We start from the raw sequence: 54,828 nt of genomic DNA, 5'->3' as shown, positions 1-54,828 counted from the left end.
GGCCGTCACCGGCGCCGCCCTGTTGACGCTGACCCTCGGCGCGTGCGGGGACAAGGTGTCGAAGCCGGCGGAAGGCGACATGGCTCTCGGCGCGCCGGAAGGGGCCAAGGTCACGGTGGTCGAATACGCGTCCGTCACCTGTTCGCACTGCGCCACCTGGCAGGCCACCGTCTGGCCTGCGTTCAAGGCGAAATATGTCGACACCAACCGGGTGCGTTACGTCTTCCGCGAACTGCCGACCTCTCCGGTCGAGGTGGCGACCGCCGGCTTTCTGGTGGCGCGCTGCGCGGGGCCTGACAAGTATTTCGGCGTCGTCGAGGAACTGATGGCGCGCCAGAACGAGATGTTCACGACCACGCCCCGCGCGGTGCTGCTGGACGTGGCCGCCAAGGCCGGACTTTCGGAGGACCGATTCACCGCCTGCCTGTCGGACACGGCGGCGATCGAACGGATGGACGCTCGGGTCAAGGCCGCAGTCGCCGCCGATGTGCAGGGCACTCCCGCCTTCTTCGTCAATGGGGAGAAGGTGGTCGACAGCAGCCTGGCGGGTTTGTCAGGAAAGATCGACGCCGCCCTCGGTGCGAACTAGAAACACCTCAGTCCTGGTCCGAAACTTGCCGCTGCATGATCGTGGTGTGCGGAATTGGATCGTCTCCCCTTCGCCCCTGATACGGACGTACGTGACATGAAGCTGAACACCACCATCACCCGCGCCGCCCTCGGCATGGTCGCGGCGGCGGGCCTGGCGGCCCTGGCGGCCTGCGGCGGCGGATCGACCGGTCCCGTCGACGGCGACATGGCCAAGGGCGCCGCCGAAGGCGCCAAGGTCACCGTGATCGAATACGCCTCGCCGACCTGCGGCCACTGCGCCGCCTGGCAGGCCGAGACCGGCGCCGCCTTCGAGGAGAAGTACGTCAAGACCAACAAGGTCCGCTTCATCCTGCGCGAAATCCCGACCCCGCCGGTGGACATCGCCACGGCGGGCATTCTGCTGGCGCGCTGCGCCGGACCGGACAAGTATTTCGACGTCATGCACGAACTGATGGCCAACCAGCCGGAATGGCAGTCGGGATCGATCACTCCGCGCGCCTCGCTGATCAAGACGGCCAACGCCTTCGGCATCAACGAGCAGCGGTTCACCGAATGCGTGACGGATGAAAAGGCCCTCGCGGCCCTGGAAACCCGCGTGCGCGCCGCCACGGCCGCCGGCGTCACCGGCACCCCGACCTTCGTGGTCAACGGCAAGACGATCACGACCCCGGGCAGCACCTCGGGAACCTCGCTGGCCGACCTGTCCGCCGCCATCGACGCGGAACTGGCCAAGTAAACGATGCGCTCTCTGTCCATCGCCTTGACGTCCGCCGCCTTCGCCGTGGCGCTGGCCTTTTCCGGGGCCGGCGTCGCGAGCGCCCAGACGGCCGGAGCCACGGCGGCCGCCCCGCCGCCCGTCACCGCCGAGGACCGCGTGCTCGGCCGGGCGGACGCCCCGGTGACGGTGATCGAATACGCCTCGTTCGTCTGTGACCACTGCGCCGCCTGGCACAACGAGATTTTTCCCCAGTTCAAGGCGCGCTTCATCGACACCGGGAAGGTGAAGCTGGTGTTCCGCAACCTGCCGACGGAACCGGCCGACGCCGCCTTCGCCGCCGCAGCCGTGGCCCGGTGCGCCGCGCCCGAACGCTATTTCGACGTCGCGAGCAGCTTCTTCTCCGGCCAGTCGGCGCTATTCGCCGGTCAGGGTCGCAAGTGGTTCAATGACGCCGTCGCCGTCAGCGGCCGGACCCAGGCGGAGATCGCCGCCTGTTTCGACCGCCCCGAAACCCAGGCCCGGCTGACCGCCGACGTCGCCGGCGCGACGGCCGCCGGCGCCCGGTCGACCCCCACCTTCTTCGTCAACGGACGCAAGGCGGCGGACCAGTCGCTGCAGACCCTGACGGCCGCCATCGAGGCGGCGCAGTAAGCGGAACGAGGCAGGATGAACCGTCACGCCCAGCCGACGCCCACCCGCCGCCTGGCCCTGGCCCTGACGGCGGGCACGGCCCTGAGCGGCCTGATGGCGCGTTCGTCCGCGGCCCAGTCCGGCCTTCCCCGCGTCACCGGCGCCGACCATGTGATCGGCAGCCCGGCGGCGCCCGTGACGGTGGTCGAATACGGCTCCTATTCCTGCGGCTACAGCGCCGAATGGCAGATGCTGCACTGGTACGACTTCAAGGAGCGGTTCATCGACACCGGCCGGGTCCGCTTCGTTTTCCGCGAGACCCTGACCGAACCGACCGAAATGGCCATGACCGCCGCCGCCGTGGCCCGCTGCTCGGCGCCGGAACGCTATTTCGACGTGATGCACAGCCTGTTCCGCTGGCAGTCGACGGCGCGAAACTTCGGCCCGGTCAGCGAATGGTATGATCGCGCCATCGCCGTGTCCGGCCGCGACCCGCAGACGGTCCGCGACTGCGCGGCCGATCCCGCCACCCAGCGCGCCATCCAGGCCTCGATCGACGGCGGCGCCCGGGCCGGCGTGGTCCGCACCCCGACCTTCTTCGTCAACGGCCGCAAGCTGGACGACCGCTCGCTGGACGTCATCGCCGCCGCGATCGAGGCGGCCGGCGGCTGAGAGAATCGCCAAGCGGCCGATTCGGCTCTAACCAGAAGACCATGCAGTTCCAGCGACTGAGGCTTGTCGGCTTCAAGTCCTTCGTCGATCCGGCGGAGGTCATGATCGAGCCTGGCCTGACGGGCGTGGTCGGGCCCAACGGCTGCGGCAAGTCGAACGTGCTGGAAAGCCTGCGCTGGGTCATGGGCGCCAACTCGGCCAAGGCCATGCGCGGCCAGGGGATGGACGACGTCATCTTCGCCGGCGCCTCAGGCCGTCCGCAGCGCAGCCACGCCGAGGTTCAGCTGACCATCGACAACACCCAGGGCCGGGCGCCGCAGCCGTTCACCGACGCGGCGGTGCTGGAGGTGTCGCGCCGCATCGACCGGGGTCAGGGCTCGACCTATCGCATCAACGGCAAGGAGGTTAGGGCCCGCGACGTGCAGTTGCTGTTCGCCGACGCCTCGACCGGCGCCAACTCTCCGGCCCTAGTGAGGCAGGGCCAGATTTCCGAACTGATCGCCGCCAAGCCCCAGAACCGTCGCCGCATTCTGGAGGAAGCCGGCGGGGTCGCCGGTCTGCACACCCGGCGGCATGAGGCCGAACTGCGTCTCCGCGCGGCCGAGACCAACCTCGAGCGGCTGGACGACATCGGGCGCGAGCTCGAGACCTCGCTCAACCGGCTGAGGCGAGAGGCGCGTCAGGCCGAGAAGTACAAGAAGATCTCCGCCGAGATCCGCGCCCTGCAGTCGGCCCTGGTCTATGTGCGCTGGAACGACGCTCGTCTCGCCGCCGAAACCGCGCGCGAGGAGCTGCGCGCCGCCGATCTCGCCGTCGCCGAGGCCCAGTCCGCCGCGGGCCGCGCCCAGACCGAGGCGCTGAAGGCCCAGGAAGGCCTCAAGCCGGCACGCGAGGAGGACGCCGTCGCCGCCGCCCTGTTGCACAGGGCCACGCTGGAGCGAGACCGGCTCGACATGGCCGAACAGGCCGCGCGCGCCGAGGTCGATCGCCTGACCGCCGAACGGGACCGCATCGCTGCCGACCAGGACCGCGAGAACCGCATGGCCGAGGACGCCGGCCGTGAACTGGAGCGGCTGAACAGCGAACTGGAGCGGCTGCGGGCCGAGATCGCCGCCGCCCCCGAGCGCGGCCCCGAACTGGAGCAGGCCCTGCTGGCCGCCGAGGAGGCGCGTCGCGCCGCCGACGCCGAGGTCGAGCGGCTGGCCGGAACCCTGGCCGCCGTCGAGGCCCGCGCCAACGCCGAGACCGCCCGCAAACGCGACGCCGAGGCCCGCCTGGCCCGTGTCCAGAGCCAGCGGGATCAGGCCCGGCGTGAACGTGAGGCCCTGGGCCCGCTGGAGACGCCGGAACTGGCCGCCGCCCAGACCGCCCTGCAGACCGCCCAGGCCGAGCTCGCCGCCGCTCGCGAGGCGGTCGAGGCCGCAGAGGCTCTTCGGGGAGACCGCGCCCGCGCCGAACAGGACGCGCGCGCCGCCGCCCGCGCCGCCGAGGACCGGCTGGGCCGGCTGCAGACCGAGGCCCGGGGACTGGCGCAACTGCTGGTCACGGCCCGCCGCGACCATCCGCCGGCCCTGGACAAGGTGCGCGCCGCCAAGGGCTATGAGGCCGCCCTCGCCGCCGCCCTGGGCGACGATCTGGACGCCGCGCTCGACCCCCGGGCCTCGGCCTATTGGGCGGGGGCGGAGGCTGCGGGGCCGAGCTGGCCCGCCGGCGTCGAGCCCCTTTCCGCCCGGATCGACGCCCCCCCCGCCCTCGCCGCGCGCCTGGCCTGGTGCGGCGTCGCCGACGGGGATCGGATCACGGAACTGGCCCGGGTCCTGCCGGTGGGCGCCCGGCTGGTGACGCGCGAAGGCGACCTCCATCGCTGGGACGGGTTCGTCAGCCGCGCCGAGGCCCCGCGTCCGGCCGCCGTCCGTCTGGCCCAGCGCACGCGGCTGGCGGAACTGGAGAACGACATCGACCAGGGCAAGCCCGCCCTCGACGCCGCCCAGGCCGCCCAGAAGGCGGCGACCGAGGCCTTCCGCGCCGCCGAAGAGGCGGTGAAGGCCGCCCGCCTGGCTCCCTTCGCCCTCGACAAGACCGTCGCCGCCGCGCGCGACCGGGTGGAGAGCCTGAACCGCGACCAGGCCCGCCGCGAGGCCCGCGCCCAGGCCCTGGACGAGACCGTCGCGCGGCTGGACGCCGAGACCGCCGAGGCGGCCCAGGCTCTGGAAGCCGCTCAGACGACCGACGCCCCGTCCGAGACGATCGCGGGTCTCCGCGATGACCTGAGCGCCGCCCGCGCCGCCGCCGAGGCCGCCCGCAACGCCGCCCAGGCCGCCCGCTCGGATCGCGACGCCGAGGCCCGCGAACGCCAGGGCCGCGACCAGCGCCTGGGCGGCCTGACCCGGGCGCAGGAAGGCTGGGTCGCCCGCTCGAAGGAAAGCGCCGGCCGACTGAAGACGCTTGAAGCGGACGCCGCCCGCACCGCCGACCTGCTGGTCGCGGCCCAGGTCGCGCCCCAGGGCATCGCCCAACAGCGGGACCGGCTGATGGACGCCCTGAGCTCGGCCGAGGAACGCCGCCGGGCCGCCGCCGACGCCGTCGCCGTGGTCGAGGCCGCCGCGACCGAGGCCGACCGCGCCCTGCGCGCCGCCGAGACCGCCGCCGGCCAGGCGCGCGAGGTCCGCGCCGGGCTGGCCGCCCGTTCCGAGGCCGCAGACGACAAACTGGCCTCCGCCGAGGCCGTGGTCCGCGAAAGCGCCCAGATGTCGCCCGAGGATCTGGGAAAGAAGCTGACCGACGACGCCGTCGCCCGCCCGCCCGACGCCGCCGGCGCCGAGAGCCTGCTGATGGGTCTGGAGCGCGAGCGTGAGGCCATGGGCGCGGTCAATCTTCGCGCCGAGGACGAGGCGGTCGAGTATGGCGACCGGCTGAACCAGATGCGGGTCGAGCGATCGGATCTGACCACCGCCATCGCCCGGTTGCGCGACGGCATCGACGAACTGAACGCCGAGGGGCGCGAACGTCTGGTCGCCGCCTTCGACGTCATCAACGACAACTTCAAGGCCCTGTTCGAGGCCCTGTTCGACGGCGGTCAGGCCGAGCTGAAGCTGGTCGAGTCCGACGATCCGCTGGAGGCCGGGCTCGAAATCTACGCCTGCCCGCCCGGCAAGCGGCTGTCGGTGATGAGCCTGATGTCGGGCGGCGAACAGGCCCTGACGGCGGCGGCCCTGATCTTCGGCGTCTTCCTGGCCAATCCGGCGCCTGTCTGCGTGCTGGACGAGGTCGACGCCCCGCTGGACGACGCCAACGTCGATCGCTTCTGCCGTATGCTGGACGAGATGCGCAAACGCACCGACACCCGCTTCATCGTCATCACCCACAACCCGGTGACCATGAGCCGCATGGATCGCCTGTACGGCGTCACCATGCCCGAGCGGGGCGTGTCGCAACTGGTCAGCGTCGACCTGACCCAGGCGGAGAAACTGGTGGCCTAAGGCGTCTTCATCGCCATTTCCGCTGCCCTGAACGGCGCAAGCTGGTCGGCCAGGGCGCGTTGAAAGGCCGGTCGGGCCTCGGCGCGTTTCACATAGGCGTCGAGGTGCGGATATGCGGCGACGATGTCGGTGTGACGCAGGTCACGCAGGACATGGGTCATCAGGATGTCCGCAGCGGAGAAACGCCCGTCCGCGAACCACGCCCGGTCGCCCAAGGCCGTCTGCAGGTCTCCGAGGCGGCGGCGCAGCATGGCCTCGACCTCCGGGCGGCGTTCCTTTGCCCAGGCCTTGTCGGCGTTGAACAGATCGATCCCGGCCAGTTCCGCCACGAACGGTTCGACGCTGTTCATCGCGGCGAACAGCCAGCACTGGACCCGGGCCCGACCGTGCGCATCCTTCGGCATGAGCACCTCGGAGCTTTCGGCGATGTGCAGCACGATCGCCCCGCTCTCGAACATCTCCAGCCCGTCTTCGCGATAGGCCGGCACCTGTCCGAAGGGTTGCAGGGCGCGATACTCGGCCGTGCCCTGGTCCTCGAACCCGATCAGCATCTCGCCATAGCCGACGCCGGCTTCTTCCAACGCCCAGCGCACCCGGATGTCGCGAACCGAGCCCTGGGCGAACGACGGCACCCATTTGAAGGCGGTGACCTGGATCATGGCGGCGCTCCACATTGACGTTTTATGTTGATATCAATATAATAGAAGCCATGTCAAAACCCTCGCCGGAGCGGATGGCCGCCTACGCCACGAGCCTGCACATCCGCGACCACTGCCTGTGCCTGCATACCCAGCGCGCGGCGCGCAGACTGGCGCGGCGGTTCGATGAGGTCATGCGCGAGACGGGCCTGACCAGCGGGCAGTTTTCTCTGCTCAACAGTCTCAACCGACCAGAGCCTCCGACCATCGGCGCGGTGGCCGACCTCCTGGCCATGGACCGCTCGACGGTGACCGCCAACCTGAAGCCGCTCGAGCGCAGAGGGGCGGTGGCGGTGGTCACGGACCCCAGGGATCGGCGCGGACGCCGCCTCGTCCTGACCGATCGCGGCCGTGATCTGCTGGCCGCCGCGACCCCCATCTGGGTGCGGGAACATGCGGCGGTAGAGGCCGAACTCGACGGTGGGGGCGGCGCCCTGCGCGCCGGCCTGGCCCTGCTGAACTGATTACGGTTCGCAACGCCACAGGGTTGAGCTTTTGTGCTAGGATCGCCAATTGAGCGGCCAATTCCTGCCCCGAGCCGAACTGAGCGAGATGTACGAGACCCCCGACGACCTTCAGGACGAAAACCTGGTCCGCACCGGCGCCATTCGTGTCTATCAGGCGAATGACTTCGAGGGCATGCGTCTGGCCGGCCGTCTGGTGGCCGAGGCTCTGGACATGATCGCCCCGTTCGTCGTGCCCGGCGTCACGACCCAGGAGATCGACGACCGCATCCGCGAGTACACGCTGGAGCGCGGCGGCCTGCCGGCCTGTCTCGGCTACAAGGGTTATGCGAAGACGGTCTGCACCTCGATCAACCACGTCGTCTGCCACGGCATTCCGGGCGACCGGGTGCTGAAGGACGGCGACATCGTCAACATCGACCACACCGTCATCGTCGACGGCTGGCACGGCGATTCCAGCCGCATGTATTCGGTGGGGAACATCAACGCACGGGCGAAGAAGCTGATCGACGTCACCTATGAATCCCTGCGCCTTGGGCTGGAGCAGGTGAAGCCCGGAAACACCTTCGGCGACATCGGCTATGCGATCCAGCGCTATGTCGAGGACAACCGGATGAGCGTGGTGCGCGACTTCTGCGGCCACGGCATCGGCCGTCTGTTCCACGACGCCCCGAACGTGCTGCACTACGGCCGTCGCGGCGAGGGCGCCAAGCTGGAGCCGGGCATGTTCTTCACCGTCGAGCCGATGGTGAACCTGGGCAAGCCGCACGTGAAGGTGCTGTCCGACGGCTGGACCGCCGTGACCCGCGACAAGTCCCTGTCGGCCCAGTGCGAACACACCATCGGGGTGACCGAGGACGGGCTGGAGATCTTCACCGCCAGCCCCGCCGGCCTGTTCCGGCCCAATTGACGCCTCCACGGTGATCGCCCTCCTGTTCGGTCTGCTGCTTCCGGGCGAGGTGCCCCGACACGCCTTCGTCATCACCGGCGCCGGCCGGTTCGCCCAGGCGGCGGACACGGCCTCGATCACACGAGACGGCGACATCTCGCGCATGCGCGTGCTTCAGGTGGCGGACAAGGATTTCCGCGTCGGCGAGACCGCCTACTGGGGCGGCTGGTCCTGGTGGCGCTTCGACTGCGCGGCCAATACCACCGACCGCCTGGACTTCGCTTCGGTGCGCGAGGGCGGGGCGGAAGGACCGGCCATGGCCGATAACCAGCCGGCCTATGATGCGGCGCCCGGCGGGGACGCCGCCGAGTTGCTGGCGGTCGCATGCGCCGCGTCCCCGCCGCCCGCCACCGCGACCACGGTCGTCGAAGCCGTGCGCCAGGGTCGCACAGCCCTGGACGCCGCCGACTGACGTCGGCCCGACCGGCGTCGTCAGGATCCGTCCGTGGCGCAGGCTCAACACCCTGCCCAGAATGGCCGCCTGTCCTGCGAGGTCCGGCCGTATGATCACCCTCCCTCTCGCCGCCCTCGCCCTGCAGCTGCTGGGGCCGCCGCCGGACGCGCCGCCGCCGACCCTGCGGCTGATCCATGTCGATGCGCGCGCCGCCGTCCACGCGGACATATCGGACAGCGACCGGACATCGCGCATGGCGCTGATCACCTCGTTCGACACCAGTGTCGAGCCCTACTGGTTGGGGGTCGACGTCGATTGCGCGGCCGGAACGACCTTGAGCGTCTGGCGACAATCGGCCGTGGTTCTGAGGGCGGACGACAGGCGGCCACTTGCCGGCGCGGTTCCGCAACCCCTGCAGGACAGCGGCGCCGGTCCCGCGATCGGCCGACAGCTCTGCGCAGGCGAGACCCTGTTTCCCGAGGCCGCGCCGGTCGCCGACGCGGACGCCGCCATGATCGAGGCCTACAACCTGCCCTTTCTCGTTCGCGAGCGACCCGGCATCTATCGCCGGACCGGCGATCTGGCCGAGCACCTCGAATTTCTTGGTCTGTCCAGCGACGACTTCGGCTGGTTCGTGGACCCGCGCTCGGTGCGCGAGGTCGATGGCGGCATGGAAATCCAGACCCTGCGCATCGCCGGGCGAAGCTTCGAGGAGATACCCGGGGCCCGCTATGTCTGGAGCCGGATGCGCTTCTCCTGCGACACGCCCACGGGCCGCAGCCTGACCGCCTTCGCCTATGATGACGGAAACCAGCCGGTCGGTCCCGCCGGGGCCGAGGTCGACCTGCCGGCCTTCTCGCCCAACTCTCCGTTGGACATCGCCCGCCGCTTCGCCTGCTCGCCTGCCGATCCGCCGGACAGTCAGATGGTTCCGGGCCTGTGGTCCGCCCTGATCGGCGTCCGCGACCACTACGCCCCCGGCGGCCCGGCGGAGCAAGGCGGCCGCCCTGCACAACCCTCTGCGCCCGCCTATGTGGTGATGGGTGAGAACAGCGTGTCAGACGCCTTGTGGCTGCTGGATCCGGCCAGCGTGACCCGAGACGGCGATCGGGTGACATTCAATCGCGCCACGGTCTTCGCGCCCCACGCCTCGACCCGCAACGGGCGCGAGGTCGCCTATGTCACCAGCCGCGCCTCGATCGACTGCGCGGCCCAGACCGAAACCTGGGGGGACAGCCGGTTCCACGACGACAAGGGCGCCGTGTGGGACAGCATGAGCGATTCCGCCTTTCGCCGGTTCGGCGGCGGCGGCGCACAGCAGATTCATGACGCCCTGTGCCAGGACCGTTGGCCGACCGAGCGGGTCACCCTGACCGAAGCCCAGTTCATGACGACCGGGCGGGCGAGGCTGTCGCCGACATACTGAGCTCGGGTTCATCCCGTCCGGCGCCCAGGATCAACCGGTCGCGCGGGAGGGCTTCCGGACAGTCATCGCGCATGAAGGCCATCAGCTTTTCGCGGATCTCGCAGCGCAGGTCGAAGGCCACGGGCGCCGAACGGGCGCTGGCCAGACAGCGGACCTGAAGCACGCGCTCGGTGATGTCGGTCACCTGCAACACCTGCACGTCGCCGTCCCACAATTTTGACGCCTTCACGATCTCCTCGAAGGCGGCGCGCAACCGATCGATGGGCGCCTCGTAGTCGACGTAGAACATCGCGGTGCCGATCAGCCGGGCGTTCTCGCGTGTCCAGTTCTGGAACGGCTTGGTGATGAAATAGCTGAGCGGCAACACCATGCGCCGCCAGTCCCACAGCCGCACCACGACATAGGTGGCGGTGATCTCCTCCACATTGCCCCACTCGTTCTCGACGATGACGGCGTCGTCGATGCGGATCGGCTGGGTCAGGGCGATCTGGATGCCGGCCAGCAGATTGGTCAGGACGGGCTGCAGGGCCAGGCCGGCGATGATGCCGACCACGCCCGCAGACGCCAGCAGGCTGACGCCCCACTGACGGAAGCCGGAGAGGGTCATCAGGGCCAGGCCGACGGTGACGATGACGAGGATCACCTTGGCGACGCCCTGCAGGATGCGCGTCTGGGTCAGGTGTTTGCGCGCCAGCAGATTGTCCTCGACGGCGACATTGTATCGCCTCAGGTGCATCACCGACCACATGTCGAGGACGCCCGAGGCCAACCAGCCGAGCGTCAGGATGAAGGCGATCAGCAGGCCCGACCGCAGGGTTGCGGCCAGTTCGACATCCATCGGCGAGACCGTCACGGCGATGCCCAGACCGATGATGATGGCCATGACCCGCAGCTTGGCCCGCGCCCGCTCGACCACGCCGCGCCAGAACAGGTCGCGGCTTCTGACGAGCCGCCTCAGGACGCCGAAAACGACCTTGTGGACAAGCCAGCCCCCGCCGACGAAGGCGACCAGAACAAGGCCGATCACCGCCCATTCGGGCAACCAGTCGAATTGGCGCCACAGGCGCGCGATCTCGCGCGTCAGCTCGGTGATGAAGGTCGGCATGGGACTGACAACGCGCGACCGACCATCTTGTTCGCAGGTGCGAACGTCGACGCAGCCTATCCCGCGGTCGCCTCCGCCAGATCGGCCAGACGTGCGGCGGCGTCGGGAATGGCGACCGTCCGCGCCGCCGCGCTCATGTTCGCCAGACGCCCCGGATCGGACAGGACGTCGGACAGGGCGGCTGTCAGACGCTGGACCGTGACGTCATCCTCGCGGATCACCTCGGCGGCGCCGACGTCGGTCAGGGCCCGGGCGTTCAGGGTCTGGTGGTCGTCGGTGGCGATCTTCAGCGGGATCAGCACGGACGGCAGGGCGGCGACGGCCAGTTCGGCGCAGGTCGAGGCGCCGGCCCGGCCGACGACCAGATGGGCCGCCGACAGCCGGGCCGCCATGTCGCGGAAAAAGGGCGCCACCTCGGCGTCGATCCCGGCCTTGAGATAGATCTGGCGCGCCGTTTCCATGGTCTCGGGCCGCGACTGCTGCTGGACCTTCAGCCGGCGCCGCAGCGCCTCGGGCAGAGCGGCGAGCGCGCGGGGCGTCGTCTCCGACAGGATGCGGGCGCCCTGGCTGCCGCCGGTGACGAGGACATGGATCGGACCGTCGGCGGCCGGAGCGGAATAGGGCCGGTCGAACAGCGCGCGGATATCGGCCCGCACCGGACTGCCGACCACATCGGCCTGCAGCCCCGCAGGCGCATGGACCAGCGTCGGGAACGACGAGGCCACCCTCTTCACCCGCCCGGCCAGCATGCGGTTGGTGCGGCCCAGCACGGCGTTCTGTTCGTGGATCAGCGTCGCCCGTCCCTGCGTCAGGGCCGCGACCAGGGCCGGGGCCGAGGGGTAGCCGCCGAAGCCGACGACGATGGAGGGGTCCAACCGCTTGAACGCCGACCGGGCCTGCGACACCCCCTTCAGGATGGCCACCCCCGCCTTCAGCAGGGCCACGGGACCGGAGCCGGTGGCCGCGTCCAGATAAAGCTTCTCTTCTGCCGGAAAGTTCGCGGCGTACTGTTCGCCGCGCCGGTCAGTCGCCAGGACGACACGCCAGCCGCGCGCCGCCATTTCCCGCGCCAAAGCCTCGGCCGGGAACATATGACCGCCGGTGCCCCCGGCGGCGACGACGCAGACTTTGGAGTTCATGCTCGCTCTCTGGCTGGAGCTTCTCGAAGGGTGAAGAGTGCTAGTGACAAGTGAGTCGAGCTGGCCAGCGTGATGTCGACATCAGGAGCCAATCACCATTCACTAGCACTCTTCACCCCTCATGACAGGATACGCCGCCCCGGCCGCGAGAAGCTTGCGCCGGGCTCATAGGCGCCGGGCCGTCGGCGGGTCAGGGCCAGGGCGAACCCCATGGTCAGGCCCATGGCCAGCATGGACGAGCCGCCATAGCTGATGAAGGGCAGGGTCATGCCCTTGGTCGGGATCAGGTTCAGATTGACCGCGATGTTGATGCAGGCCTGCAGTCCGATCAGAGTGAACAGACCCGCCGCCGCCGTCTGTTCGAACGGATCGTTCAGCTTCATCGCCCGGCGCATGCCGCGCACCACGATGAAGGCGTACAGGCCGATGATGGTCAGGCTGAGCATCAGGCCGAACTCCTCGGCGCCCACGGAATAGATGAAGTCGGTGTGCAGATCGGGCACGTACCGCTTCATCACCCCCTCGCCCACCCCGCGCCCGAACAGGCCCCCGGCGCCGATGGCCTCGGACGCTCGGTCGATCTGGTGGGTGTCGGTGGTCTCCGGGCTGGTGAAGCGGCTGAGGCGGTCGCGCATGTGGCCGAAGGTGAAATACAGGCTGACCAGCCCCCCCGCCCCGGCCGTGGCCAGCACCGCCATCCATTTCAGAGGCACCCCGGCGAGGAAGAAGACCGTCATGAAGGTGGCCGTGATCAACAGGGTCTGGCCGATGTCGGGCTGGATCAACAGCAGGCCGACGACCAGGGCCCAGAAGCCGAAGGCGATGCTGACACCCGGCACCCCCTGCCCCTTCTGACCCTCGGCGAACATCCAGGCGGCGAAGACGATCAGACTGGGTTTGACGAACTCGCTGGGTTGAAGGCCGAACGGACCCAGGTTGATCCAGCGGGCGGCGCCCTTCACCTCATTGCCGATGAACGGCAGGGCCGCCATGACCAGGATCCCGCCCAGAAGGGTCAGGACCGCGACGCGCCGCACCCCCTTGGGCGACATCAGCGACATCAGGAACATCAGGGTCACCCCGCCCCCGGCCCAGACCATCATCCGCCAGGAATAGTGGAAGGGATCGGTGATCGATTCATCGGCCAGGATCGCCGCCGGGCTGGAGGCGAAGCTGAGCGCCACCCCGGTCGCCATCAGGATCAGGGCCGCCAGAAGCAGGCCGCGATCGACCGTCCAGAACCATTGCGCGATCAGGCCGGAATCGTTGCGAGAAAAGGGGCGGCTGTACGCGCTGTCGCTCATCACGGCCTCACTTTCCCGCTGCAAGCGGCTGGGCGCCGAGGTTCAGGACGGCGGCGCGGAAGGCCTCGCCGCGCGCCTCGAAATCCGGATACTGATCGAAACTGGCGCAGGCGGGGCTGAGCAGGACGACCTGCTCTCCGCCTCGGTCCTGCTGGGCCGCAGCGGCCGCGTCCCGCGCCGCCGCCTGGACCGCCGCCTCCATCGTATGGACGATGACGTGATCGACGTCGGTGAGCTTGGCCGCGAACGCCTCGGCCGCCTCGCCGATCAGATAGGCGCGGGCGATATGGGAATGCAGATCGCTCAGGTCGTCGATACCGCCGTCCTTGGCGCGGCCGCCCGCGATCCAGAACACCGACGGATAGGCGGCCAGAGCCTGACGCGCGGCGTCGGCGTTGGTGGCCTTGGAGTCGTTGACGAAGCGGACGTCGTCCAGGAAGCCGACCGTCTCCATGCGGTGGGCGAGACCGGGGAAGGACATAAGGCCTGAGACGGCGTCGTCGTGGGACACGCCCACGGCCCGCGCGGCGGCATAGGCGAAGGCGGCGTTCTGTCCATTGTGGCGGCCAGGCAGAGAACGGGCCGCAGATAGATCAGCGATCAGTTGACCATCGAGCCTGATCGCCTGAGCTAACGCAGAATATCCTTCTCCCCTCGGGGGAGAAGGTGGGCCCGGAGGGCTCGGATGAGGGGGTTGGCGCCACGAGCCATTTTCATCCGATGAGGCCCCGGACAGAGCCCCCTCATCCGTCTCGCTACGCGAGCCACCTTCTCCCCCGAGGGGAGAAGGATGGGTCCTGACATATTGGACCACCCAGCCACGCGACTGGAGATCGCGGTAGATATCCAGACCTGACCCTTCATCGACACCGACAAGAGCAAGTTTGGCGTCATCTCGGTCAGTCTGACATATGCCGGACATGGCCCCGAACAACCTCGCCTTCGCCGCCACATACCCCTCCATCCCCCCATGGCGATCCAGATGGTCGGGGCTGATGTTGGTCAGGATCGCCACATCGGGCGCGAAGCTGGTGGTCAGGTCCAGCTGGTAGCTGGACACCTCGATCACATAGACGGCGTCCGGCGTCGGCTCCGGCAGGGCCAGGACGCCGATGCCGATATTGCCCCCGACATGGACCGTCAGCCCGGCCTGTTTCAGCACCCAGCCGATCAGGGCCGTGGTCGTCGACTTCCCGTTGGTGCCGGTGATGGCCACGACCCGGGGCCGCTCGCCTTCGGGCAGGGCCGCCACGGCCCGGGCGAACAGTTCGATGTCGCCGATGACCGGCACGTCCGCCGCCTTCGCCCGATCCACCGTCCAGTGCGGTTTCGGATGGGTCAGGGGCGCGCCCGGCGACAGCACCAGGGCCGCGAAATCGGACCAGTCGGCCGTCGTCAGGTCCTCGACCCGGAACCCTTCGGCCTCGGCCTGCATCCGGCCCGAGACGCCGTCGTCCCACAGGATCGGGATCGCCCCCCCGGCCTGCAGGGCGCGCGCCGCCGTGATCCCCGACCGCCCCAGGCCGAAGACCGCGACCCGCCTGCCTTCAAAGCCGGGAACGGGGATCATGACATCAACGCAGTTTCAGCGTCGCGAGCCCGGCCAGGGCCAGGGCGGCGGCGATGATCCAGAAGCGGATGACGACGGTCGATTCCGGCCATCCCAGCTTCTCGAAATGATGGTGGATCGGCGCCATCAGGAAGATGCGCTTCTTGGTCAGCTTGTAGTAGCCGACCTGGATCATCACCGAGGCCGCCTCCATGACGAACAGGCCGCCGACGATGCCCAGCACCAGTTCGTGCTTGGTCGTCACCGCGATGGCGCCCAGCGACCCGCCGAGGGCCAGGGAGCCCGTGTCGCCCATGAAAATCTTGGCCGGCGGGGCGTTGTACCACAGGAAGCCCGCGCCCCCGCCGATCATGGCCGCGCAGAAGATGGCCAGTTCGCCCGATCCCGGCACGTGGTGGACGCCCAGGTACTCCGAGAAGATGAAGTTGCCGACCAGGTAGGAGATCACCCCGAACGCCGCCGCCGCCATCATCACCGGCACGATGGCCAGGCCGTCCAGCCCGTCGGTCAGGTTCACCGCGTTCGAAAAGCCGATGATGGTGAAGGCCGCGAACGCCACATAGAACCAGCCGATGTTCAGCAGCACGTTCTTGAAGAACGGGAAGGCGATCGAGGTTTCGAGGAAGGGCGAGGTCGGCGACTGGGTCATCCACAGCACCGTCAGCACGCCCGCGACGACCGCCACCACCGTCTGGGCCACCAGCTTCTGCTTGGACGTCAGCCCCGCCGAGGTCTGCTTCGTCACCTTGGCGTAGTCGTCGATGAAGCCCAGCACGCCGAAGGCCGCGGTCACCCCGGACACGATCCAGATATAGGGGTTGGTCAAGTCGCCCCAGAGGAAGACCGCCACGCCGATGCCGGCCAGGATCATCAGCCCGCCCATGGTCGGGGTGCCGACTTTCGACAGATGGCTGACCGGGCCGTCGTCGCGGATCGGCTGGCCCTTGCCCTGTTTGGCGCGCATCCAGTTGATGAAGCGGCTGCCCATGGCCACGGCCACGATCATCGCCGTCATCATCGCCAGCCCGACCCGCACCGTCTGGTACTGGATCAGGTTCAGCAGCGGATAGTCCTTCGCGACGTCGGCGAACTGGAGATAGAGCAGATAGAACATCAGGCGGCCCCCTCGGCCGGAAGATCAAGTGCGGCCAGGGCCTTGGCGACGACACCGGCCTTCGACCCGTTCGAGCCCTTGACCATGACGATGTCACCCGGCGCGACCAGTTCGGCGGCGCGGTCGGCCAGTTCGGCGGCGGTCGCCGCCCAGACGCCTCGGCGAGAGGCCGGCAGGACGTCGTGCAGGCGGCGCATCTCCGGCCCGGCGGTATGGACCACATCCAGTCCGGCCGCCTCGATTGCTTCCGACAGGCCCATGTGCAGGGCGGCGGACTGGTCGCCCAGCTCCAGCATGTCGGTCAGGACGACGATCCGGCGGCCGCCTTCGACCACCGGACGCGCGCCGAGACTCAGGAAACCCGCCCGCATCGACAGCGGATTGGCGTTGTAGCTTTCGTCCACCAGGGTGAAGTCGCCGCCCAGGATGCGCACGCGGCGCGTCTCGCCGCGCCCGGCCAGGGGCGCGAACTCTCCCAGAGCCTGGATCGCCGTCTCGACCGGAACGTCCAGGGCGTCCAGCATCAGGATGACCGCCAGGCTGTTCAGTCCCCAGTGAAAGCCCGACTGCTTCAGGCTGAAGACATGGGTCGTTCCCCAGATCTCCGCCTCGACCCGCGCGCCGACGCCCTCGATGGGCTGGAAGTCGATCAGGCGGGCGTCCTGGCCGGGGCCGGAGCCGAACTGGGCGATGCGGGCGCCGACATGCAGGGCCGCCTCGCGCAGATGGTCGACCCAGGCGTTGTCACCGTTGATGACCGCGACCCCGCCCGGACCCAGACCCTGGAAGATGGCCGCCTTCTCGCGCGCCACCCCGGCCTCGCCGTCGGAAAAGGCCTCGATATGCACCGGCCCGACGGTGGTGACGCAAGCCGCATGCGGTTGGACCATGCGCGACAGGGGCGCGATCTCGCCCGGCGCGTTCATGCCGATCTCGAATACGGCGCGTTCGACGGTCATGGGCATGCGCGCCAGGGTCAGGGGCACGCCGATGTGGTTGTTGTAGCTCTTTATCGAGGCGTGGGCGGGTCCGGCGAGATCGAGGCCCGCCTTGATCGCCTGGGTGACGCTGGTCTTGCCGACGCTGCCGGTCACGGCGCCGCGCCGGACGTGAGGCGCGCGGTCGCGGGCTGCGGCGCCCAGTTGTTCCAGCGCCTTCAGGGTGTCCGGCACCACGATGCACGGCCCGCCGTCCACCGGACGCTCGACCAGCGCCCCGGCAGCGCCGGCGGCGAAGGCGGCGGCGGCGAAGTCATGCCCATCCCGCGCGCCCTTCAGCGCCAGGAACAGGTCGCCGGCACCGATCTCCCGGCTGTTGTAGGTCAGGCCCGAGGCCTCGAAGACCCCGCCTTCGATACGGCCTTCGACGGCCAGGGCGATGTCCGTGGCGGTCCAGAGCGGAGCGGCGGCGTCAGGCATGGAGTCTCAGGGCTTCGGCGGCGACGGCGGCGTCGTCGAAAGGATGAGTCGTCCCTCCCACGATCTGCCCCTGTTCATGCCCTTTTCCGGCGACGACGACCACATCGCCGTCACGCATCATGGCGACGGCCTCTTCGATGGCGGCGCGTCGGTCGCCGATCTCGATCGCCTCGGGACACCCGCGACGCACCTCGGCGCGGATGGCGGCGGGGTCCTCGGAGCGCGGATTGTCGTCGGTGACGATGGCCACGTCGGCCAGCCGCCCCGCCACCGCGCCCATCAGCGGCCGCTTGCCGCGATCCCGGTCGCCCCCGGCGCCGAACACCACGATCAGCCGACCGCTGGCATGGGGCCGCAGGGCGTTCAGCACGGTCTCCAGCCCGTCGGGGGTGTGGGCGTAGTCGACATAGACCTCGGCGCCCGGACGACCGCCCTCGATACGCTGCAACCGCCCCTGAGCGCCCTGGATCGCCTCGAGCGCCGGCAGGACCCGGTCCGGGCAGTCCCCCGCCGCGATGCACAGGCCCGCGGCGACCAGGGCGTTGGCCGCCTGGAATCCGCCGGCGAGGGGCAGCAGCACGTCGTGCCGTGTCCCGCGCACCTCGATGACCAGGCGCTGACCCTCCGGCGTCGCGATCCGCTCGATCAGGGTCAGGTCACGGCCGCGCTCCCCCACGCCCATCACGCCCAGGCCGGACATGATCCCGGCGGAGGCGAAGGCCGAATAGGCGTCGGAGTCGGCGTTCAGCACCGCCGTCCGGCCGCGCGGCAACAGGGTGTCGAACAGCCTCAGCTTGGCCGCGCGGTAGTCCTCCATCGTGCCGTGATAGTCGAGGTGGTCCTGGGTCAGGTTGGTGAAGCCCGCCGCCTTCAGCGACACCCCGTCCAGGCGCCGCTGGTCGATGCCGTGCGACGAGGCCTCCAACGCCAGATGGGTGACCTCCTTGCGCGCCAGTTCGGCCAGCAGACGGGCGGCGTCGGCCGCGTCCGGGCTGGTCAGGCCCGGCCCGGTCAGGGCGTAGGTCTTCGTCCCCTTCTGACCGACGACGCCGAGCGTGCCCATGCTGGCCGACTTGTGGCCCATGGCCGCCCACATCTGGCGGCAGAAGGCGGCGACCGACGTCTTGCCGTTGGTGCCGGTCACGGCGACGCAAACACGCGGCTGGGCGCCGTAGAAGGCGCGGGCGGCGATGGCGTAGGCGCGCCGCACATCGCCCGACTGCACCAGAACGGGCGCAGCCTCCGCGGGGGTGTCCATCGGCGCCAGCACGGCGGCGGCGCCCTGGGCCAGGGCCTGGGGAATGAAGGCGCGCCCGTCCGCCTGCGTCCCCGGCAGGGCCACGAACAGGGCGCCGGGCGCGACCTTGCGGCTGTCGGCGGTGACCCCGGTGATCACCGGATCGGCGGAGAGATCGCGCCGCAGCAGTTCGGACAGGCGCACGGCCGGCGAAGCGGTCATCGGCCGTCGCCCTCCACGTCCTCGAACCGGACGACCTTTTCGCCCAGGGCGGTGCGATAGGGATCGGCGCGGCGCTGGACGCCCAGGAACGGGGCGATGCGATCGGCGATCCGGCCCACCGCCGGGGCGGCGACGAAGCCGCCGGTGCGCGGATAGGCGCCGGGCTCGTCGACCAGGACCAGGATGACGTACCGCTGGGTTCCGACGGGGCCGTCGGCGGGGAAGACGGCGGCGAAGGTGCCGACCGCATGGGTGGGGTCATAGCGGCCGTTGACCAGCTTGTTCGCCGACCCGGTCTTGCCGCCGAGCCGCAGCCCGGCCGCCTCGGCGCGACCGCCCGACCCGGCCACGACGTTGCGGCGCATCAGCTCCAGCATCGACAGGGAGGTCTCGGCCGACACCACCGTGCGCGGCTGATAGCCGGTCTGGCCGCCACGCCGGAAGCTGAGCGGGATGTAGCGTCCGCCATTGGCCAGGGCGACCATGGCCGAGGCCATCTGGATCGGGGTCACTGAGACGCCATAGCCGAAGGACAGGGAGGCCAGGGTGCTGTCGGACCAGTCGCGCGGGCGGATCGGCGTCGCCGATTCCTTCAGCTCTACCGGCGCCGCCTCCATGAAGCCGAAGCGGGTCAGATAGTCGCGCATGACGTCCCCGCCCATGCCGACGGCCAGGCGCGTGGTCCCGATGTTGGACGAGTGCAGATAGACTTCTTCCAGCGACAGGACGCGATTGGTGGCGTGGAAGTCCGCGATCTTGCGGTTGCCGATCATGAAGGCGCTCGAGGCGTCCAGCATGGTGTTCATGTCGGCCTGACCGGTGTCCAGGGCGGCGGCGACGGTGAAGGTCTTGAACACCGACCCCATTTCGTAGCGGGCGCTGACGGCGGGATTACCCGGCCGGTCGTAGGGCCAGCTGGCCATGCCCAGGATTTCGCCGGTGCGCGCGTCGGCGACGACGCCGATCACGCCCTTGGCCTGCTGCTCGCGCCCGGCGGCGGCCAATTCGGTTTCCAGAACCGCCTGGATGCGCTGATCGATCGACAGGGGGAAGTCTTCGCCGCTCTGACCCGCGGCGCGAATGGCGTCGTTGAACGACAGCTCCAGGCCGGAGATGCCCACGCCGCCGCTGTCGGCCGCCCCGATCAGGCGCGCTGCCCCGCCCGTCAGCGGATAGACGCGCTTGTCCTCGGGCTCGAAGGTGACGCCGCCCAGCGCCAGGTCGTGAACGGCGGCGCGTTCGGCGGGCGTGAGGCCGCCCAGCACGATCAGGCGACGCTCGCCGAAGATCACGCGGCGCAGCTTGACCGCGTCGGCGCGCGGGAGTGCGCGGCGGATCTGGTCGAAGGCGGCGCGCCGGTCCCAGACCTCGCTCGGATCGATGTAGAGACCGTAGTGGGTGATGTTGGTCGCCATCAGGGCGCCGTTGCGATCGGTCAGGTCGGCGCGCAGCAGGGCGCCCGGATGGCTCGCCGAGCCGACGCCGCCCTTGGGCGCGAACAGGGCCGCCCGCGCCGCACCCACCGCCAGGACAGAAAACACCAGACAGAAGACGCCGAGCAGCAGCACGATGCGGACGCGGGTGTCCTCTTCCGGCCGCCCGTCGGCCCTGGCGCGCTCGAAGGCGTGCTCGATCCACCAGACCAGGGACCCGACCCAGCGCAGGCCGGGCGAGACGACGGCGCCCAGATCGGGACGGGAGGCAGGCCGCGTCGGGGCGCGATGATCGTGGATCGTCATCGCTCGGTCTCCGGAACGTCCGGGGCCGTTGCGACCGGCGCAGGCGCGTGGGACTCTGCGGCGGACGAGGCCTCGCTGATCGCGGGCAGGCGGCCTTCGTCGCCCAGGCGATGCACGTCCACCGGGGCCAATCCCGCCTGGCGCGACAGGGATTCCAGCCGCCCGGGCTGCTCCAGCCGGGCGACCTCGGCGCGAAGCAGCCGCACCCGCTGGCGATGTTCGGCGATCTCGCGCTCGATTTCGCCGATGCGCGCGTTCTCGCGGGCCGCCGCCGTCTTCGCGACATAGACCGACAGGACCATCACCGCCACCGCAGCGGCCCCGATGATCTCGATCCAGCGGATGCCCCGCACCTTCCAGTTCACCAGGCGGCGCATCAGGTCCAGGGGCGTGGCGAGCAGGCCGGTCATGCCGCCATCTCCGCCTGGAAGGGACCCCAGGCCGGGGCCTCGGTGCGGACGCCGGCGCGCAGGCGGGCCGATCGCGCGCGCGGATTGGCCGCCAGCTCCGCCTCCCCGGCCTCCTGCGCGCCCTTGAAGGCCAGGGTGAAGCTGGGGCGGCGGCTGTCCGAAATCTGCGGCGCGTGCCGCGACCCGCCCGGCGTCGCGCCGGTCCGCTCGGTGAAGAAGGCCTTGACGATTCGGTCCTCCAGCGAATGGAAGGTCACCACCGCCAGCCGACCGCCGGGCGCCAGACACGCCTCCGCCGCGGCCAGACCCGCGCGGAGTTCGCCCAGCTCGTCGTTCACCGCGATCCGCAGCGCCTGGAACGTGCGCGTGGCCGGATGGGTCGGGGCGCCGCGACGTCCGCCCAGGGCCTTCTCCACCACCTCGGCCAGATCCAGCGTCCGCTCGAACGGACGCTCCTGGCGGCGGCGCACAATGGCCGTGGCGATGCGCCCGGACTGGCGCTCCTCGCCGTACAGCTTGATCAGCCAGGCCAGGGGGCCGTGCTCATAGGTGTTGACGATATCGGCGGCGCTGGGACCATCGGAGGACATCCGCATGTCCAGCGGTCCGTCGCGCATGAAGGAAAAGCCGCGCTCGGCCTGGTCCAGTTGCATGGACGAGACGCCGATGTCGAATACCGCTCCGTCCAGTCGCGCCTGGCCGCTGGCGTCGAAGGCGGCTGACAGGCCCGAAAAGGGCGTTTCGACCAGGCTGAAACGGCCGGGGAATTCCGTCGCCAGGGCCTCGGCGTGCGGACGCACCGACGGATCGCGGTCCAGGGCGATGACCTCGGCCCCGGCCTGGAGGATAGCCCGACTGTAGCCGCCGGCCCCGAAGGTGGCGTCGATGACCGTGTCGCCGTGACGCGGCGCCAGGGCGGAGATCACCTCGTCGAGCAGGACCGGCGCGTGCGGAGAGGTCATGCGCCCTCCCCCATCAGGGTGTCGCGCGCCAGGGCACGAACCGGGGCGCGGCGTTCCTGCCAGCGCGCACGGTCCCAGATCTGGAACCGCTTGCCCTTGCCGACGATGACGACGTCGTCGGTCAGGCCGGCGTCCTGGCACAGGCTTTCGGGCAGAACGATCCGCCCGCCCCCGTCATAGGTCAGGGCCCGTTGGCCGCCGTAGAAGGTCTCCTCCAGCGCATCGCGCTGGGCGCTGCCGAAAGGAAGGGCCTCGATTCGCTCCAGATAGAGGGCCGACAGGGCGTCGCCCCCGGCCTCCAGGCAATCGTCGGTCAGGGACAGAAGGCAGAAGACGCCGTGCTCGGCGCCGGTCGCGGCGGTGCGGAATTCCTGAGGAATCTGCAGACGGCGCTTGCCGTCCAACTGTTTCTCATAGGTTCCGAGGAACACGACCCAGCCCACTCGGGTCCTTCGACCCGTCCCTGAAACACACACGACGCCGAGGAAACCGACGCCCCCATCCCACGCTACGAACCGGCGATAACATGGGATTTTCTGGGCCTCAATGGCACTGATTGGGCTTGCCTGGCAGAGTTCCTTTAATGTTCCGGCGAAGCTTCGCCGAAAATATCGAAACATACAGGGAACATCCGCGTGCGCGCGGCCCTCACACAGGGTTAGCGAATACGGTAACCAATAGATTAACCTTGGAATTCAGGCGCCCCCTCCCAGGGCGCGCCGACGTGAGTCGTCCGCGCCACAGTCGCCGCAAATCGTGCTGGGGATTTTTTCGGGGAGAGGCGTCAGACGGCCTGTAAGCCGGGTTCTGTTCCGCATCCGAAGACGCGGCGACGATCATTCCTCTGGACCGGCCATTGCTGGACGGTTCTCGCGACCTACCCGGACGCCTGGGGCGGTGAGCCCTGCGGCCGAAACCGCGCGACGTCCCTATTTGGTCTTGCTCCAGGCGGGGCTTGCCATGCCGTCGACGTTGCCGCCGACGCGGTGGGCTCTTACCCCACCCTTTCACCCTTGCCGCCCGCGAACGGGAGGCGGTTTGCTTTCTGTGGCGCTTTCCCTCGGGTCGCCCCGGGCGGAAGTTATCCGCCGCCTTTTCACCGTGGAGCCCGGACTTTCCTCGACGGGACCGAAGCCCCGCCGCGACCGCCCGGCCGTCTGACCGCGCCCTGATCGGCCTTTAGGAGCGGCGCGTCAACTTTCTCCCTCCCCTTCATGGGGAGGGATGTCGGCGCGCCGCGACGACAGGGTGGGGAAGTCCGCCGCCAATCTCGCTCTCACTTCGGGGGAGGGAGAAGGGTCAGAGCACCCCGGTCACGCTCTCGGCCGTCGCCAGTTGCAGGACGCCCATCAGGGTCGCGCGGGTTTCGGCGTCGGCGACGCCGTCGATGCGGTGCTGGCGCCAGTGGCGCTGGAAGGCGCGCACCGTCGCGGTGGTCTCCGCGTCATAATCCGCGCCCGGCTTCAGGCCGTAGCCGAGCCGGTGCAGGCCGGACCGCAAGACCATGACCCCCAGCCCCTCGTCGCCGGCCTGGAGCAGGCCGCCGCCCGGCGACGCCTCGAGCGCGGCAATGCGCTCCGGCGCCGGCTCGAACCACAGGCCGTGCCCGGCGCCCGCCAACCGCTTCCAGGGAAACCGCTCGCCGGGATCCTCCTTGCGCTGAGGAGCCAGATCCGAATGGGCGATGATGCGGGCGTCGGGAATGTCCCAGCGCGAGCGGATGTCGCCGACCAGGGCGATCACCGCCGCGATCTGGGCGTCCGGGAAATCACGATAGCCGAACTCATGGCCGGGATTGACGATCTCTATGCCGATCGAGGCGGCGTTGCAGTCGTCCTCGCCCTGCCACACGCCCCGGCCGGCATGCCAGGCGCGGCGTTCCTCGGGCACCAGGCGAAGGATCGATCCGTCCTCGTCGACCACATAGTGGGCCGACACCCTGGCCTCGGGATCGCGCAGGCGGGCGACGGCCGCCTCGGCCGAGCGCATGCCGGTATAGTGCAGCACCAGCATGTCCGGCGGGGCGCGGCGTGTGTCGAAATTGGGGGACGGCGCCTCGGCGACGGTCAGCACAGGATGTCCGGCGGGCTCAGCGCCCGGTCCGCTCCCAGCCATAGGTGACCCAGGTGTCGCCGACCTTGCGGGCCTCGATGACATCCTCGGCGGGATCGTCGGCGCGACGGTTGCGACCCACGGCCTGACGCCGGGCGCGCAGGGCGAAGCCGGCGAAGAACACCACCACTCCGGCGCACAAGGCGAAGACGGCCACGGCGATCGCGGTGAACACCGCCAGCACCGCCCCGATCGCCAGGGCGACCACGGTGGCGATCATCCCGGCCAGGGCCGTGAAGGGGGCCGTCCACGACGTCCGGCGGCGCGCGCCGAAACCCAGAGAGGCGACAGGATCCTGGACCATGGACCTTCCTTAGGGGCGGCGGAGGAGCGCCGCAGAAGACGACAGCATCCGCCCACGGACATGAACCGTCAATGACCGAGACGACACCGGGACGGTTCGACGCATCACGATCACAGCGGCTGGTCGGCCAGAACGACGGCGCCGCGGCCGCGCAGACGCTCGGCCTGGACCTGATCGACCACCGCGCGGGCGTCCGGATCGGCGGTCATGGCGCCTATGCCGACCAGCACCCGCGCCGCCTCGCCGGACACGCCGAAGGCCGACGACAGGGCCTCCCACGGCGATTCCGGCTTGGGATAACGCTTGAACCGGACCGAACGGTCGTCCGGAATCTGCGCCAGCTGCCGCGCCTTGGTGATCGCCTCGGTCAGGCCGCCGAGCTGGTCGACCAGACCCAGATCCTTGGCCTGGGCGCCGGTCCAGACGCGCCCCCTTGCGATCTCGCGCACCCGTTCGGCCGGCAGGCGACGGCCGGTCGACACGCGGGCGATGAACTCGTCATAGGTGCGGTCCATCGAGGCCGAGAAGGCGGCCCTCTGAGCGGCGGTGAAGGGTTCGCTGGTCGAGAAGGCCGAGGCGTAGTCGCCGCCGACCGACAGGCCGCGCAGATCGACGCCGAAACGGCCCAGGGCGTCGGCCAGCACGAACTTGCCTCCGAACACGCCGATCGAACCGGTCAGGGTCGAGGGCTGGGCCACGATCCAGTCGGCCTCGGAACTGATCCAGTAGCCGCCGGACGCCGCATAGGCGCCCATGGACACCACCACCGGCTTGCCCGCCGCCCGCGCCGCGCGCACAGCCGCCAGGATCTGCTCCGACGCCTCGGGCGACCCGCCCGGCGAGGACACGCGGAAGACGATGGCCTTCACGTCCTTGTCCTTGATCGCGTCATAGATGGCGCCGGCCGTGTCGTCCGACTTGATCGACGAGCCCGAGCCTAAACCGCCGCCCTGGCCCGTGCCGGTCAGGATGGAGCCCTCGCCGCCGACGATGGCGATGGCGTCCCGGCCCGAACCGATCCGTTCGCCCTTGGCCGAGGCGTAGTCGTCGAACTCCAGCAGCTTGGCGCTCTTGCCGGCCAGCTTCAGGGCCTCGTTCTCGGCCTCCTCGACCTGGCCGACCTTGTCGATCAGCTTGGCGGTCAGGGCCTGATCGGCCGAATAGGGTCCGCCCTCGATCGTCGTCCGCAGGGCCTGCGGCGTCATCTTCCGGTCCGCCGCCGCATTGGCCAGGGCGCTGCCGTAGATCGACCCCATCCAGGCGGCCATCGCCTCGCGGTGCGGCTCGGTGAAATCGCTCTGGGTATAGCCGTTGACGGCGTTCTTGTATTCGTAGCGCTGCTCGAACTCGGGCCGAACGCCGTACTTCTGGAAGGCGCGGCCGAGGAACACCTCTTCCGTCGAGAAGCCCGTGGCCTGGAAGCTGGCGGTGTTCTGCATCCACAGTTGGTCGGCGGCGGCCCCGACCATATAGGAGGAAATCACCGTCCCCAGGGGCATGAAGCCCTGCGAATGGGCCACCACCGGCTTGCCGGCGCGGCGGAAGCGGTGCACCGCCTGGCGGATTTCATCGGCCGAGGCCGGGGTCAGGCCGGCTTCCGGCAGGCGGATCAGCAGAGCCTTGATCGACCCGTCCTTCTCGGCCTGGGCCAGAACGTCCACGACCTGCATCACCGACATCGACGTCCCGCCGAATGCGGCGAAGGGGTTCAGCGGCGCCTGGTCGGTCAGGCCCTGCCGCAGATCCAGCTCCAGCACCGAATGGGCCGGGGTGGCGGGCTTGGACGAGCCGGCGGCCACGGCCATCATCACCAGGACGATCGGCACGACCACCAGGAACAGCACCAGGCCGGTGAAGACGCCGAGCACGGTCAGGAAGAACTGCTTCATGGGAGGAGGAGCATCCGTCATTCGGCCGGATTTCGGCCCGCTGCGACCATAGAGGCGCAAAGGTGGGCGTCAAATGAAGGAACGGAAAGAGATTTCGCCTGACGGTCGACTCCCTGACCGGCAAGCCGGCGCCCGGCCTTTTCGCACCCGCGTCACGGCGCCGCGGCGCCGCGATTGATAGCCGGAGTAGAAATCCCTATATCAGCCGCCTGCGAGCGGGGGCCCATGCCCCGCGTCACCAAGGGACCGGGATCCTCCCATGCTGGTCACCCTGATGAAATCCAAACTGCATCGCGCCACCGTGACGCAGGCTGATCTGGATTATGAAGGCTCCATCGCCATCGACCGCGACCTGCTGGACGCGGCGAGCATCCTGCCGCACGAACAGGTCGACGTGCTGAACATCACCAACGGCGCGCGCTTCACCACCTACGCCATCGAGGCCCCGCGCGGCTCCCGGGTCATCGGCGTCAACGGCGCCGCCGCCCGTCTGGTGCAGAAGAACGACAAGGTGATCGTCGTCACCTACGGCCAGCTTCCCCAGGAAGAGGCCCGTCAGTGGAACCCGACCGTGGTCCTGCTGGACGACGACAACCACATCAAGCGCGCGGCCTGAACCAGAAACGCCTTCTCCCCTCGGGGGAGAAGGTGGCAGGCGCAGCCTGACGGATGAGGGGGCTGTCGCCGCCGCCTCGTCGTTTCCGCCTGCTGACAGCTCGGCAGAGGACACATCCCCTTCATCCGGCCCTCCGGGCCACCTTCTCCCCCGGAGGGGAGAAGGGGCCTGCGTCGATCACCGCGCGATGTCGTAGACGCCGGTCACGTCGATCTTGACCGACAGTTCGCCGCCCGACACCGAGGTGCCGCCGGCGTCCATGGCCTGGGCGCGCATGGCGTACATCGGCATCGGCGGCGGGGCGGTGTAGCCGCCGCCCTCGTTCAGGCTACGGATGCCGCCCAGTTGCACGCCCAGGGCCTGGGCATAGAGCCGGGCCTTGGCCTGCAGGGCCTGCACCGCCTTGACACGGGCCTCGTTCTCGGCGGCCGTCGGATCCTTCAGGCCGAAGCTGACGCCGTCGATCTGGTTCACGCCCGCGGCCACGACCGCATCCACCGTCGCGCCGGTCTTCGTCAGGTCCATGACCCGAACCGTCACGTGGTTGGAAGCCTGATAGCCGCGCAGCTTCGGCGGCTGGTTCTCCTGATAGTCGTACTGGGCCTGAAGGTTCAGGCCCGAGGTCTGGATGTCGCGCTCGGCCACGCCCGCGCGGCGCAGGGCGGCGACGACCTGGTTCATCCGGGTCGCATTCTGGGCCATGGCCTCCTGGGCCGTCGCCGCCTCGGTGACGACGCCGAAGTTGACCGTGGCCATGTCCGGGGCCACCCGCACCTCGCCCGACGCATTGAGATTGAGGGACGGCTGGGTCTGGATCATCTGGATGGTGCTCTGGGTGGGCGAAACGGCGGTCTGGGCGAGAGCGGACGGCGCCGTCAGGGCCGTGGCGCCCGCCAGAGCCAGGCCGAAGGCCAGCATCGGAAGGGCCGCGCGACGCGGCGACATCGGCGTGCGCGCCAGGACGGCGGTCTCGGCGCGGGCGGGGGTGCGGAACATCATCTATCCTCCGGAACAGGCATCGGCCGCCCGATGTGGACGACCGTCATGGCCGAACTTGGCCCATGCCGGCTGAACGCGGCGCGAGGCCCCGGCTCAGCTTCCGTTCATCTGCATGACATCGGCGACAGGGATGCGGCGCGGCCATGGCCAAGGCGCGAAAAATCCGCGCCTGGCCGGTCTTTGCACCCGGCCCCCGGCCTGCTAACCCCGGCACCTGCCGCGTACGGCGGACAGCGGGCGCGTAGCTCAATGGTTAGAGCCGACCGCTCATAACGGTCTGGTTGGGGGTTCGAGTCCCTCCGCGCCTACTGTCGTCCTTCGATCGCGCCCAGCGCCGCGCGGAAGACCTCGTTCAGGGCCTTGGACGGGGTGTCGCCCAGGGCGGTGTGTTCGCTGTCGCCGGCGGTCACGGCGGCGCCGAAACGGTCGCCGACCGCCGTCAGGGTCCATTTGGCGCCGGGCAGGGTCGCCTCGATCAGGGCCACCACCTCGGCCAGGTCATAGTCGGGCGGGGCGCTGCCCATGGCGAAACGCCAGAGCTCTTCCTTGTTGCGGACGTGGGCGAAGATGGCCCCTGTCGACACGCCGGCCGCATCGGCCAGGGCCCGCAGGGTCACGTCCTGAAACCCCACCGTGCGAAACAGGTGGGCGGCGGTCTCGCGGATGTTCTGGGCGGTCTGCGCCTTCATACGCTCGCGCCGCCCCATGGGGACGGGCTTTTCGGTATCCATGGTCGTCGCCTCCGCCGCCCGTCTTGGCGCGGGCGGTTCTGGAGCGGAATCAAGACCTGTTTCTGCTGAAACGCAACCTGAGATTTGTGCGGCGCGACGAAAATGGGGGAAAACCGCCGACCCATGCTACCGGAGCGCGACCTGAGCCGTTCCCGCGCCTACCAGCGGCGCGGCGGCCTGCGGTCCTGATTTCGCCGCCGGGCGGGACGATCGGTCCAGCGGTCGTCCCCCCAGACCTGCCTGTCGGGCACATAACGCCCGTCGCGATCGTACCAGCCGTAGCCCGCCTGGAAGCCGCCCCACCCTTCCAGCGCATAGCCGTCGTCGTGATAGGCCTGGCCCAGCGCGCCTTCTTCCTCCGCCCACCAGGCGTAGGGATAGGGCGAATACTGGCAGACGAAACCGCGGCGGCCGTCCGTCTCCCAGATCGGCACGTGACGATCGCGATGGCGCGGGCGGAAGGTGGGACGGCACACCTGCGACCGTGTCCAGACCCGGTTGTCGCGAGCCTCCAGGCTGGCGCGCGGCTCGTCCCAGAACACCCGATCCACGCCGGCGAAGATATTGCCCACGATCACGGCGCGGCCGGCGATGGCCGCCACCCCGACCTCGCGCGCCCGAATGCGGGAATCCGACAGCGCCAGTTCGCCGTTGTAGAGCACCGCGCCCTTGTCAGTGCGACAGATGCGCAGGCCGCGAGCCTGCACCGCCACGCCCTCGACGGCGAGCCCCTCGGCGAAGCCGCAGATGCGGCTGTTGTTGATCTCGGTGCGCGCCGAATCCTGACGCGCCCGCACCGCCACGCCGATGGCGCGCGGACCGAAGCTGTTGGGCGTTCCGACGCCGGTCAGGGTGGTGCTGTGAATGTTGGACGGGGCGCGCGCGCCCTGCTCCAGGTCGATCCCGGCCACCGATCCGCTGATGATCAGGTTCTGGGTGTTCAGGGTGGCGTTTTCGGCCACCAGGGCCGCGCCGCTGGTGCGGGCGTCGATCTGGGCGTCGCGCAGATCCAGCAGACCGCCGCGCAGGTCGATCGCCGGTTCCATCCCTTCATGCCGCAACGCCACGCGCCGCATGACGATGTCGGCGTCCTCGCCCGTCACACAGGCGGCCGAGCCGCCGCGCGGCGACAGCAGGGTCAGGTCCTGGATCGTCACCTGCACGCCCGGCGCCACCGTCAGGCAGGGGCGGCCGTCCGGGGCCTGCAGCACCGCCGCCGGCACCCGGGCGCCGGTGCGCGGATCAAAGCCGCCCTCGCCCTGAAGGGTGATCGGCTTGTCGATGTACAGCCAGCCGACGCAGATCCCGCCCTGGCCGCGCAGGGTCAGGGCGCCGCCGGGACGCAGCGCCTGGATCGCCGATTCCAGCGCCTCTCCGTCCGGCCCGCCGCAATCGACGACGATCTCATCCTGCTCATAGCCCCAGCCGGGTCCGCCGTCGCCCCACCCCGGCCCGCCCCAACCCGGCCGGTAGTCGTCGTAGGCGTAGCGGGGTCTGCGCCGGTGCGGGCGCGTGGGCGGGTCGAGCAGCAGGCCGAAATTGGGCCGGGTGCGGCTTTCGACCCGCGCGGCCGTCTGGGCTTCGGCCTTCGGCGGGGCCGCCATCAGATCGACGGCCAGCAGGGCCGCGACGGACGCCGCCACGGACAGGACGCGCGAACGGGACATGCGGAAGGACTTCACGACGGCCTCCTCTCGGCGCGGGACACCTGGGCCAGGACGGCGCGCAGGCGGTGGGCGGACGGACCGAAGCCGGCCAGAGCCGAGTCCAGGCGATAGGCGACGGACTGGGCCTTGTTCTGATCCGCCACGCCCGCGACGCCCAGGGCGAAGAAGGTGGACATGGCGAACTTGGCCTCGGCGTTGCCCTGGCGATCGGCCACCGAATACCAGTGGAAGGCGCGGGCGTAGTCGACCGGCACGCCGATGCCTTCGGAATACATGACCGCCAGCACCAGCTGGGCCTCGGACGACCCGTTGACCGCCGCCAGCTGCACGGCGCGGACCTTCTCCAGGGCCGACAGATCGCCGTCCATCGGATGACCGAGCAGGGCCTCCAGCGTCTGGACGTCGCGCCCGGCCAGCTGGTCGCGGAACTCCGGCGCCGTCGAGACGACGCCGAGGAACCGCAGCGCGCGCCCGACATGGACGAAGGGCAGTTCGTGAATGCGCGACAGGGCGATCTCGAAGGCGTCGCCCTGGGGCCGGCTCTCGTCCGAGAAGGGCACGCCCGAGGCCGGCGCCTCGTTGGGATAAAATTCGTAGGGCGGGATCCAGCGCCGCGCCTTGGCCTCGACCAGCGACCCCTGCCGCGCGCGCGTGGGCGACGACCGTTCGAAATCCTTCAGCAGCACATAGGCGCCGACGTCGCCCGTCTGGGTCGCCAGATAGTTGAACAGATAGGCGTCCACGTCATTGCGCTGGAACAGGCTGACGGACGCAGGCCGGGCGGCGGCCCAGCGGGCGTCGCGGCCGACCCCGTCCTTGCGCCCGGACGCCGACTTGCCCTCGGCGTTGTCCTGCGGTTCGCCGAACGGTCCGTAAAGGCCGTCGTGCAGCCGCGCCAGCGTCCGGAAGCCCTCGGCGCCCTGGGTCGACAGCACATAGATGATGCGGTCGCGGACCTGTTCCTGTTCATCCCGCGTCATGCGCGACAACAGGGTCTCCAGCCGGTCATAGGCGACCTTGCGCTCCCAGGCGCGACAGTCGTCGTATCGCGACAGGGACTTCAGCCGACCGAACACACCCTGGCGCTCCACCCGGTTGATCGGCGCATAGCCCTGGTCGTTGCCCAGGGCCATGGCGGTCCAGGTCGCGCTCTCGATCGCGTCCTCGATGTTCTTGTCGGTGGCCCGCGCGCCGGAATAGCGCAGCCCGAGCTCCAGCTGGGCGAAGAAGTCGCCCCGGAATCCGGCGCGACGCAGCGCCCGCAGTCCCTGCTCCTGGGCGTTGAACTCCCCGTCGGTATTCGCCGCCGGACGGGGGCAGGCGTTGGCCGTCTCGCCGCGCCGCCAGGGCGTCTGGCCCGAACCGCAGCCGGCCAGAAGGGCCGAGGCCACAAGAAGCGACAGAGCCGCGCCGCGGGTCGCGGCCCGACCCTCGCGTCGACGCAGAGCGGTCGGTCGGGCCTGACGCCGCGCCTCGCGCTGACCTTCGCCGTGTCCGACCATGCGCCTCCCCCGCCCCGACGGACCCCTCGATCCGCGTTAACCATTCCCCAAACTCGGCCGTTGGTCCAGTGACCTTCGTTCGTCGTGCGTCGTTCGAGGGAGGAAAAAATCGCGATCCGGGACAATACGTTCGCCCCAAAGGCGCAGGATTCCCCAGTCGCGGGAAAAGCGGCCTCGATGTGGCCGGACGCGCCCCGGGCGCCTATATGGCCGACGCTCCCTCCGCCGCCCGCGAGTCGCGCCCATGTCCTATGTCGCCCGTGATGACCGCCCCGCCGACAAGGCCGACCGCTATGCGGAGGTCGAGACCGAAATCCTGGCCGTGCTGGACGGCGAACCGGATCGTGTCGCGCGCATGGCCACCGTCGCCTCGATGCTGAACGACGCCTTTCCGGCCTTCTTCTGGACGGGCTTCTATGTGGTCGATCCGGCCAAGGGGAATGAGCTGGTCGTCGGCCCCTACCAGGGCACGCTGGGCTGCCTGCGCATCCCCTTCGGCAAGGGCGTCTGCGGCGCGGCGGCCGCCGAGGGGCGCACCCAGGTCGTGCCCGATGTCCACGCCTTCCCCGGCCACATCGCCTGCGACAGCCGCTCGGCCAGTGAGATCGTGGTTCCGGTGTTCGACGCGGACGGGGCGCTGATCGCCGTCTTCGACGTCGACGCGACCGAGACAGGCGCCTTCGACGACGTCGACGCCCGGGCCCTGGAGCAACTGCTGGGCAAGGTCTTCGACTGAGGTCTACAGCCCCTCGAACAGGGCCGTCGACAGATAGCGTTCGGCGAAGCTGGGAATGATCGTCACGATCGTCTTGCCCGCATTCTCCTCCTGCGCCGCCAGGCGGAAGGCCGCGGCCAGCGCCGCCCCCGACGAAATCCCGACCGGCAGGCCCTCAGTGCGCGCCGCCTTGCGGGCGAATTCGAAAGCGTCCTCGTTCGAGACCTGTTCAACGGCGTCGATCACCGAGCGATCGACGATGGCGGGCACGAACCCCGCGCCGATGCCCTGGATCTTGTGCGGGCCGGGCGCTCCGCCCGACAGGACGGGCGAGGCCGTCGGCTCCACCGCCACCAGCCGGATCGACGGCTTCTTGGCCTTCAGCGCCTGGCCCACGCCGGTGATGGTGCCGCCGGTGCCGACGCCGGAGACGATGATGTCCACGGCCCCCTGGGTGTCGTTCCAGATCTCCTCGGCCGTCGTCGCCTTGTGGATCGCGGGATTGGCCAGATTGTCGAACTGCGACGGGCTGACGGCGCCGGGCGTGGTCTCCAGCAGCTCCTGGGCGCGGGCGATGGCGCCCTTCATCCCCTTCTCGGCCGGTGTCAGCTCCAGCTGGGCCCCCAGTAGGGCGAGCATCTTGCGCCGCTCGATGGACATGCTCTCCGGCATGACCAGGATCAGCCGATAGCCCTTGGCCGCCGCCACGAAGGCCAGGGCGATGCCGGTGTTGCCGCTGGTCGGCTCGATCAGCACGGTGTCTGCTCCGATCCTGCCTTCGGCCTCAAGCGCCTCGACCATCGCCACCCCGATCCGGTCCTTGACCGAGGCGATCGGGTTGAAGAACTCCAGCTTGGCCAGGACGGTCGCCCTCGGGGCCAGTTCGGCCGAGAGGCGCGGCAACCTCACGATCGGCGTGTCGCCGATGGTGTCGATGATCGAGTCATAGACCTTTCCGCGTCCCTGGGTGGCTCTGGCGCTGGCGTCATAGGTCATGGGGGAGGTCTCCGGCTTGGGGTCGCTAACAGATAAGCCGCCTGTCCGATCCGCAAGAGGCCTGCGGCGAGGAAAACTGAATGCGGGCGAGAGGATTTCTAAACCTCCTCTCCCGGAAGCCGGGCCTTGTGGACACCGGCGATGCAGCCGAACATGGCCGGGTCGCGTTGTGGGGCGCGCAAGCCCGAACTCTGGAGACGCCCGATGAAGACCCGCCTCGCTCTCGCCGCCCTGCTGACCCTCTCGGCCGCCGGCGCCGGCTGCGCCTATAACGAGGCGCTGGGGCGCAACCAGCTGCTGCTCACCGACAACGCCGCCTTGACCACCCAGGCGACCGCCGCCTGGAACGAAATGCTTCGCACCCAGACGGTGTCCACCGATCGCGCCCAGCTGGAGCGGGTGCGTCGGGTCGGCGGCCGGCTCGTTCAGGCCGCGGGCCTCGCCAACCGGACCTGGGACTACGCCGTCTTCGTAGAGACCAGCCCCAACGCCTTCGTCCTGCCGTCCGGCCATATCGGCGTGACGACCGGACTGCTGAACCTGGTCAAGAACGACGACCAGTTGGCCGCCGTGATCGGCCACGAGATCGGCCACGTCGTCGCCAGCCACGCTGCGGAACGCCAGTCGTCCCAGGCCCTGACCGGCCTGGGCCTGCAGGTCGCGTCCGGCGTCGCGGGATCGCGTGGCCAGCAGGTGGGTCAGTGGGGCGGCCTGGCGGCCCAGTTCGGCCTGCTGCTGCCCTATTCGCGCCAGCACGAGCTGGAGGCCGACCGTCTGGGCGTCGACTATATGGCGAGCGCGGGCTGGAAACCGTCCGAAGCGGTGGCCCTGTGGCGGCTGATGTCCAGCCAGCGTCAGAGCCAGCTGCCGCAGATCGCCTCCACCCACCCGTCCGACCAGACGCGCATCGACGCCCTGAACGCCTACATCGCCCAGCGCTACCCGGGCTGACGGCGGTTAACGGAACCGGGAACGCCGCCTACTCCTCGTCCTCGGCCGGCTCGTCGGGGATGGTCGGCATCTCCACAGACGGTGCGATGACGCGGTAGTCGAGCTGGGCGCCGGGGAAGACCTCCAGCACCGCCTTGACGAAGGGATCGGCCTCGATCTCGGCGCGTTCGTCCGCCTTCTTGCGGCGGTCGATCTCGATCAGGGTTTCGCCCCCGCCCTGACCGTTGGCGGCGACCAGCCAGGTGCGGCCGGTCCAGTCCTTCAGCCGGCCGGCCAGGCGCCGCGCCAGATCGGCCGGGGCTTGCGGTCCGCTCTCATAGACGATGGCGCCCGGCTTGAACGACACCAGCCGCACATGCTGCTGAACGTCCATCTGCAGCTTGATCTCGCGTTTCTCGCCGATCAGGGCGACCACGGCCTCGAAGCTCTGGGGATCGGGAAGGCTGGGCGCCATGACCGGCCGGGCCGCCAACTGCGCCGTCGCGCCGCCCCCGCCTCCGCCCGAGGGACCGCGCCCCCCGCCGCCCGGAGCGCCGCCCGAAGACCCGCCCGGCGCCTGGCCGTCGCGCAGGGCCTTCAGCGCCTCCTCCGGCCCCGGCAGGTCGGCGGCGTAGGCCAGACGGATCAGGGCCATCTCCACCGCATCGGCCGGGCTGGGCGCGCGCCGCACCTCGTCCAGCGCCTTCAGCAGCATCTGCCAGACCCGCGACAGGCCGGCGGCCGACACCGCCGCGCCCAGCGCCGCCAGGGTCGCGGCCTGATCGCCGGGCAGGCGCGTCGCCTGCGGCCCCAGCATCTTGGCGACGGAGGCCGCGTGGCAATGCTCCAGCAGATCATTGGTGACCTGCACCGGATCGGCGCCATATCCGTACAGGGTGCGGAAGGTCTGGATCGCCTCCGCGGTGCGCCCGCCCATCACCTGCTCGAACAGGGCGATGGTCTGGGTCCGGTCGGCCAGGCCCAGCATGTCGCGCACCAGCTCGGTCTTCACCGGCTCTCCGCGCTCGCCCTGCACCAGAGCCTGATCCAGCAGCGACAGGCCGTCGCGCACCGAGCCCTCGGCGGCGCGGGCGATCAGGGCCAGGGCGTCGTCCTCGACCTTCATCCCTTCGCGCGTCGCCACCCGGCCCAGGTGTTCGGCCAGGACCTCCGGCTCGACGCGGCGCAGGTCGAACCGCTGGCAGCGCGACAGGATGGTCACCGGCACCTTGCGGATCTCGGTGGTGGCGAAGATGAACTTGGCGTGCGGCGGCGGCTCCTCCAGGGTCTTCAACAGGGCGTTGAAGGCCTGGTTCGACAGCATGTGCACTTCGTCCAGCACATAGACCTTGTAGCGCGCCTCGACCGGCGCATACCGGACGCTTTCCAGGATGTCGCGGATATCGTTGACGCCGGTGTGCGACGCGGCGTCCATCTCCATGACGTCCATGTGCTGGCCCGCCATGATGGCCGCGTCGTGGACCCCATTCGCCGACAGTTGCAGCGACGGCCGGTCGATGGTCTCCGTTTCGTTGTTCAGCGCGCGCGCCAGCAGCCGCGCCGTCGTCGTCTTGCCGACCCCCCGCACTCCCGTCAGCATGAAGGCGTGGGCGATGCGGCCGGTGGAGAAGGCGTTGGTCAGGGTCCGGACCATGGCCTCCTGGCCGATCAGGTCCTCAAAGGTCTTCGGCCGGTATTTGCGCGCCAGGACGGTGTAGGCCTCGCCCTCGGTCTCGACGGGATCAGCGGCGGGCGCGGGCTTGTCAGTGACTGGCGAGGCGGTCGGGGTCGGGGCGGTTTCGGTCTCAGGCGCCGGGGCCGCCGGAGGCGCGCCGAACATGTCGTCGGTGTTGGGGTCGCGCTCCTCGGCCTCGGGAGCCTCGTCCTCCTCCCAGGGAGGGCCGTCCAGATTCGGGTCGCCGTCGATCATGCCGAAGTCTTACCGTGCGGGTGACGGACGGCGAAGACCTTTCGTCGCCTCTCCCTCCCCTTCGTGGGGAGGGACGGCCGAAGCGCAGCGCAGGCCAGGGTGGGGAAGTACACAGCGCCACAGGCATTCAGGACATCCCCACCCGGATCGCTACGCGATCGTCCCTCCCCATAAAGGGGAGGGAGATGTCCGATCTGGATCAGTCCAGCAGATCGGCCGGCACCTTGCCGCCGTTGGCCGCCAGCTTGGCCAGCACCTGCTTGTGCAGCCAGATGTTCATTGTGGCGCTGTCCGACTTGTCGCCGGTGTAGCCCAGTTCGTCGGCCAGCTCCTTGCGCTCGGCCAGCGAGCTTTCCATCCCGACCAGCTTCATCAGATCGACGATCGAGGTGCGCCAGTTCAGCTTCTGGGGGTTGGCGGCGGCCAGTTCCTCCAGAACGGCCTCGACGTCCACCGGTTCAGCCGCCGGGACCGGGGCCGCTTCGACGGCGGCCGGCGCGGCCGTCGGGGCGGGGGCGGCTTCGGCGGGCTTCTTCTTGCGATTGAAGATGCCGCCGAGAATCTTGCCGAAAATGCTCATGGGGTCGCTCCACATTCGAATGAGGAGGAAACCAGTGGACCGACCTCGGGTTGCGCGCCACCCCGACTTTACGAAGGTTTACACACAGGCTCGCGACGAACGTACTCAAGCCGCGAGGCGCCGCGCGTCGAGCGACAGCGCATCAAGACCGCGCTCAAGTCGCGAGTCCCGGACCTGATCCGGGGCGAGCGTCAGCGCTTCAAAAGAAGAGAGAAGGTGGAGACCGCGACCCGAAGGGGAATTCGTTGTGGCTGCTGCCTTCCGGCCCTGACCAGATTGGCGAAGCCTTCGCCCGCGATCTCCGAGACGGGATATGGCGGCTGGCGCGTCGGGAATCAAGCCCGCCGCACACCCAATACAGCGCGTCAGGCCTCGCCGTCGCAGGCGACCTCGAGCACCCGCCCCTCTTCAGGTTCGTACACCACGGTGACCCTGTCGCATCCGCCGTCGCGCACGCGGGACGCCGGGCGCGGGTGCGACGGGGGCTCGGGCGCGACATCGACGCCCGGCGGGCCTTCGCGACGGAAAAGGCCGACGATTTTTCCGTCCTCCAGCCAATAGGTCCGGCGATAGTGGGTCAGCGGCCGGGCGCCGTGCGGCATCACCACGACCCGTTCCAGGGCCGCGACGCGGGCGCGGTCCGGAAGGACCTTCGACATGTCCGGCAGCGCGCCATCCCCCACCAGGGCCGCCGCGATCAGCAGGAGAGTCATCACCGTTGCCTGACGCTGCGCGAGCGTCGATATGAAGGCCCATGCCCACCTGGACTGTCAACAGCTTCGCCGGAAACCCGCTGGATCGCGCGGGCGAGCTTCGCAACGATCCCGACTGGATCGCCGAACAGAAGGTGCGTGCCGACGCTGTAGCCCTGGCGCTGTGGGAGGGCAGACCCCTGATCGAGGCCCATATCGACGGCCCGCGCCTGGTCTGGCTCGACATGTCCCACGCCCTGAAGCTGGTGACGGACCGCGACCTGTTCCTGGGCCTGTGGAAGGGCGCGCCGGTGTTCGCCGTCGAGTTCGAGGGCGCGCAGGATCCGTCCGACGGCGCGGTGCGCGGCCTGGGCGTGTTTCACGAGATGCGCGAGGCGGCGGCGATCCTGCCGGCGACCGAGGCGGCCATGGCGGGCACGGCCAAGAGCCTGTTCGACTGGCGGCGGCGCCACGGCTTCTGTTCCGCCTGCGGCCAGGCGACGCGCAGCGGCTCGGGCGGCTGGAAACGGGTCTGCGAGGCCTGTCGCACCGAGCATTTCCCGCGCGTCGATCCGGTCACCATCATGCTGCCGGTGTATGAAGGCGGAGACGAACCCCGCTGTCTTCTGGGTCGTCAGGCCGCCTGGCCTCCGGGCCGGATGTCGGCCCTGGCCGGCTTCCTGGAGCCCGGCGAGTCGATCGAGGAAGCCTGCGCCCGCGAGGTGGCCGAGGAGGCCGGGCTGACGGTCACCGCCGTGCGCCACCATTCCAGCCAGCCCTGGCCGTTTCCGTCACAGCTGATGATCGGCCTCATCGCCTCCGTATCCGACGACCAGGCGCGCCCCGATCAGACCGAGCTGGAGTCCGTCGCCTGGCTGACTCGCGCCGAGGCCCGCGCCGTGCTGGACGGCGTCCACCCCGCCATCAAGGCCCCGCCCCCCTTCGCCATCGCCCACACCCTGATCCGGGCCTGGGTCGAGGAAGGGCCTAGGGACTAGGGAATAGGGATTAGAGGCGTCGCAACCGTCTCCTCCCCGCGCCATAGGCGGGGGGAGGTGGATCCGAGCGGAGCGAGGAGACGGAGGGGGTCTTCGGAACTCGTCCTCCAGAGCCCCTCCCCCGCGAAGCGCGCGCCTAGTCCTTCCTGTAAACCCGCACCCCCGTCAGACAGGGGTCGGCCGAACACCCCGCCATGATGCCCTGCACCTGATAGGCGCCGGCGCGCGGGTTATCGAGCACGACCATGGGCGCATCGTCGTCCAGCACGTCAGAACCCACGACGACGCCGTCGGTGTTCCTGACCTCGATGTCGAAGTCCGAGCAGTCCTCGTCGCAGACGCCGGCCACGACATAGACCTTGCCGGCCTCCAGACGGACGATGTCCCCGCGGCTGGATCCGTCCGGAATGGGGTTCTTGAACTCGGCGACGGCCGTCATCCGCCAGCCCTTGTCGTTGAACTCCCTGTCCATGTGGTCGAACAGCATCTCGATCAGGGCGTCGCCGGTCTGGGCGACCGCGGGCGCGGCGAACAGCGCGCCGGCGACGGCGGCCAGGGCGATCAGCGAAGGGGTTTTCATGTCGGGGCTCCTAAAGCCCCGCCACTGAGCCAGAACGGCGGTCGTCACACAAGCGCGCGGGCGCTGTCCAAATCTGACGGGTTATCGACCGACAGCGGCGCCTCGTCGATGAGGGCGGCCCAGATCTGCATCCCCATCTCCAGGGCCCGCAACTGCTCCAGCTTTTCACGGCGTTCCAGCGGCGACGGCGAGGCGTCGCAGAAACGCATCAGCGCCTCGCGCCGATAGCCGTAGACGCCGATGTGCCGCCAGATCGGCGTCTCGCCATACAGGGTCGACCGGGTGAAATACAGGGCGCGGCCGTGGCGCTGCCCCTCGCCCAGGGCCACCACCGCCTTGACCACGTCGGGATTGGACCGGTCGTCCAGTCCGGCCTCGGGCGCGATCAGGGTGGCGATGTCGCAGGACGCCTCCCCATGCAGCAGGGCGGCGCAGGCCGTGGCCAGGCCCGGATCAGCGAACGGCATGTCCCCCTGCACATTGATGACGGCGTCATGCGCTCCGTCCGGATCCACGGCCTCCAGGGCGGCGCGGATGCGGTCGGAGCCTGAGGGCAGTCCCGGATCGGTCAGGACAGCGCGCCCGCCGGCGGCCTGAACCACTTCGACAATCTCCGGATCGCCCGCCGCGACGACGACCGGCAGGCTCGACAAGGCGGCCTGTTCATAGGCCCGCACGATCATGGGCTTGCCGCCGATATCGGCCAGCGGCTTGTTCGGCAGACGGGTCGCCGCCATGCGAGCGGGTATCATTATCAGAGGGTTCATCGCCACACTCGCCGGACTGGGACCGCCACGCGCGTCAAACCGCGCGCGGGCCGGTTGCGAAGGTCGCGCTAGCGTGTAAGAGACGCCCACGCAAGAAATCGTCCGTCCTCCGTCGCCGGAGCCGGGCCATGAGTGACGGGGTGCGATCACACGCATGAGCGGCGATCTGAAGTGGAACAAGATTTTCGGCGCGGCGCTGGGCACGGCGTTCGTGATCCTGGTGGTCAAGACCGGCGCCGAAATGATCTATGAGACGCATGAGCCCGAGAAGATGGGCTATTTCGTCAATGCGCCCGAGGAGGCCGAGGCCGGCGCCGAGGCTCCGGCCCTGCCGGCCGACTGGGGCACGGTCCTGCCGGCCGCCGACATCGCCGCCGGCGAGGCCGCCTTCGCCCGCTGCAAGGCCTGTCACACCATCAATCAGGGCGGAGCCGACGGCATCGGCCCGAATCTGTTCGGCGTGGTCGGCGGCCCGGTCACCCACCGCGCAGGCTTCGCCTATTCGGACGCCATGATCGCCCACAAGGCCGAGGCCCCGAACTGGACCTATGACGCCCTGGATGAATTCATCACCTCCCCGGCGCGCGACGTGCCGGGCACCAAGATGTCCTTCGCCGGTCTGCGCGACGAGACCACGCGCCACAATCTGATCGCCTATCTGCGCAGCCAGGGTTCGGCCGGCTATGCGATCCCGGCGCCCGATCCGGCGCGCCAGCCCGGCGCCGCCCCGGCCGAGGGCGCCGCCCCCGCCGGCGCTGACGCCGCCGTGACCGAAGGCGCTGCGGCTCCGGCCGAAGGCCCCGCCGGCGCGCCCACGACCCAGACCACGCCCGCCGCGCCGCCGGCCGCGACCAGCGCCCCGGCTCCCAAATAGGCGCACTGCAGCGACGAAACTGAAAAGGGCGGCCCTCGGGCCGCCCTTCTTCATTCCGGGGTTACGTCGGCGAGGCCCGTCACGCCCCTCCCCCGTGCATCCCGGCGTAGGCCGCCTGGCGACGTTCACAGCGTCTGCACAAGCGTCTCTCAGGTCGAAATCAGTCAGCCAGTCGCCTGTAGACCGGCGGCGAAAAGCCGTCCGCCGCATATCGCGCTTCGGCGTCCGCCAGGGCTTCCACCACGACCGCGCCGTGGTGGCCCGTCGCGTGGATCAGGCGATCGCCGTCCAGGACCAGGGCCGAATGGCCGGTGAAGCCCGTTTCGCCCTGCGGCGCGAGCCAGACGACCAGATCGCCGCGCCTCGCCTCGGCCCGTCCGATCGCCTCGCCCATCTCCGCCTGACGGTCCGCGTGGCGCGGACAGGCCCGCCCGCAGGCGAACAGGACCGTCTGCACCAGGCCGGAACAATCGGTCATCCGCGACGACCGCGCGCCCAGACCATGGGGGACGCCCAGCAGGCGTTCGGCCACCGCCACGGGATCGGCGTCGAATTCACCGATCGGACGCAGGTCCTCGGCCGACACCCCGGAATAGATGTGATGCACCAGCGCGTTCAACGGCAGGACCGCATTGGTCGCCGCCACGACATGGCTGGCCAGGGGCGCGCCGCGCGCCAGACCCTGAGCCTCGACCCAGCCGACCGTGCCGGTCCGCCGCGCCCGGCCCCAGCAGCGGCCTGCGTCCCGTTCCAGAACGTCGAACGCTTCGCCGAAAAGCAGTTGATCCACGCGCGTCGCCTCGGCGTCGGCGCCGTCGCGGATATCCAGAACCCCTACCCGCCCGTGCATGGCGACGGTCGGGCGATAGGCGGCGGCGGGAATCAGTCCTTCCAGCGCCTGATCGGCCAGGTTCGGCCGGGCGAGCAGAGTGGTCGCATCGAAATCGGGATCGGGCGTCACAGGCTCTGGCGTCAGGAGGACGAAGGGTCCGGTTGAGACGCCATCATCGTCAACAGAGTCGAATCCCGCGTTAACGCCGCGAAACGATTCGCAATTCGCCGATCATTCCTTTGGGGAAAATCGCCGAGACAGCATTTCGAACGCCGCGCGCAGGCCTTGCGCCTCGCCACCCTCGGGCCAGCCGGGGCGGCTTCGCGGGTTCCAGGCGAAGACGTCCAGATGCGCCCAGGCGCCCGTCGTCGGGGCGAATTTCTGCAGAAACAGGGCGGCGGTCACCGACCCCGCCTGGGCCCAGGCGGCCGAATCATTCCTGACGTCGGCGATCTCGCTGTCCAGACTGGCGCGATAGCCGGGCCACAGAGGCATCCGCCACAGGGGGTCGCCCACGTCGCGCGCCGCCGTCAGCATCTCCGCCGCCAGCGCCTCGTCGTCGGTGTAGAGCGGCGGCAGTTCGGGCCCCAGCGCCATCCGCGCAGCTCCGGTCAGGGTGGCGAAATCCAGGGTCAGGTCCGGCTGGTGCTCGCTCGCCCGCGTCAGGACGTCGGCCAGGATCAACCGCCCCTCGGCGTCGGTGTTGCCGATCTCGATGGTCAGCCCCCTGCGGCTGTTCAGGATGTCGCCGGGCCGGAAGGCGTCGGCCGAAACGGCGTTCTCCACCGCCGCGACCAGAACCACCAGCCGCACCGGCAGGGCGGCCTGCATCACCAGCCGCCCCAGGGCCAGCACATGGGCGGCACCGCCCATGTCCTTCTTCATGTTGCGCATGCCGGCGGCCGGCTTCAGGTCCAGCCCCCCGGTGTCGAACACCACCCCCTTGCCGACCAGGGCGACCAAAGGCAGGTCCGCGCGGTCCAGGTTCCAGCCGATCTCGATCACGCGCGGGGCTCTATGCGGGGCGGCGGCGCGGCCGACGGCGTGAACGGCCGGATAGTTTTCGTCCAGCAGGGCGTCGCCCTCGATGACCGCGACCTCGGCGCCGGCGCTTTCCGCGATCTCGCGGGCGATGGTCTCGATCTGCAGGGGGCCCATGTCGGCGGCGGGGGTGTCGACCATCTCCCGCGCCAGGGCGGCGGCGGCGGCGATACGCAGCAGGGGCTCGGGATCGACCGCCTCCGCCACGGCCAGAACGGCCGCATCGCGCTCGGGCCGGGGCTTGTAGCGATCGAAGCGATAGGCTCCCAGGGCGAAGGCCTGGGCCGCGCGGACGGCCGCCTCCCCCGTCACGTCTTCCAGCCGCCAGTTCCCGCCGGGCAGGCGCGCCGCCAGTCCCCGCGCCGACTGGGGATCAAAGGCCGCGCCGACGCCGAACAGGGCCCCTGCCGCCGACCCGTCGTCGCCGGGCAGGATGAGCAGTTGTCCGGCCTTTCCCTCGAACCCGTTGGCGGCGGCCCAGGCGGCCTCCCGCCCCTCCAGCGCCTCCGCCTGGGCCGGCGTGACAAGGCGCACCGGCCGCGCGGCGGACGATGACGCGATCAGAACGGGGGGTCGGCTCATGCGAGCGCCTCCAAGGAGTTGTTAACCATGTCTTGACCGGCGGGGGCCATGCTCGACCGATCGCCTGTCATAGGATCGCCCCATGTCGCGCACCGCCGTCGCCGCCGCAATCCTGTTCTCCAGCCTGTGCACCGGCGCCGCCGGGGCCCAGACCGCGCCCGCCGCCCCCGCGACCGCCCCCGCCCCGCTTCCGACCCCCGCCACGCCCGAACAACGGGCCGCCGCAGAGCGGATGGATCCCCTGACCCGCTCCGTCTTCTGGGCGCGGGAACAGCAGGCGTCGCCGAACGATCCGCTCGCCGGGGTCAAGACAGCCCAGGCCCTGCGCGAACTCGGCCAGTTCGACCAGGCCGCCGCCACCGCACAGGGCGTGCTGATGGCCCAGCCGCGCAACGTCGAGGCGATGCTGGAGGTGGGACGCGCCCACATCGCCCGGGGCCAGGGCTTCTACGGCATCGCGGCCCTGGAACAGGCGCGCGAACTGGCGCCGCAGGACTGGCGGCCCCTGTCCCTGCTCGGCGTGGCCTATCACCAGGTCAAACGCACCGATGACGCGCGCACGGCGTGGAACACGGGCCTGTCCCTTTCGCCGGACAATCCCGAGATCCTCACCAACGCCGCCCTGGCCCAGACCGAGGCGGGCGACGCCGCCGGAGCGGAAACCCTGCTGCGTCGCGCCGCCGCCCAACCCGGCGCCTCGGCCAAGATCCGGCTGAACCTCGCTCTCGTGCTCGGGCTTCAGGGCAAGACGGACGAGGCGGAACGCATCATCCGCCGCGACCTGCCGCCGGAACTGGCCGAGCGCAACCTGGCTTGGCTGAAGGCCCGCACGTCCACGGACGCCAACGCCGCCCCGGCGACGACCCGCACCTGGACGTCCTTGCAGGGCCGGTAGCCCGACGTCGGATCGGAGCGGTTCACCCGACCCCGTCCGGCTTCAGCTTCGATGTGGCGAAGAGGTGCCGGTTCGACGCCTTTTCGATCGTCTTTATCGTCAGGCGCCGCGCTGGGCGTCCGCCAATTCGACCCGCGCGCGCAGATGGGCGTCGCTCGAGACCGCCGACGAGATGGCGTTGAAACGCTCCAGGCCCAGACCTGAGTCCTCCACCGCCTTGGCCATGGCGGCCTGCTGATCGGCCGTGGGGGCGCCGCTGGCAGGTGCGACGGTGCGGATCTCGGCCATGGCGGTCGAGAACTTGGCCACCTCCTCCTCGGACACGCCGGCGGCCACCGACCCGGGCGCCGGATCGGGCGCGGTCACCACGGCGAGGCGGGCGCGCAGGACAGGATCGGAAGACACCTGGCCGCTCAGGGCGTTGAAGGTGGCGATATCCAGCCCGGCCCCGTCGATGGCGGCGGCCATGGCGGCCTGTTGTTCAGCCGTCGGCGCGCCGTTCTGAACGGCGGCGCTGATCTCGCGCACCTTGTTCATGGCGGCGGCGAAGCCTTCCAGCTGGGCGTCGGTCACCGAGGCGGCGGGCGCTGCGGCGTCCTGGGCGACGGCGAGCGTCGGAATCGCCAGGGCGGCGGGCGCCGACAGGAACAGGGACGCGGCGAACAGGGCGGTGGATCGCATGGGGACTCCAGAGTTTCGGGGTCGGGTCGCCCGGCGCAGCCACGCCCGGCGTATCGACGATGTGCACGGCCCACAAGGATTCAGCGGGCCGACGGGAACGCTGCAGGCTGGCGGCGGTTCCGCCACCGATCAAGTCACAAATCCCCACGAAATTGTCATCATGGCGAGCGCGCGACGGTCATGGGCCCGGACATGCGGTTGAAAACGGTTTGCATTTCGCGCCTCCCCGCCTAGGTTCGGTCCGCTCGTGGAGCCTCGTCGCGGCGATCGTCGGCGACGGACACCCAGATTGTTTGAAGAGGCGTCGCGAGGATGATCTGTGCGGTTTGCGGGCAATCGGCGAAGCTGTGGCGCGTGGTCGATGGCTACGCCTACACCGACTGCACGGCCTGCGGGTCAATCGCCATCGACGCCTCCTCGATGAGACAGGTGGACGAAGGGCGCTTCCCTCGGAACTATGATCCGACCTATTGGGCCAAGGAGGATCGGGCGGCGCGGGCGCGATCCTGGGGATCATCGCTGGCCCGGGTGGCGGAGACGGTGCTCTACTGTCGGCGGCCCATTCGCCGCTTCCTCGACATCGGCAGCGGACCGGGCCATCTGCTGGACGCCCTCAGCGCCTATCTGCCGACCCGTGCGGAAAGCCACTTCCTGGCCGTCGAGAAATTCCCGCCCGACACGCACACCTCCCACCCCGGCTATCTGGTCGGCGAGGTCTGCGATCTGGACGCGCCGGTCGACGCCGGCATCTGCGTGGAGGTGGTCGAACACCTGACTCCGACCCAGTTCGACAACATCGTGCGTCAGTTGGCGAGCCGGTCGTCGCCGGGCTCCCTTTTCCTCTTCAACACCGGCCTGCCGGACTATGTGAAGAACGAGGATCCGAACTACATCGATCCCTTGGGCCGGGGGCATATCGTGTCCTGGGGCTGGCCGGCCCTGACCGACATCTTCGGCCGCCACGGCTTCACCGTCTTTCCGGTCGCCGGCAAGAGCTTCGCCTTCGTCGCCGAACATCAGTCCTCGGACCCCACGCCGATGCGGGACCGCATCTGGTCGCCTCCGGCCGAGAACCGTGAGCTGCTGCGTGATCCGCAGATGGGCGAGGTGCTTTACATGCTCGGCCTCGAAAGCGCCCGCGCCTACGGCTGACGCCACCGTGCGGGGCGACAGGGCGGCCTTTCGTCAGGCGGTCGCCGCGCCTATCTTCGGCGGATGATCGACGATCTCTACAGCGGGCGCATCCTGGCGCTGGCGGCGAACATGCCGCGCGTCGGACGGCTGGACCCGCCCTTTCCCGCATTGGGCTGGCCCGGCACAGGTGAACAGGTCGCCAAGCTGTGCGGATCCAGGGCGACCATCGACGTCATGCTGGACCTCTGGGCGACCACGATCACCGACTACGCCCAGGATGTGAAGGCCTGCGCCCTCGGTCAGGCGGCGGCGGCGGTCCTCGGCCGCGACATCGTCGGCGCCACGGTCGCCGAGGTTCGCCGGGCGCGCGCCGAGATGGTCGATATGCTGAAAAACGGCGGCGAGGGTCCGACCGGCCGTTTCGAGGGCCTGCGCGACCTGCAGCCCGTGGCCGCCTACCCCGCCCGCCATGCCTCGACCCTGGTCGCCCTGGACGCCGCGGTGAAGGCGATCGAGGCGGCGTCAGAGGAGTGGGAGCCGCCCTGCATCCTGGCGACAGAGGGCGGCTGAGCCGCCGCGGGGGCGCCGAAGACCGGGACTGAGGTTGCCGTGGCGCACGGGCCGGGAGATAAGCGCCCCGATATGGCATCCGGCCCGAACCTGTATGAACGCGGCGTCCGCGCGGCCCACCGGGGCTATAAGGTCACCCTGTCACCCTTCTTCGGCCAGTCGTGCCGTTTCCTGCCGACCTGCTCGGACTATGGGCGCGACGCCCTGATCCAGCACGGACCGGTGCGAGGGGGATGGCTCACCCTGCGCCGGCTCTGTAAATGCCACCCGTTCGGTGGGTCGGGATTTGATCCCGTCCCCCCGCCGACGCCGTAGAATGCGCGGATCGGGCTATGACCCGGTTCCGCCTGCCGAGACCGCCGAAAAAGAACGACCGTCATGATCGACCTGAAATTCCCCGACGGCGCCGTGCGCCAGTATCCCGCCGGCTCGACGGCCCGCGATGTGGCGACCTCCATCTCGCCCTCGCTGGCCAAGAAGGCGGTTCTGGCCGAACTGAACGGCGAGCAGCGCGACATGGGGCGTGTGCTGGAGAGCGGCGGCGACTTCCGACTGATCCTGCGCGACGACCCCGAGGCGCTCTACACCATCCGCCACGACACGGCCCACGTCCTGGCGGAGGCGGTCCAGACCCTGTTTCCGGGCACCCAGGTCACCATCGGCCCGGCGATCGAGGACGGCTTCTACTACGACTTCTACCGCGAGACGCCCTTCTCGACCGACGACTTCGCCGCCATCGAAAAGGAGATGGCCCGCATCGTCGACCGGGACGCGAGATTCGAGCGCGAGGTCTGGGACCGTGACGAGGCCATCGTCTTCTTCGAGGCGCGTGGCGAGAAGTTCAAGGCGGAGCTGATCCGCGACCTGCCCGAGAACGAGACCATCACCCTGTACCGCCAGGGCGACTGGATCGACCTGTGCCGGGGGCCGCACTTCCCCTCGACCAAACACGTCGGCAAGGCGTTCAAGCTGACCAAGCTGGCCGGCGCCTACTGGCGCGGCGATTCGAACCGCGAACAGCTGCAGCGCATCTACGGCACCGCCTGGGCCAGCCAGGCGGACCTGGACGCCTATCTGCTGCGCATCGAGGAGGCCGAGAAGCGCGACCACCGCAAGCTGGGCCGCGCCATGGAGCTCTTCCACATGCAGGAAGAGGGCCGCGGCATGGTCTTCTGGCATCCCAAGGGCTGGGTGCTGTGGCGGGTGCTGGAGGACTATATGCGCCGCCGCCTCACCCGGGCCGGCTATGTCGAGGTCAAGACGCCCCAGGTGCTGGACAAGAGGTTCTGGGAGGCCTCAGGCCACTGGGAGAAATACCGTCCCAACATGTTCGTCTGCGAGACGGTCGAGGGCGAGGTCCTCAGCCTCAAGCCGATGAACTGCCCCGGCCACGTGCAGATCTTCGACCAGGGCCAGCGGTCCTATCGCGAACTGCCCCTGCGCATGGCCGAGTTCGGCGCCTGCCACCGCTATGAGCCCTCAGGTTCGCTGCACGGCCTGATGCGGGTGCGCGGCTTCACCCAGGACGACGCCCACATCTTCTGTCGCGAGGACCAGATCGTCGAGGAGACGGCCGAGTTCATCAAACTGTGCCGCTCGGTCCATTCGGACCTCGGCATGGAGACCGCCTATATCTCGCTGGGCACCCGTCCGGAGACGCGGGCCGGCACGGACGAATTCTGGGACAAGGCCGAGGCCCAGATGCTGGAGGCCGCTCGCGCCGCCGGCTCCGAGCCCGTCATCACCGAGGGCGACGGCGCCTTCTATGCGCCCAAGCTGGACTTCATCGTCAAGGACGCCATCGGCCGCGAATGGACCTGCGGCACGATCCAGCTCGACTATGTCCTGCCCGAACGCCTGAACGCCGAATATGTCGGCGAGGACGGCCAGAAGCACCGGCCGGTCATGCTGCACCGGGCGATCCTGGGCAGCTTCGAACGGTTCATCGGCATCATGATCGAGAACTACGCCGGCGCCTTCCCCCTGTGGCTGGCGCCGGTCCAGGCCGTAGTGGCGACCATCACCTCCGACGCCGACGGCTACGCCGAGGATGTCGCCGCAAAGTTCCGCGCGGCGGGCCTGCGTGTCGAGACCGACCTGCGCAACGAGAAGATCAACTACAAGATCCGCGAACACTCGGTCGGCAAGATCCCCGCCATCGCCGTCGTCGGCCGGAAAGAGGCCGAAGAGGGCAAGGTCGCCATCCGTCGCCTCGGCTCCCAGGCCCAGACCATCGTCACGGTCGAGGAAGCCATCGCCCTGCTGACCGAGGAAGCGACCCCTCCGGACCTGCGCACGGCGTAGGGCCTGTCCTCGCCGCCGCCATCCTCGCTGCAAAGGCGAGCCTGACGGCGGCAGTCCAGGGTCGTGGGTCTGTTGTCCCTAGGCCCTCCGCCGGATCAGCGCCCAGACCGTCACCGCCACTGGCGCGGCCAGCAGCAGGGCGCCGATCCCGTCCCACGCCCCGTCGTCCAGAAGGGCCCCGACCAGGCCGATCAGGCTGGCCGCCGCCACGACCAGCGGCAGGGCGAAGATCGCCCAAAGCGACAGGTCGCGCGCCTTGCCCTTCCCGTCACCGCTCACGCCTTGCGCCTCCGCCGGGCGATCCAGAGGTACAGTCCCGAGCCCAGGATCACGATCGTCGCCACATCGAGGATCGCCCACAGTATCTTCAGCGGCAGGCCGCCGTAGTCGCCGAAATGAAGGGGCTGGGACAGGGACAGGGTCTTCACATACCAGGGCGTCTCCGCCACGACCGACAGTTCTCCCGTCCGCGCATCGATCAGGGCGGGGGTCGTCAGATGGGCGGTCAGGGGCGTGTCGCCGTGAAAGAACACCGCATAGTGGTTGTCGGTCGAATAGGTCGAACCCGGAAAGGCGACGAACTGCAGGGTCATCCCCGGTAGAGCCTGTTTCGCCCTCTCCACCGCCGCATCCAGCGAGCTGCGCTCGGTGAGCGAGACCGGCCCGTCATAGGCGGCCGTCAGTTCCCTCAGCGCCGTATCCTTCCAGTAGGCGATGATCGGCACGGCCAGGGTGTTGACCACCCCGGTCACGCCCACGACCAGCACCCAGGCCGCCGTCACAACGCCCAGCAGGTTGTGATAGTCGAGCCAGCGCGTCCGCGCCGCCTTCGACGCCCGGACCGTCCCGAACGGCAGACGCCGCATGAAGGGCGCATACAGCACCACGCCCGACACCAGGGCCGCGACCAGCATCAGCCCCATCAGCCCCAGGAACAGCATCCCCGCCAGACCGAGAAACATGTCGGTGTGCAGCTGGAGAATGAACTCCATGACCGGATGGCCGGCGACCGGCGGGGCGGCCTCCCCGCTGATCTGTTCGATCGGCTGAAAGGTGTATCTGTCTTCGGGTCCCCCGGCGTCGACCGTGGTGACGTTCACCACCGGACGGTCCTCGTCGAAGCTCATGAATCGGGGCACGCCTCCGGGGTGGCGCGACAGGGCCACGGCCAGCACCTGATCCAGGTTCAGGCGGGCGCCGTCCGCCTGCATCGGCCGCTCGTCATGGCCCAGCAGCAGGTCGTCGATCTCATGGGTGAAGACCAGCGGCAGGCCGGTCAGGCACAGCATCAGTAGGAACAGGGTCGAGACCAGGCTGAACCAGGTGTGGACCCAGGACCAGGCGCGGAGCGTCGAAGCCTTCATCCGACGTCAGAAATCAGCCGAGACCGAAAACAGCAAGGTCCGGGGCGCGCCGAGGGTCAGATAGTTGGCGCCGGGGTATCCCCCCGTCGCCGCCCAGTAGTCCTCGTCCGCCACGTTCTCGACCCGGGCGCGGAATGTGACCTCGTGGCCCGAGATCGCCGTCGCATAGCGGGCGCCGACGTCCATTCGGGTCCAGGCGTCGATATGGGCGGCGCCGGCCGTATCGATCGGCTGTTCGCCGGTGTGAACCACACGGCCCTCGACCGTCAGCCCCTGAACGGCGGGCACGTCCCACTCGATATTCAGATTGGTCTGGAAGTCCGGCACCCCGATGGGCTGGCGGCCCGTCCCGGCCGTCCGGACCAGTTCGCCGTCCAGCCAGGTCGCCCCGCCCAGCACCCGCAGGCCCGGCGCGATCTCGCCATGGGCGTTGACTTCGAGCCCGCTGTTCTCCTGCTCGCCGTCGGCGGTGAAGCGGTTGTTGACGATCAGGGCGCTGGGCTGGGTCGTGCGGAACAGGCTGGCCGTCCCGCCCCAGCGACCCGCGTCATACTTGACCCCGACCTCGCCCTGCTTCGCGCGGAATGGCGACAGGACCTCTCCGGCGTTGACGACCGGCACGCCGCCCGAGACGGCCGGGGCCGTCTGGCCCGGCTGAAGCGCCTCGGCGTAGTTGGCGTACAGCGACACCTGCGGCGTCGCCTTGAACACAAGGCCGAAGGCGGGCGTCGTCGCCTCGCCCGAATAGCCCGAGGCGAAGGCGCCGGAGTTGTAGTCGTAGGTGCGGGTCTCGATCTTCTGCCAGCGCACGCCGATCGTGGCCAGCAGACGGCCGTCCATAAAGGACAACATGTCGGCCACGGCGACGCTGGTGTTCTCGACCCGCTCGGTCACGTTCGGATCGTCCAGATCGCCGCCGATGAAGAAGTCGGCGGCGGGCATGGTCGCCGCGACCGGGTTGTCCAGCGTTCCCGCCGAGAAGCCGGCGAAGCTGGAGAAGGCGTAGGCGTTGCGCGACGACGACCGCACGGTCGAGGCCGAGGCCACCAGGCGATGGCCGACGGCTCCGGTCGTCACCTGCCCCCGGATCCCGACGTCGGCGGCGAAGACGCGGTCCTCGCGGGCGTTGTCGAACCGATAGGCCGACAGGGCGCCGGTCGCGGTCGCCGAAGGATTGGCCAGGACGTTCTCCTCGCGCCCGTCGCGACCGCCCACGGCGGCCCAGGCGGTGACGTCGGGCGTCAGGTCGAACTCGCCGCGCGCCACGCCGAACAGCTGGCGCTCGTCCGTATAGGTCCAGGGCTGGGCGAAGTTCACATCGCCCGACGGCGCGGCCGGCACGACGCCCGACGGCGTCACGCTGGGCCGGGGGGCGTCGATGCGGTGATCCTGAAAGCCGAGATCGGCCGAGAAGCGGGCGCGCTCGCCGCGACGGTCGACGCCCAGACCTAGCACGGTCAGTTGGCGATCCTGACCGTCCACCGACGATTCGCCGTCGCGACGGGCCAGATTGGCGCGCACGCCCCACTGGTCGTCGGCGAAGCGACGGGCGACATCCCCGGCCAGATAGAGTTCGCCGCCGCCTTCCAGACCCGCGGTGACGCGCGTCAGACCGCCCGAGGGCGCCCGCTTGGGCATCAGGTTGATCGCCCCGCCGACGCCGCTTCCGCCCGGGGTGGCGCCGTTCAGGAAGGCGCTGGCGCCGTGCAGAACCTCGACCCGCTCCAGGAACTCCGACGCCACGAACTGCCGCGGCAGGACGCCGTAGACGCCGTTATAGCTCATGTCGTCCGAATAGATCGGGAAGCCCCGGACGACGTACAGCTCCTGGAAGTTGCCGAACCCCTTGGAGACGCGGACCACCGGATCGTTCTGCAGCACGTCGGCGACGCTGCGGGCCTGCTGGTTACGCGCCAGGGCCTCGGTATAGGCGGTCACGCTGAACGGCGTGTCCATGTCGTCCAGGGCGCCGAACAGGCCGACGCGGGCGCCCCGCGCCACCTGACCGCCCGGCCCGGGCGGCGGCAGATCGACCTGCGACCCGCTGACCACCACGTCCTCGACCCGGTCAACCTGCTGCGCCTGGGCCAGCCCGGCCGATGACAGGGCCGCCACGGCGACGGAGGACGACAGGACGAAACGGCGAAAAAGGGACAAGACGCACCCAAGAATGAGAATGCGTCGCACTACATCCGCGACAGGTCCGCCGCAACCCTTGTTCGCAGTTCACGATGCCGCAGCGCGGCCCCAAGGCTCCGGCTTCCGCCACGCTCAAGCTGCGAGCGATAGCGCGACAACCCGCACTCAAGCAGCGAGGCGCCGCGCGCCGAGCGATAGCGCCCAGAAACACGCTCAAGCAGCGAGACGCCGCGCGTCGAGCGGTAGCGCCCGAAGGCCGCCTCGCGGCCTTCGCTAAATATGTATCGCGTGCCCCAGCGCCCGCAGCGACGCCTCATGGAACGCCTCGCCCAGGGTCGGGTGGACGTGGATGGTCCCCGCGACGTCCTCCAGCACCGCCCCCATCTCCAGCATCTGGGCGAAGCTGTTGGACAGTTCGGCGACGTGCTGGCCGACGGCCTGGACGCCCAGCAGGCGGTGGTCCGATTTCGACGCCAGCACCCGCACAAAGCCCCCGTCCTCGCCCGCCTCGATGGCCAGGGCGCGGCCGATGGCGGCCAGGGGGAAGACGGCGGTGATCACGTCGTTGCGGCCTTTCACATCGTCCGGGCCGAGACCCGCCGAGACGATCTCCGGCTCGGTGAAACAGACGGCGGCCACGGTGACCGGATCGAACACCCGGTCCTTGCCCGAGATGATCTCGGCGACGATCTCCCCCTGCCGGCTGCCCTTGTGGGCCAGCATGGGTTCGCCGGTCAGGTCGCCGACGGCCCAGACGTTCTTCATCGAGGTGGCGCAGCGGTTGTCGGTCTTCACGAACGGCCCGGCCATGGCCACGCCCATGTTCTCCAGCCCCCAGCCCTTCGTCCGGGGACGGCGGCCGACGGTGACCAGCACCTTGTCGGCGTCCAGTTGCAGGGGCTCGCCGTCCCGGCTCGTGACGTTCAGTTTTCCGTCGCCGAACCCGCCCGCGCGGGCGCCGAGGTACAGTTCAACGCCATGCGTCTCCAGCCACTTCATGACCGGATCGGTCAGGGCCTTGTCGTAGAGGGGCAGGATGCGGTCGGCCATCTCGACGATGGCCACTTCGGCTCCGAGTTTCCGATAGGCGATGCCCAGCTCCAGCCCGATATAGCCGCCGCCGACCACGACCAGCTTCTTCGGCACGGACGGCAGGCTCAGCGCCTCGGTCGAGGAGATGACGTCGCCGCCGAACGGCAGGAAGGGCAGTTCGACTGGCTCGGACCCCGTGGCCAGGATGACGTGTTCGGCGGTGATGCGGATGTCACCGTCATCGGTCCTGACCGTACAGGTCTTGGCGTCGCTGAACGTCGCCCAGCCCTTGATGACCTTGACCCTGGCCTTCTTCAGCAGGGCCGCGACCCCGGCGTTCAGCTTTCTGACGATCCCGTCCTTCCAGGCGACGGTCTTGGAAAGGTCGATGGCCGGCTCCGACGCCGTGATCCCCAGCGTCCCGTCCCCGGCCGCCTTGGCCACCGTCTCGAACTTCGACGCCGCGTGGATGATGGCCTTGGAGGGAATACAGCCGACGTTCAGACAGGTCCCGCCCAGACCGTCGCCGCCGTCCACAAGCACGGTGTCCAGCCCCAGCTGACCGCACCTGATACCTGCCACGTAGCCGCCGGTGCCGGCGCCGATGATCAGGACTTTGGTTTTGATCTGCTGCATAAGATTTTCTCGATGCGAATGAGGCGACGTCATGGATGAGGGGCCAGTAGTTTTCGACCCGTCGAACGAACCCTATTTAGGCCGTCACTCGGTACTCGTTTTTGACAACATGATCTCGGCTGCGATGGGTGCTCATGAAGTGATTGCGCGCTCGACCCATCGAGGCGATTTGTCGAGACTGCAGATCGCCGCCACCCAGATCGTTCCTCATGCTCTTTCGCTGGCCTTGGCCATCCGAGAGCTCGTCCGGCAAGGTTATCTCTTGGCCGCAGAGGTGCTGATGCGCCCTCTTCTGGAGCGTGTCGCAGTAATCAGCTATTTGGCTGAGCACGAAGAAAAGATCGCTCTCTGGGAGGCTGGTTGGCCCTTGACGTGACCCCCTGAAACTCCTCCAGGAATAGCTAGAGTCCGCCCCTCGAAAGGACGGACAGAATGAAGCGGTCACGGTTCACGGAAGAGCAGATCATCGGGATCCTGCGGGAGCAGGAGGCCGGT

At 69.5% G+C, this 54,828-nt stretch carries 52 protein-coding genes, 1 tRNA gene and 2 other RNA genes (1 of these 55 only partly in view); 21 read left to right on the top strand and 34 right to left on the bottom strand.

The window, feature by feature from the left end; all coding sequences use genetic code 11:
• The 5 genes from ACO2Q1_RS12795 to ACO2Q1_RS12775 all read left to right on the top strand — a co-directional run.
• Nucleotides 1-589 carry the 3' portion of a thioredoxin domain-containing protein gene (locus ACO2Q1_RS12795; protein ID WP_423329858.1) on the top strand. Its footprint begins 53 nt before the window's first position, so the window shows 589 of its 642 coding nt (coding positions 54-642); its start codon lies beyond the left edge, outside the window; its stop codon occupies nucleotides 587-589.
• A 96-nt stretch (nucleotides 590-685) separates the two neighbouring features.
• The gene (locus ACO2Q1_RS12790; protein ID WP_423329857.1) at nucleotides 686-1,327 is read left to right on the top strand and encodes a thioredoxin domain-containing protein; all 642 of its coding nucleotides are present in this window, start codon (nucleotides 686-688) and stop codon (nucleotides 1,325-1,327) included.
• 3 nt (nucleotides 1,328-1,330) lie between these two features.
• Nucleotides 1,331-1,960, top strand: a complete 630-nt coding sequence (locus ACO2Q1_RS12785; protein ID WP_423329856.1) for a thioredoxin domain-containing protein — start codon at nucleotides 1,331-1,333, stop codon at nucleotides 1,958-1,960.
• Nucleotides 1,961-1,975: 15 nt separating this feature from the next.
• Nucleotides 1,976-2,611, top strand: coding sequence for a thioredoxin domain-containing protein (locus ACO2Q1_RS12780; protein WP_423329855.1), 636 nt, complete (start codon nucleotides 1,976-1,978; stop codon nucleotides 2,609-2,611).
• 41 nt (nucleotides 2,612-2,652) lie between these two features.
• Nucleotides 2,653-6,090 (top strand): AAA family ATPase, encoded by a 3,438-nt coding sequence (locus ACO2Q1_RS12775; protein WP_423329854.1) that lies wholly within the window; start codon nucleotides 2,653-2,655, stop codon nucleotides 6,088-6,090.
• Here the strand turns inward: ACO2Q1_RS12775 and ACO2Q1_RS12770 are convergent.
• Entirely contained in the window at nucleotides 6,087-6,749 is a 663-nt protein-coding gene (locus ACO2Q1_RS12770) for a glutathione S-transferase family protein (protein ID WP_423329853.1), read from the bottom strand. The genes ACO2Q1_RS12775 and ACO2Q1_RS12770 overlap by 4 nt on opposite strands.
• A gap of 50 nt (nucleotides 6,750-6,799) precedes the next feature.
• Here ACO2Q1_RS12770 and ACO2Q1_RS12765 point away from each other — a divergent pair, with 50 nt between their 5' ends.
• From ACO2Q1_RS12765 to ACO2Q1_RS12750, 4 genes are all read left to right on the top strand, one after another.
• Nucleotides 6,800-7,252 (top strand): MarR family winged helix-turn-helix transcriptional regulator, encoded by a 453-nt coding sequence (locus tag ACO2Q1_RS12765; protein WP_423329852.1) that lies wholly within the window; start codon nucleotides 6,800-6,802, stop codon nucleotides 7,250-7,252.
• Nucleotides 7,253-7,340: 88 nt separating this feature from the next.
• Nucleotides 7,341-8,162 (top strand): type I methionyl aminopeptidase, encoded by an 822-nt coding sequence (gene map / locus ACO2Q1_RS12760; protein ID WP_423329980.1) that lies wholly within the window; start codon nucleotides 7,341-7,343, stop codon nucleotides 8,160-8,162.
• 10 nt (nucleotides 8,163-8,172) lie between these two features.
• Complete coding sequence (locus ACO2Q1_RS12755) at nucleotides 8,173-8,613, top strand: surface-adhesin E family protein (RefSeq protein WP_423329851.1); 441 nt, start codon at nucleotides 8,173-8,175, stop codon at nucleotides 8,611-8,613.
• A gap of 91 nt (nucleotides 8,614-8,704) precedes the next feature.
• Entirely contained in the window at nucleotides 8,705-10,021 is a 1,317-nt protein-coding gene (locus ACO2Q1_RS12750; RefSeq protein ID WP_423329850.1) for a hypothetical protein, read from the top strand.
• Here the strand turns inward: ACO2Q1_RS12750 and ACO2Q1_RS12745 are convergent.
• The 15 genes from ACO2Q1_RS12745 to sppA all read right to left on the bottom strand — a co-directional run bounded on the left by ACO2Q1_RS12745 (nucleotide 9,981) and on the right by sppA (nucleotide 26,546).
• The gene (locus ACO2Q1_RS12745; RefSeq protein ID WP_423329849.1) at nucleotides 9,981-11,126 is read right to left on the bottom strand and encodes a mechanosensitive ion channel family protein; all 1,146 of its coding nucleotides are present in this window, start codon (nucleotides 11,124-11,126) and stop codon (nucleotides 9,981-9,983) included. The two genes, ACO2Q1_RS12750 and ACO2Q1_RS12745, sit on opposite strands and share 41 nt — an antisense overlap.
• A gap of 56 nt (nucleotides 11,127-11,182) precedes the next feature.
• On the bottom strand, nucleotides 11,183-12,265 hold the full coding sequence (gene murG, locus ACO2Q1_RS12740; RefSeq protein ID WP_423329848.1) for an undecaprenyldiphospho-muramoylpentapeptide beta-N-acetylglucosaminyltransferase: 1,083 nt from the start codon (nucleotides 12,263-12,265) through the stop codon (nucleotides 11,183-11,185).
• Between the two features lie 119 nt (nucleotides 12,266-12,384).
• Complete coding sequence (locus tag ACO2Q1_RS12735; RefSeq protein WP_423329847.1) at nucleotides 12,385-13,569, bottom strand: FtsW/RodA/SpoVE family cell cycle protein; 1,185 nt, start codon at nucleotides 13,567-13,569, stop codon at nucleotides 12,385-12,387.
• A gap of 7 nt (nucleotides 13,570-13,576) precedes the next feature.
• On the bottom strand, nucleotides 13,577-15,139 hold the full coding sequence (locus tag ACO2Q1_RS12730) for a Mur ligase family protein (RefSeq protein WP_423329846.1): 1,563 nt from the start codon (nucleotides 15,137-15,139) through the stop codon (nucleotides 13,577-13,579).
• A 4-nt stretch (nucleotides 15,140-15,143) separates the two neighbouring features.
• A complete protein-coding gene (mraY, locus tag ACO2Q1_RS12725; protein WP_423329845.1) occupies nucleotides 15,144-16,253 on the bottom strand; it encodes a phospho-N-acetylmuramoyl-pentapeptide-transferase in 1,110 nt (369 codons plus the stop codon).
• Nucleotides 16,253-17,671, bottom strand: coding sequence for a UDP-N-acetylmuramoyl-tripeptide--D-alanyl-D-alanine ligase (locus tag ACO2Q1_RS12720; RefSeq protein WP_423329844.1), 1,419 nt, complete (start codon nucleotides 17,669-17,671; stop codon nucleotides 16,253-16,255). Before ACO2Q1_RS12720 ends, mraY begins: the two co-directional genes overlap by 1 nt.
• Entirely contained in the window at nucleotides 17,664-19,130 is a 1,467-nt protein-coding gene (locus ACO2Q1_RS12715; protein WP_423329843.1) for a UDP-N-acetylmuramoyl-L-alanyl-D-glutamate--2,6-diaminopimelate ligase, read from the bottom strand. The genes ACO2Q1_RS12720 and ACO2Q1_RS12715 overlap by 8 nt, the downstream gene beginning before the upstream one ends.
• A complete protein-coding gene (locus ACO2Q1_RS12710) occupies nucleotides 19,127-20,869 on the bottom strand; it encodes a peptidoglycan D,D-transpeptidase FtsI family protein (RefSeq protein WP_423329842.1) in 1,743 nt (580 codons plus the stop codon). Before ACO2Q1_RS12710 ends, ACO2Q1_RS12715 begins: the two co-directional genes overlap by 4 nt.
• The gene (ftsL, locus tag ACO2Q1_RS12705) at nucleotides 20,866-21,279 is read right to left on the bottom strand and encodes a cell division protein FtsL (RefSeq protein WP_423329841.1); all 414 of its coding nucleotides are present in this window, start codon (nucleotides 21,277-21,279) and stop codon (nucleotides 20,866-20,868) included. Before ftsL ends, ACO2Q1_RS12710 begins: the two co-directional genes overlap by 4 nt.
• On the bottom strand, nucleotides 21,276-22,241 hold the full coding sequence (rsmH, locus tag ACO2Q1_RS12700; protein ID WP_423329840.1) for a 16S rRNA (cytosine(1402)-N(4))-methyltransferase RsmH: 966 nt from the start codon (nucleotides 22,239-22,241) through the stop codon (nucleotides 21,276-21,278). Before rsmH ends, ftsL begins: the two co-directional genes overlap by 4 nt.
• On the bottom strand, nucleotides 22,238-22,684 hold the full coding sequence (locus ACO2Q1_RS12695) for a division/cell wall cluster transcriptional repressor MraZ (RefSeq protein WP_423329839.1): 447 nt from the start codon (nucleotides 22,682-22,684) through the stop codon (nucleotides 22,238-22,240). The genes rsmH and ACO2Q1_RS12695 overlap by 4 nt, the downstream gene beginning before the upstream one ends.
• A 337-nt stretch (nucleotides 22,685-23,021) precedes the next feature.
• Nucleotides 23,022-23,402, bottom strand: an RNA gene (gene rnpB, locus ACO2Q1_RS12690) — RNase P RNA component class A.
• Between the two features lie 138 nt (nucleotides 23,403-23,540).
• Nucleotides 23,541-24,356 (bottom strand): N-acetylmuramoyl-L-alanine amidase, encoded by an 816-nt coding sequence (locus ACO2Q1_RS12685; protein WP_423329838.1) that lies wholly within the window; start codon nucleotides 24,354-24,356, stop codon nucleotides 23,541-23,543.
• Nucleotides 24,331-24,657 carry a hypothetical protein gene (locus ACO2Q1_RS12680; RefSeq protein ID WP_423329837.1) on the bottom strand — a complete coding sequence of 109 codons (327 nt, stop codon included), beginning with the start codon at nucleotides 24,655-24,657 and terminating at the stop codon, nucleotides 24,331-24,333. The genes ACO2Q1_RS12685 and ACO2Q1_RS12680 overlap by 26 nt, the downstream gene beginning before the upstream one ends.
• 110 nt (nucleotides 24,658-24,767) lie before the next feature.
• Nucleotides 24,768-26,546 (bottom strand): signal peptide peptidase SppA, encoded by a 1,779-nt coding sequence (gene sppA, locus ACO2Q1_RS12675; protein ID WP_423329836.1) that lies wholly within the window; start codon nucleotides 26,544-26,546, stop codon nucleotides 24,768-24,770.
• Between the two features lie 259 nt (nucleotides 26,547-26,805).
• Here sppA and panD point away from each other — a divergent pair, with 259 nt between their 5' ends.
• The gene (gene panD / locus ACO2Q1_RS12670) at nucleotides 26,806-27,162 is read left to right on the top strand and encodes an aspartate 1-decarboxylase (protein WP_423329835.1); all 357 of its coding nucleotides are present in this window, start codon (nucleotides 26,806-26,808) and stop codon (nucleotides 27,160-27,162) included.
• Nucleotides 27,163-27,339: 177 nt separating this feature from the next.
• Here the strand turns inward: panD and ACO2Q1_RS12665 are convergent, their stop codons facing one another.
• Nucleotides 27,340-28,158: an SIMPL domain-containing protein gene (locus ACO2Q1_RS12665; RefSeq protein ID WP_423329834.1), complete on the bottom strand. Its 819-nt coding sequence runs from the start codon at nucleotides 28,156-28,158 to the stop codon at nucleotides 27,340-27,342.
• 238 nt (nucleotides 28,159-28,396) lie between these two features.
• On the opposite strand from ACO2Q1_RS12665, the gene ACO2Q1_RS12660 reads away from it, so the two are divergent.
• Nucleotides 28,397-28,469 (top strand) — tRNA-Ile (locus ACO2Q1_RS12660).
• Here ACO2Q1_RS12660 and ACO2Q1_RS12655 read toward each other — a convergent pair.
• From ACO2Q1_RS12655 to ACO2Q1_RS12645, 3 genes are all read right to left on the bottom strand, one after another.
• Nucleotides 28,467-28,892, bottom strand: coding sequence for a TetR/AcrR family transcriptional regulator (locus ACO2Q1_RS12655; RefSeq protein ID WP_423329833.1), 426 nt, complete (start codon nucleotides 28,890-28,892; stop codon nucleotides 28,467-28,469). The genes ACO2Q1_RS12660 and ACO2Q1_RS12655 overlap by 3 nt on opposite strands.
• Before the next feature lie 158 nt (nucleotides 28,893-29,050).
• The gene (locus ACO2Q1_RS12650) at nucleotides 29,051-30,574 is read right to left on the bottom strand and encodes a hypothetical protein (RefSeq protein WP_423329832.1); all 1,524 of its coding nucleotides are present in this window, start codon (nucleotides 30,572-30,574) and stop codon (nucleotides 29,051-29,053) included.
• Complete coding sequence (locus ACO2Q1_RS12645; protein WP_423329831.1) at nucleotides 30,571-32,061, bottom strand: tetratricopeptide repeat protein; 1,491 nt, start codon at nucleotides 32,059-32,061, stop codon at nucleotides 30,571-30,573. Before ACO2Q1_RS12645 ends, ACO2Q1_RS12650 begins: the two co-directional genes overlap by 4 nt.
• Before the next feature lie 244 nt (nucleotides 32,062-32,305).
• Between ACO2Q1_RS12645 and ACO2Q1_RS12640 the strand changes: the two genes are divergently transcribed.
• A complete protein-coding gene (locus ACO2Q1_RS12640; protein ID WP_423329830.1) occupies nucleotides 32,306-32,797 on the top strand; it encodes a GAF domain-containing protein in 492 nt (163 codons plus the stop codon).
• A gap of 3 nt (nucleotides 32,798-32,800) precedes the next feature.
• Here ACO2Q1_RS12640 and cysK read toward each other — a convergent pair whose 3' ends face one another.
• Entirely contained in the window at nucleotides 32,801-33,772 is a 972-nt protein-coding gene (gene cysK, locus ACO2Q1_RS12635; RefSeq protein WP_423329829.1) for a cysteine synthase A, read from the bottom strand.
• Between the two features lie 204 nt (nucleotides 33,773-33,976).
• Here cysK and ACO2Q1_RS12630 point away from each other — a divergent pair, with 204 nt between their 5' ends.
• Nucleotides 33,977-34,723 (top strand): M48 family metallopeptidase, encoded by a 747-nt coding sequence (locus ACO2Q1_RS12630; protein WP_423329828.1) that lies wholly within the window; start codon nucleotides 33,977-33,979, stop codon nucleotides 34,721-34,723.
• 28 nt (nucleotides 34,724-34,751) lie between these two features.
• Here the strand turns inward: ACO2Q1_RS12630 and ACO2Q1_RS12625 are convergent, their stop codons facing one another.
• The 4 genes from ACO2Q1_RS12625 to ACO2Q1_RS12610 form a co-directional block, all read right to left on the bottom strand.
• The gene (locus ACO2Q1_RS12625) at nucleotides 34,752-36,632 is read right to left on the bottom strand and encodes a DNA polymerase III subunit gamma/tau (RefSeq protein WP_423329827.1); all 1,881 of its coding nucleotides are present in this window, start codon (nucleotides 36,630-36,632) and stop codon (nucleotides 34,752-34,754) included.
• A gap of 199 nt (nucleotides 36,633-36,831) precedes the next feature.
• On the bottom strand, nucleotides 36,832-37,212 hold the full coding sequence (locus tag ACO2Q1_RS12620; protein ID WP_423329826.1) for a DUF3597 domain-containing protein: 381 nt from the start codon (nucleotides 37,210-37,212) through the stop codon (nucleotides 36,832-36,834).
• Between the two features lie 212 nt (nucleotides 37,213-37,424).
• Nucleotides 37,425-37,518: signal recognition particle sRNA small type (ffs, locus tag ACO2Q1_RS12615), an RNA gene on the bottom strand.
• Nucleotides 37,519-37,577: 59 nt separating this feature from the next.
• Nucleotides 37,578-37,925, bottom strand: coding sequence for a hypothetical protein (locus tag ACO2Q1_RS12610; RefSeq protein ID WP_423329825.1), 348 nt, complete (start codon nucleotides 37,923-37,925; stop codon nucleotides 37,578-37,580).
• 41 nt (nucleotides 37,926-37,966) lie between these two features.
• On the opposite strand from ACO2Q1_RS12610, the gene nudC reads away from it, so the two are divergent.
• On the top strand, nucleotides 37,967-38,902 hold the full coding sequence (nudC, locus tag ACO2Q1_RS12605) for an NAD(+) diphosphatase (RefSeq protein WP_423329824.1): 936 nt from the start codon (nucleotides 37,967-37,969) through the stop codon (nucleotides 38,900-38,902).
• 136 nt (nucleotides 38,903-39,038) lie between these two features.
• Here nudC and ACO2Q1_RS12600 read toward each other — a convergent pair whose 3' ends face one another.
• The gene (locus ACO2Q1_RS12600) at nucleotides 39,039-39,482 is read right to left on the bottom strand and encodes a hypothetical protein (RefSeq protein WP_423329823.1); all 444 of its coding nucleotides are present in this window, start codon (nucleotides 39,480-39,482) and stop codon (nucleotides 39,039-39,041) included.
• Nucleotides 39,483-39,526: 44 nt separating this feature from the next.
• Entirely contained in the window at nucleotides 39,527-40,249 is a 723-nt protein-coding gene (locus tag ACO2Q1_RS12595; RefSeq protein WP_423329822.1) for a 3-deoxy-manno-octulosonate cytidylyltransferase, read from the bottom strand.
• A gap of 154 nt (nucleotides 40,250-40,403) precedes the next feature.
• On the opposite strand from ACO2Q1_RS12595, the gene ACO2Q1_RS12590 reads away from it, so the two are divergent.
• Entirely contained in the window at nucleotides 40,404-41,123 is a 720-nt protein-coding gene (locus ACO2Q1_RS12590) for a c-type cytochrome (RefSeq protein ID WP_423329821.1), read from the top strand.
• 160 nt (nucleotides 41,124-41,283) lie between these two features.
• On the opposite strand, the gene ACO2Q1_RS12585 is transcribed toward ACO2Q1_RS12590, so the two are convergent.
• Both ACO2Q1_RS12585 and ACO2Q1_RS12580 read right to left on the bottom strand, forming a co-directional pair.
• Entirely contained in the window at nucleotides 41,284-42,084 is an 801-nt protein-coding gene (locus tag ACO2Q1_RS12585; RefSeq protein ID WP_423329820.1) for an NlpC/P60 family protein, read from the bottom strand.
• A gap of 102 nt (nucleotides 42,085-42,186) precedes the next feature.
• Nucleotides 42,187-43,578 carry a leucyl aminopeptidase family protein gene (locus ACO2Q1_RS12580; protein WP_423329819.1) on the bottom strand — a complete coding sequence of 464 codons (1,392 nt, stop codon included), beginning with the start codon at nucleotides 43,576-43,578 and terminating at the stop codon, nucleotides 42,187-42,189.
• An 82-nt stretch (nucleotides 43,579-43,660) separates the two neighbouring features.
• Here ACO2Q1_RS12580 and ACO2Q1_RS12575 point away from each other — a divergent pair, with 82 nt between their 5' ends.
• A complete protein-coding gene (locus ACO2Q1_RS12575; protein WP_423329818.1) occupies nucleotides 43,661-44,473 on the top strand; it encodes a tetratricopeptide repeat protein in 813 nt (270 codons plus the stop codon).
• 99 nt (nucleotides 44,474-44,572) lie between these two features.
• Here the strand turns inward: ACO2Q1_RS12575 and ACO2Q1_RS12570 are convergent, their stop codons facing one another.
• Entirely contained in the window at nucleotides 44,573-45,154 is a 582-nt protein-coding gene (locus ACO2Q1_RS12570) for a DUF4168 domain-containing protein (protein ID WP_423329817.1), read from the bottom strand.
• 312 nt (nucleotides 45,155-45,466) lie between these two features.
• Here ACO2Q1_RS12570 and ACO2Q1_RS12565 point away from each other — a divergent pair, with 312 nt between their 5' ends.
• The 4 genes from ACO2Q1_RS12565 (at nucleotide 45,467) to thrS (ending at nucleotide 49,162) form a co-directional block, all read left to right on the top strand.
• Nucleotides 45,467-46,306, top strand: coding sequence for a methyltransferase domain-containing protein (locus tag ACO2Q1_RS12565; protein WP_423329816.1), 840 nt, complete (start codon nucleotides 45,467-45,469; stop codon nucleotides 46,304-46,306).
• Nucleotides 46,307-46,369: 63 nt separating this feature from the next.
• Nucleotides 46,370-46,858 carry an iron-sulfur cluster assembly scaffold protein gene (locus ACO2Q1_RS12560; protein WP_423329815.1) on the top strand — a complete coding sequence of 163 codons (489 nt, stop codon included), beginning with the start codon at nucleotides 46,370-46,372 and terminating at the stop codon, nucleotides 46,856-46,858.
• 72 nt (nucleotides 46,859-46,930) lie between these two features.
• A complete protein-coding gene (gene yidD, locus ACO2Q1_RS12555) occupies nucleotides 46,931-47,173 on the top strand; it encodes a membrane protein insertion efficiency factor YidD (protein WP_423329814.1) in 243 nt (80 codons plus the stop codon).
• 63 nt (nucleotides 47,174-47,236) lie between these two features.
• On the top strand, nucleotides 47,237-49,162 hold the full coding sequence (thrS, locus tag ACO2Q1_RS12550; protein ID WP_423329813.1) for a threonine--tRNA ligase: 1,926 nt from the start codon (nucleotides 47,237-47,239) through the stop codon (nucleotides 49,160-49,162).
• 78 nt (nucleotides 49,163-49,240) lie between these two features.
• Here the strand turns inward: thrS and ACO2Q1_RS12545 are convergent, their stop codons facing one another.
• The 4 genes from ACO2Q1_RS12545 to lpdA form a co-directional block, all read right to left on the bottom strand.
• The gene (locus ACO2Q1_RS12545; protein WP_423329812.1) at nucleotides 49,241-49,441 is read right to left on the bottom strand and encodes a hypothetical protein; all 201 of its coding nucleotides are present in this window, start codon (nucleotides 49,439-49,441) and stop codon (nucleotides 49,241-49,243) included.
• Nucleotides 49,438-50,526 (bottom strand): PepSY-associated TM helix domain-containing protein, encoded by a 1,089-nt coding sequence (locus ACO2Q1_RS12540; RefSeq protein ID WP_423329811.1) that lies wholly within the window; start codon nucleotides 50,524-50,526, stop codon nucleotides 49,438-49,440. The genes ACO2Q1_RS12545 and ACO2Q1_RS12540 overlap by 4 nt, the downstream gene beginning before the upstream one ends.
• A gap of 6 nt (nucleotides 50,527-50,532) precedes the next feature.
• On the bottom strand, nucleotides 50,533-52,683 hold the full coding sequence (locus ACO2Q1_RS12535) for a TonB-dependent receptor (RefSeq protein ID WP_423329810.1): 2,151 nt from the start codon (nucleotides 52,681-52,683) through the stop codon (nucleotides 50,533-50,535).
• A 255-nt stretch (nucleotides 52,684-52,938) separates the two neighbouring features.
• Nucleotides 52,939-54,333: a dihydrolipoyl dehydrogenase gene (lpdA, locus tag ACO2Q1_RS12530; RefSeq protein ID WP_423329809.1), complete on the bottom strand. Its 1,395-nt coding sequence runs from the start codon at nucleotides 54,331-54,333 to the stop codon at nucleotides 52,939-52,941.
• A gap of 31 nt (nucleotides 54,334-54,364) precedes the next feature.
• On the opposite strand from lpdA, the gene ACO2Q1_RS12525 reads away from it, so the two are divergent.
• Nucleotides 54,365-54,709 carry a DUF5677 domain-containing protein gene (locus tag ACO2Q1_RS12525; RefSeq protein WP_423329808.1) on the top strand — a complete coding sequence of 115 codons (345 nt, stop codon included), beginning with the start codon at nucleotides 54,365-54,367 and terminating at the stop codon, nucleotides 54,707-54,709.
• Nucleotides 54,710-54,828 lie beyond the last annotated feature (119 nt).

The sequence above is a fragment of the Brevundimonas sp. VNH65 genome, assembly GCF_049445955.1.
Lineage (GTDB): Bacteria > Pseudomonadota > Alphaproteobacteria > Caulobacterales > Caulobacteraceae > Brevundimonas.
This window is presented reverse-complemented; position numbering and strand designations above follow the sequence as displayed.

Excerpts from the sequence above, each read along its gene's own strand:
- ACO2Q1_RS12790 (WP_423329857.1), top strand. The coding sequence starts at position 686 with ATGAAGCTGAACACCACCATCACCCGCGCCGCCCTCGGCATGGTCGCG.
- ACO2Q1_RS12785 (WP_423329856.1), top strand. The coding sequence starts at position 1,331 with ATGCGCTCTCTGTCCATCGCCTTGACGTCCGCCGCCTTCGCCGTGGCG.
- ACO2Q1_RS12780 (WP_423329855.1), top strand. The coding sequence starts at position 1,976 with ATGAACCGTCACGCCCAGCCGACGCCCACCCGCCGCCTGGCCCTGGCC.
- ACO2Q1_RS12775 (WP_423329854.1), top strand. The coding sequence starts at position 2,653 with ATGCAGTTCCAGCGACTGAGGCTTGTCGGCTTCAAGTCCTTCGTCGAT.
- ACO2Q1_RS12770 (WP_423329853.1), bottom strand. The coding sequence starts at position 6,749 with ATGATCCAGGTCACCGCCTTCAAATGGGTGCCGTCGTTCGCCCAGGGC.
- ACO2Q1_RS12765 (WP_423329852.1), top strand. The coding sequence starts at position 6,800 with ATGTCAAAACCCTCGCCGGAGCGGATGGCCGCCTACGCCACGAGCCTG.
- map (WP_423329980.1), top strand. The coding sequence starts at position 7,341 with ATGTACGAGACCCCCGACGACCTTCAGGACGAAAACCTGGTCCGCACC.
- ACO2Q1_RS12750 (WP_423329850.1), top strand. The coding sequence starts at position 8,705 with ATGATCACCCTCCCTCTCGCCGCCCTCGCCCTGCAGCTGCTGGGGCCG.
- ACO2Q1_RS12745 (WP_423329849.1), bottom strand. The coding sequence starts at position 11,126 with ATGCCGACCTTCATCACCGAGCTGACGCGCGAGATCGCGCGCCTGTGG.
- murG (WP_423329848.1), bottom strand. The coding sequence starts at position 12,265 with ATGAACTCCAAAGTCTGCGTCGTCGCCGCCGGGGGCACCGGCGGTCAT.
- ACO2Q1_RS12735 (WP_423329847.1), bottom strand. The coding sequence starts at position 13,569 with ATGAGCGACAGCGCGTACAGCCGCCCCTTTTCTCGCAACGATTCCGGC.
- ACO2Q1_RS12730 (WP_423329846.1), bottom strand. The coding sequence starts at position 15,139 with ATGATCCCCGTTCCCGGCTTTGAAGGCAGGCGGGTCGCGGTCTTCGGC.
- mraY (WP_423329845.1), bottom strand. The coding sequence starts at position 16,253 with ATGTTCTATCTGCTCTATCTCCAGTTCGCCGACGTCGCGAAGGACTAT.
- ACO2Q1_RS12720 (WP_423329844.1), bottom strand. The coding sequence starts at position 17,671 with ATGCCTGACGCCGCCGCTCCGCTCTGGACCGCCACGGACATCGCCCTG.
- ACO2Q1_RS12715 (WP_423329843.1), bottom strand. The coding sequence starts at position 19,130 with ATGACCGCTTCGCCGGCCGTGCGCCTGTCCGAACTGCTGCGGCGCGAT.
- ACO2Q1_RS12710 (WP_423329842.1), bottom strand. The coding sequence starts at position 20,869 with ATGACGATCCACGATCATCGCGCCCCGACGCGGCCTGCCTCCCGTCCC.
- ftsL (WP_423329841.1), bottom strand. The coding sequence starts at position 21,279 with ATGACCGGCCTGCTCGCCACGCCCCTGGACCTGATGCGCCGCCTGGTG.
- rsmH (WP_423329840.1), bottom strand. The coding sequence starts at position 22,241 with ATGACCTCTCCGCACGCGCCGGTCCTGCTCGACGAGGTGATCTCCGCC.
- ACO2Q1_RS12685 (WP_423329838.1), bottom strand. The coding sequence starts at position 24,356 with ATGGCTGGGAGCGGACCGGGCGCTGAGCCCGCCGGACATCCTGTGCTG.
- ACO2Q1_RS12680 (WP_423329837.1), bottom strand. The coding sequence starts at position 24,657 with ATGGTCCAGGATCCTGTCGCCTCTCTGGGTTTCGGCGCGCGCCGCCGG.
- sppA (WP_423329836.1), bottom strand. The coding sequence starts at position 26,546 with ATGAAGCAGTTCTTCCTGACCGTGCTCGGCGTCTTCACCGGCCTGGTG.
- panD (WP_423329835.1), top strand. The coding sequence starts at position 26,806 with ATGCTGGTCACCCTGATGAAATCCAAACTGCATCGCGCCACCGTGACG.
- ACO2Q1_RS12665 (WP_423329834.1), bottom strand. The coding sequence starts at position 28,158 with ATGTTCCGCACCCCCGCCCGCGCCGAGACCGCCGTCCTGGCGCGCACG.
- ACO2Q1_RS12655 (WP_423329833.1), bottom strand. The coding sequence starts at position 28,892 with ATGGATACCGAAAAGCCCGTCCCCATGGGGCGGCGCGAGCGTATGAAG.
- ACO2Q1_RS12645 (WP_423329831.1), bottom strand. The coding sequence starts at position 32,061 with ATGGTCGGACACGGCGAAGGTCAGCGCGAGGCGCGGCGTCAGGCCCGA.
- ACO2Q1_RS12640 (WP_423329830.1), top strand. The coding sequence starts at position 32,306 with ATGTCCTATGTCGCCCGTGATGACCGCCCCGCCGACAAGGCCGACCGC.
- cysK (WP_423329829.1), bottom strand. The coding sequence starts at position 33,772 with ATGACCTATGACGCCAGCGCCAGAGCCACCCAGGGACGCGGAAAGGTC.
- ACO2Q1_RS12630 (WP_423329828.1), top strand. The coding sequence starts at position 33,977 with ATGAAGACCCGCCTCGCTCTCGCCGCCCTGCTGACCCTCTCGGCCGCC.
- ACO2Q1_RS12625 (WP_423329827.1), bottom strand. The coding sequence starts at position 36,632 with ATGATCGACGGCGACCCGAATCTGGACGGCCCTCCCTGGGAGGAGGAC.
- ACO2Q1_RS12620 (WP_423329826.1), bottom strand. The coding sequence starts at position 37,212 with ATGAGCATTTTCGGCAAGATTCTCGGCGGCATCTTCAATCGCAAGAAG.
- ACO2Q1_RS12610 (WP_423329825.1), bottom strand. The coding sequence starts at position 37,925 with ATGACTCTCCTGCTGATCGCGGCGGCCCTGGTGGGGGATGGCGCGCTG.
- nudC (WP_423329824.1), top strand. The coding sequence starts at position 37,967 with ATGCCCACCTGGACTGTCAACAGCTTCGCCGGAAACCCGCTGGATCGC.
- ACO2Q1_RS12600 (WP_423329823.1), bottom strand. The coding sequence starts at position 39,482 with ATGAAAACCCCTTCGCTGATCGCCCTGGCCGCCGTCGCCGGCGCGCTG.
- ACO2Q1_RS12595 (WP_423329822.1), bottom strand. The coding sequence starts at position 40,249 with ATGAACCCTCTGATAATGATACCCGCTCGCATGGCGGCGACCCGTCTG.
- ACO2Q1_RS12590 (WP_423329821.1), top strand. The coding sequence starts at position 40,404 with ATGAGCGGCGATCTGAAGTGGAACAAGATTTTCGGCGCGGCGCTGGGC.
- ACO2Q1_RS12580 (WP_423329819.1), bottom strand. The coding sequence starts at position 43,578 with ATGAGCCGACCCCCCGTTCTGATCGCGTCATCGTCCGCCGCGCGGCCG.
- ACO2Q1_RS12575 (WP_423329818.1), top strand. The coding sequence starts at position 43,661 with ATGTCGCGCACCGCCGTCGCCGCCGCAATCCTGTTCTCCAGCCTGTGC.
- ACO2Q1_RS12570 (WP_423329817.1), bottom strand. The coding sequence starts at position 45,154 with ATGCGATCCACCGCCCTGTTCGCCGCGTCCCTGTTCCTGTCGGCGCCC.
- ACO2Q1_RS12565 (WP_423329816.1), top strand. The coding sequence starts at position 45,467 with ATGATCTGTGCGGTTTGCGGGCAATCGGCGAAGCTGTGGCGCGTGGTC.
- ACO2Q1_RS12560 (WP_423329815.1), top strand. The coding sequence starts at position 46,370 with ATGATCGACGATCTCTACAGCGGGCGCATCCTGGCGCTGGCGGCGAAC.
- yidD (WP_423329814.1), top strand. The coding sequence starts at position 46,931 with ATGGCATCCGGCCCGAACCTGTATGAACGCGGCGTCCGCGCGGCCCAC.
- thrS (WP_423329813.1), top strand. The coding sequence starts at position 47,237 with ATGATCGACCTGAAATTCCCCGACGGCGCCGTGCGCCAGTATCCCGCC.
- ACO2Q1_RS12540 (WP_423329811.1), bottom strand. The coding sequence starts at position 50,526 with ATGAAGGCTTCGACGCTCCGCGCCTGGTCCTGGGTCCACACCTGGTTC.
- lpdA (WP_423329809.1), bottom strand. The coding sequence starts at position 54,333 with ATGCAGCAGATCAAAACCAAAGTCCTGATCATCGGCGCCGGCACCGGC.
- ACO2Q1_RS12525 (WP_423329808.1), top strand. The coding sequence starts at position 54,365 with ATGGATGAGGGGCCAGTAGTTTTCGACCCGTCGAACGAACCCTATTTA.